We start from the raw sequence: 56,618 nt of genomic DNA on the forward strand, positions 1-56,618 counted from the left end.
CCCGGCGTTCCTCACGCAGGTCACCAACAACGGACTGTTCCTGGTCTTCACCGCGCTGGCCGCCACCCTGCCGTTCTTCCTGCCGATGGCGGTGGGTGTCGTCGCGGGCGACGCGATCGCGGGGGAGGCGGGCGGCGGCACGCTGCGCTATCTGCTGGTCGCTCCGGCCGGCCGCACCCGGCTGCTGCTCACCAAGTACGCGACGGTACTGGCCTTCTGTCTGCTCGCCACCCTGGTCGTCGCGGTCTCCGCGCTGGCCGTCGGCGTACTGCTCTTCCCGCTGGGCGAGGTGACCACGATCTCCGGCACCCGGATCGGCCTCGCCGAGGGATTCGGCCGGGCCCTGCTCATCGCCCTGGTCGTGGCGGCGTCACTGGTCGGGGTGGCGGCCGTCGGCCTGTTCGTGTCGACGCTCACCCAGAGCGGCATCGCGGCCATGGCGACCACGGTCGGCCTGCTCGTCACCGTCCAGATCGTCGACCAGATACCCCAGCTGCATGCGCTCCAGCCCTATCTGTTCCCGCACTACTGGCTGTCCTTCGCCGACCTGATGCGCGACCCCGTCTACTGGGACGGCCTGACGCGCAACCTCGGCCTCCAGGCGTTGTACGCGGCCGTGTTCGGCTCGGCGGCCTGGGCGCGGTTCACGACGAAGGACATCAGCGCCTGACCTCGGGGCGCGGGGCTCAGGCGCCGGCCGTCTCGTGGGGGAAGCGCGCGAGCGGAGCGTCCTGCGCGAAGAACGTCTTGGCACGTGCGAGCGCGTCCGCGTCCCCGTGTACGTCACCGGGTGCGCTGCCGTTGCCGAGCAGGACCCCGCCGAAGCGCATCTTCAGATAGGCGGCGGAGTGGGTGAGGGTGCCGATGTAGGGGGCGGCGACCGCCTGCTCGGGGTGCGCGAGGGCGGCCACGCCCCAGAGCGTGCGGCCGGCCATCGTGTCCCCGAAGTCGGCGCCGGGGGTGCGCAGCCAGGCCGACCAGTAGTCGAGGTAGCGCTTGGTGAGGCCGGACACCGAGTACCAGTACAGCGGCGAGGCGATCACGATGTCGGTCGCCGCGAGCGTGGCGTCCAGCAGCAGGCCGGCGGGGGTGTCCGGCGCCGGCCGGACGTAGTCGCTGTCGTGCCGCAGGTCGACGAAGTCGGGCAGGGGGTGGTCGGCGAGCCGGATCCACTGCTGCTCGATGTCCGCGGGCAGTTGCTCGGCTGCCGCGCGGGCCAGCAGCTCGGTGTTGCCCTCGGCGCGGGCGCTGCCCAGGACGAAGAGGAAGCGGCGGGTCATGGGTCCCCCAGGTGAGTGATGCCGTGCCGGATATACGCACATGCATCTTATGCATGTGCAATGAAATTTGACCAGAGTGTGGCTGGTGCGAGGCTGTGACGTCGCGGTGACGCGGGAACCCGGCCTACCCGACAGACTGGGTGGCAGGACGCGTACGACCGGATCGCGGCGCCTGGGGAGTGAGGGGCAAACCGATGGCTCGAGTCAGCTTCGACAAGAAGCGGGCGCTTCAGCCCGTGGCGCACCCGGCGGCGGTGTCCGTCGAGGTGTTCGGCACGGGGGACGCGTCGGTGGACGGGGCCCCGGTCGCGGCGGCACCGGGCGAGGAGATCCAGCAGGCCGTCCTGAACCACCTCCAGCGGCTGGCCATCAGCGTCGGCGCCCCCGTACGCGCCACGGTCCGCGACGACCGCACGGGCTGGGTGGTGCCCCTGGAGGTCGCGACGGACGGCTCCAGCCGGACGACGGGGGAGCCGGTCCGGGTCCCGGCGCCACCGGGACCGGGCGCGGCCACACCGACGAGGACCGCCACCGCCGCACCGCCGGCCGCCGCCGCCACCGCCACCGCCGTCCGTACGGAGGCAGCCGCCACCGCCGTCCGCGCGGGGGCCAGCACCGCCACCGCCGTACCGGCGCGGGCCGTCGCCGCCATACCGCCGGAGGCCGTCCTCGCCGTGTCGCGGGAGGCCGTCGCCCACACCCCGGCCCGCGGGTTCGACGCCGTCGCCGAGGAGGTGCTCGGCGACGGCCCCCTGACCGAGACCGCCGAGGGCGCCGAGCTGCTCACCGAGCCGATGACCCGCATCAACGAGGCCGTGCGGTCCGGCCGTCTCGACGCGGCGGCGGAACTGGCCGACCGTACGCTCGCCGAGGCCACCGCGTTGCTCGGCACTCATCACGCCGAGGTGCTGCACCTGCGGGAACTGTCCGCCTACATCGCCTACCTGGGGGGTGACCCGGTCCGCGCCTTCCGGCTGTCCCTGGACCTCGCCCGGCTGCGCCGCCAGGCACGGGACGGGGAGGCCGCCTACGGCAACGTGCAGAGCGCGGCGACCGCCTGGCGCGCGGTGCGCGACCCCGAGGAGGGCCTGCGGCTGGGCCGCGACCTGATCGACCTGTGGACGGACCTCAGCGCCGAGCCGGGCCCCGCCGCCGACGATCCGCGCCCCCTGGAGTCCGCCCGCGCCCGGATGGTCCGCCTGTCCGACCGCGCGGCCCGCGCCGCCCGGCCGTGACCCCGGCGGCCACCGTCACCGCACGCCTCTGATCCGGCCCTGATCCGAGCCGAGGACCCTAGTGGACGCAGAACTCGTTGTCCTCGGGGTCGGCCAGCACCGTCCACTGACCGGAGGGCTCCGCCACCTCCCGCAGCAGCCGCGCGCCCAGCGCCTCCAGCCGGGACACCTCCTCCGCGTGCCGGTCCGGGCCGGGGTGCAGGTCGAGGTGGAGCCGGTTCTTGCCGGTCTTCGGCTCCGGCACGCGCTGGAACAGCAGCCGCCGTCCGAGCCCGGTGCCGGACTGGGGGTCGTACGGGTCGTCGGGGTGCCGTACGGCGATCAGGTCCCGGAAGGCGAGCCGGCCGTGGTACTCGACGGTGGCCTCGCCGGACAGTGCGCCCAGGGACAGCAGTTGTTCGATGAGGGCGCTGTTGTCCTCGGCCGTGTAGTGCAGCGCGGCGGCCCAGAAGTCGGCCTGGGTGTGCGGGTCGGCCGCGTCGATGACGAGCTTCCAGTGCAGCGGGGCGGGCGCCTGTGTGGTCATGGCTCCCACTTATAACCGGACCCGCCGGCGGAGGGATGCGTTCCGCGCCGGTCAGACGTCGGCGGGAGTCGACGCCGGAGTCGACGCCGGAGTCGGCTCCGGGGCCGACGCCGGAGCCGGGGCGACGGCCGGTCCCCAGGGCGCGGTGCCGGCCGGTGCCGGTACGGCGAACCGTGCCGTCCGCCGCGCGGTGCGCAGGGCGTCGCCCGTGAGCAGGATCAGTGCCAGCCAGACCAGCGCGAACCCGGCCCACCGCTCGGCCGGCATGGCCTCGTGGAAGTAGACGACGCCGAGCAGGAACTGGAAGACGGGGGCGAGGTACTGCAACAGGCCCAGCGTCGACAGGGGCACCCGGATCGCCGCCGCGCCGAAGCAGACCAGGGGGAGCGCGGTGACGACGCCGGTCGAGGCGAGCAGGGCGGCGTGGCCCGTCCCCCCGGTCACGAAGGTGCATTCGCCGCGCGTGGTCAGCCAGAGCAGATAGCCGAGCGCCGGGACGAACTGGATCGCGGTCTCGGCGGCCAGCGACTCGACGCCGCCGAGACCGACCTTCTTCTTCACCAGCCCGTAGGCGGCGAAGGAGAAGGCGAGGCAGAGGGAGATCCACGGCGGGTGGCCGTAGCCGACGGTCAGGACGACGACGGCGGTCAGGCCGACCGCGACCGCGGCCCACTGCACGGGCCGCAGCCGTTCCTTGAGGACGAGCACGCCTATCGCGATGGTGACCAGGGGGTTGATGAAGTAGCCGAGCGAGGCCTCCACGACGTGGCCGGCGTTCACCGCCCAGATGTAGACGCCCCAGTTCACGGTGATGACGGCGGCCGCCACGGTGATGAGGCCGAGCTGCCGCGGGCGGCGCAGCAGCTCGCCGGCCCAGGCCCAGCGGCGGACGAAGAGCAGCGCGACGGCCACGAACGCGAGGGACCACACCATGCGGTGGGCCAGGATCTCCGCGGCCCCGGCCGGCTTGAGCAGGGGCCAGAACAGGGGGACCAGCCCCCACATCCCGTAGGCGGCGAAGCCGTTCAGCAGGCCTGTGCGGTGCTCACCCTCGGACGTCCCGGCCACGTCCCCTCCTTCCGCCCGCGCAACCCGGCGTACGCGCGCGAGAAAGAAGGTAACGCCGGACACCCCCGGATGTCATGTCCGTATCGCCATACGGTCATGACACTCGGGGGCTGCCGGGGTCAGCCCTGGAGCGCGGCGGTGACGGCCGCGGCGAGCGGGGTGGTCGGCCGGCCGATGAGCCGGGACAGGTCGCCGGAGGAGACGACCAGCTCCCCCTTCTCGATCGAGGCATCCACCGCGGCCAGGATCCCGGCCACCGGCGCGGGCAGCCCGGCGCCGGTCAGGATGCCGGTGAGGACCTCGACGGTGACCGGGGTGTAGGCGATCTCCCGGCCGGTCCGGCGGCTCAGCTCGGCCGCGTACTCGGCGAAGCTCCACGCCTCGTCACCGCCCAGCTCGTACGTGGTGTTCTCGTGCCCCTCACCGGTCAGCACCGCGACCGCGGCGGCGGCGTAGTCGGCGCGGGCGGCCGAGGAGACCCGGCCGTCACCGGCGGCGGCCACGACCGCCCCGTGCTCCAGGACCGGGGCCAGGTGCTCGGTGTAGTTCTCGTGGTACCAGCCGTTGCGCAGCAGGCTGTAGGGCAGGCCGGAGGCGAGCAGGGCCTCCTCGGTGGCCCGGTGGTCGTCGGCCAGCGCGGCGGTCAGGGTGCCCGGGGCGCTGGTGTAGGCGAGCAGCGCCACCCCGGCGGCCTTGGCGGCGTCGATGACCACGCCGTGCTGGCGCGCCCGGCCCTTGTCGAACTCGTTGCCGGAGATCAGCAGGACCTTGTCACCGGCGGCGAACAGGCCGTCGAAGGTCTCGGGGGCGTTGTAGTCGGCGACGGCCAGCCGTACACCGCGGGCCGCGAGGCCGGCACCCTTCGCCTCGTCGCGCACGACGGCGGTGATCTGTTCCGCGGGCACCTTCTCCAGCAGCTGCTCCACGACGTGACGGCCGAGCTGTCCGGTGGCTCCGGTGACGATGATGCTCATGGTTCAGCACTCCTGCTGCTTCTGGGGGGGGCGGCTTGGTGACACTCACCGTAGGAGTGGCGCTAACAAAAAGAAAGTACCCACTTTGAAGTAAGGTACTGGCATGGCAGTAACCAAGCGGGCCGTGGACGCCGAGGCGCTCTGCCCCTACCGGCTCGTCCTGGAACACGTCACCAGCCGCTGGGGCGTCCTCGTCCTCGTCGCACTGCTCGAGCGGCCGCACCGCTTCGGTGAGCTGCGCCGGACGGTCAGCCGGAACGGCGGCCGGGACGTCAGCGAGAAGATGCTCACCCAGACCCTCCAGACCCTGGAACGCGACGGACTGGTGCACCGCGATGCCAAGCCGGTCATCCCGCCCCGCGTCGACTACTCGCTCACCGGCCTCGGCCGCGAGGCGGCGGAACAGGTGCGCGCCCTCGCCGGCTGGACGCGGCACCGCATGGACGAGGTGGAGCGGGCCCGCCGGGCCTACGACGAGCGCCGTCGTGCGAACGAAGAGGCCCGGGGCGTCCCGCCCCGGGCCCCGTGAACCGGCGGACGGGTCAGCCGACGACCGTCCAGGTGTCCCCGCCGGCCAGCAGCGCGCCCAGGTCGCCCTTGCCGTGCTGCTCGACGGCCGTGTCGAGCTGGTCGGCCATCTGGGTGTCGTAGACCGGCCGTTCGACGGAGCGGAACACGCCGACCGGAGTGTGGTGCAGGGTGTCCGGGTCGGCCAGCCGGGACAGGGCGAAGGCGGTGGTGGGCGACGCGGCGTGGGCGTCGTGCACCAGGATGTCCGCCTCGTTCTCCTCGGTCACCGACACCACCCCGAGATCACCGGTCCGCGGGTCCCGTACGACGCCTCTCGCCCCGTCGGCCCCGAAGCGGATCGGCTGCCCGTGCTCCAGCCGGATCAGCGCCTCCTCGGCCCGCTGCTTGTCCTTGAGAGCGTCGAAGGCGCCGTCGTTGAAGATGTTGCAGTTCTGGTAGATCTCGATCAGGGCCGTGCCCGGGTGGGCGGCGGCCTGCCGGAGCACCTCGGTGAGGTGCTTGCGGTCGGAGTCGATCGTGCGCGCCACGAACGACGCCTCCGCGCCGAGGGCGAGGGAGACGGGGTTGAAGGGGGCGTCGAGCGAGCCCATCGGCGTCGACTTGGTGATCTTGCCGACCTCGGAGGTCGGCGAGTACTGGCCCTTGGTCAGGCCGTAGATCCGGTTGTTGAACAGCAGGATCTTCAGGTTGACGTTGCGGCGCAGGGCGTGGATCAGATGATTGCCGCCGATGGACAGCGCGTCGCCGTCACCGGTGACGACCCAGACGCTCAGGTCACGGCGCGAGGCGGCCAGACCGGTCGCGATGGCCGGGGCACGGCCGTGGATGGAGTGCATCCCGTAGGTGTTCAGGTAGTACGGGAAGCGGGAGGAGCAGCCGATACCGGAGACGAAGACGATGTTCTCGCGCGCCAGGCCCAGTTCCGGCATGAAGCCCTGCACGGCCGCGAGGATCGCGTAGTCACCGCAGCCCGGGCACCAGCGCACCTCCTGGTCCGACTTGAAGTCCTTCATCGACTGCTTGGCCTCGGCCCGGGGGACCAGGTGCAGCAGCCCGTGGGCGCCGTCAGTCATCGATGGCCTCCTTCAGTGCCGCGGCGAGCTGTTCCGCCTTGAACGGCATGCCGTTGACCTGGTTGTAGGAGTGGGCGTCGACCAGGTACTTCGCCCGGACCAGAGTGGCGAGCTGCCCGAGGTTCATCTCGGGGATCACGACCTTGTCGTAGCTCCTCAGGACCGTGCCGAGGTTGCGGGGGAAGGGGTTGAGGTGGCGCAGATGGGCCTGCGCGATCGGCTCGCCGGCCGTCCGCAGCCGCCGTACCGCCGCCGTGATCGGCCCGTAGGTGGAACCCCAGCCGAGTACCAGGGTCCGGGCGCCGTGCGGGTCGTCGACCTCCACGTCGGGGACGTCGATGCCGTCGATCTTGGCCTGCCGGGTGCGGACCATGAAGTCGTGGTTGGCCGGGTCGTAGGAGATGTTGCCCGTGCCGTCCTGCTTCTCGATGCCGCCGATCCGGTGTTCCAGGCCCTCGGTGCCCGGCACCGCCCAGGGCCGGGCCAGGGTCTGCGGGTCCCGCTTGTAGGGCCAGAAGACCTCCGTGCCGTCCTCCAGCGTGTGGTTCGGGCCGGAGGCGAACTGCACCCGCAGGTCGGGCAGCTCGTCCACCTCGGGGATGCGCCACGGCTCGGAACCGTTGGCCAGGTAGCCGTCCGACAGCAGCATCACCGGCGTGCGGTACGTCAGCGCGATCCGGGCCGCCTCCACGGCCGCGTCGAAGCAGTCGGCCGGGGTCCTCGGCGCGACCACCGGCACCGGCGCCTCACCGTTGCGGCCGTACATCGCCTGCAACAGGTCCGCCTGCTCGGTCTTGGTCGGCAGCCCGGTGGACGGCCCGCCGCGCTGGATGTCGATGACCAGCAGCGGCAGCTCCAGCGACACCGCGAGACCGATCGTCTCCGACTTCAGCGCCACACCCGGCCCCGACGTCGTCGTCACCGCCAGCGAACCGCCGAACGCCGCGCCCAGGGCCGCGCCGATGCCCGCGATCTCGTCCTCGGCCTGGAAGGTGCGCACGCCGAAGTTCTTGTGCTTGCTCAGCTCGTGCAGGATGTCCGAGGCCGGCGTGATCGGGTACGACCCCAGGAACAGGGGCAGATCCGCCTGCCGCGACGCGGTGATCAGGCCGTAGGACAGGGCGAGGTTCCCGGAGATGTTCCGGTAGGTGCCGACCGGGAAGGCCCGGGCGGCCGGGGCGACCTCGTAGGAGACCGCGAAGTCCTCCGTCGTCTCGCCGAAGTTCCAGCCCGCCCGGAACGCGGCGATGTTGGCGGCGGCGATCTCCGGCTTCCTCGCGAACTTGCTCCGCAGGAACGTCTCCGTGCCCTCGGTGGGCCGGTGGTACATCCAGCTGAGCAGGCCCAGCGCGAACATGTTCTTGCTGCGCTCGGCCTCCTTGCGGGAGAGGTCGAACTCCTTCAGCGCCTCGACCGTGAGCGTGGTCAGCGGCACCGGGTGAAGGCTGTAGCCGTCGAGCGAGCCGTCCTCCAGCGGAGAGCCGGCGTAACCGACCTTCTGGAGGGCCCGCTTGGTGAACTCGTCGGTGTTGACGATGATCTCGGCCCCTCGCGGGAGGTCGCCGATGTTGGCCTTCAGCGCGGCCGGGTTCATCGCGACCAGGACGTTCGGCGCGTCTCCGGGGGTGAGGATGTCGTGGTCGGCGAAGTGCAGCTGGAAGGACGAGACACCCGGCAGGGTGCCGGCGGGGGCGCGGATCTCGGCGGGGAAGTTCGGCAGGGTGGAGAGGTCGTTGCCGAAGGTGGCGGTCTCCGAGGTGAACCGGTCACCGGTGAGCTGCATGCCGTCACCCGAGTCCCCCGCGAACCGGATGATCACCCGGTCCAGGCGCCGCACGTCCTTCGCGCCGCCCGGTTTGCGCTGCTCTCCCACGACCGATCCGTCGTCGGCCTGCTCCGCTGGGCTGCTGACCTGGCTGGTCACTGAACTGGACCTCCTTCGAGGCGGCTGTCCGGGGCACGGTCGTCCCACGGACCATCCCGGATCAACCCTACGTCGGTTAGGGTCGCCTTCCCGAGGTCTTCCGTGGATCGGTCGACATTTCGAGACGGCCTGTCGCGCTGCGTCACATCATGTCCCGCGTCACCGGGCCGCCGGCCAGGCACTTACCGCGCGTTCCCGGTTCTGCGCCGGACCTTTCACCCGGCCGCGCGTCCGCGGGTTCCCGTTCCGGGACTCCCTGCGGTGCCCGCCCCCAACGGAAGCCGGGCGCGCTGACGGCACGCTGACGGGGTGCTGACGCCGGGCCGTCCGGTCAGGAGTTCAGGTACGTGAGAACGGCCAGAACCCGACGGTGGTCGCCGACGCTCGGAGCCAGGCCGAGCTTCAGGAAGATGTTGCTGACGTGCTTCTCCACGGCGCCGTCGCTGACCACCAGCTGCCGGGCGATCGCCGAGTTCGTCCGCCCCTCCGCCATCAGCCCGAGCACCTCCCGCTCCCGCGGGGTCAGCCCCACCAGCACGTCCTGCTTGCGGCTGCGGCCCAGCAGCTGCGCCACCACCTCCGGGTCCAGCGCCGTACCGCCCTCGGCGACCCGCACCACCGCGTCCACGAACTCCCGTACGTCCGCGACCCGGTCCTTCAGCAGATAGCCCACGCCACGGCTGGATCCGGCCAGCAGCTCGGTGGCGTAACGCTCCTCCACGTACTGCGACAGCACCAGCACCCCCAGCCCCGGGTGCAGCCGGCGCAGCAGTACGGCCGCCCGGACCCCCTCGTCGGTGTGCGTCGGCGGCATCCGTACGTCGGCCACGACCACGTCGGGCAGCTGCCCCTGCTCGTCCAGCGCGGAGATGGTCTTCACCAGCGCGTCCGCGTCCCCGACTCCGGCCACGACCTCGTGCCCGCGGTCGGTCAGCAACCGGGTCAGGCCCTCTCTGAGCAGCACTGAGTCCTCGGCGATGACCACCCGCACTCTGTCCTCCACGATCCTTCGGCCCCCCACAGCCCGATCCGGCGACCACGCCCGCCGCGTTGCCGGGCGGTGACGTGCGTCCGTGACGTCCTACGGAGGTCCAGCATTCCAGCATTCGTGCCGGGCCGCCGCCGTCCTGGGCGAATACCGGGTCCAGCGTCGGTCCTCAGGGCCGCCAGGGCAGTTCCGCGATCACCCGGGTGGGGCCGCCGGCGGGGGAGTCGATCACGAGGACGCCGTCCACCGCGTCCAGGCGTGCGGCGAGCCCGGCCAGTCCCGAACCGCCGGCGGGACCGGCGCCGCCGACGCCGTCGTCGGTCACCTGGACCAGCAGCCGGTCCTCCGCGCGCCACACGTCGACGGAGGCGGTCCGGGCCCGGCTGTGCTTGCTGACGTTCTGGAGCAGCTCGGAGACCGTGAAGTAGGCGATGCCCTCGATGGCCGCCGCGGGCCGGGCCGGCAGGTCGACGTCCACCGTCACCGGCACCGTGCAGCGGGAGGCGACCGAGGACAGGGCCGCGTCCAGGCCGCGGTCGGTGAGCACGGCCGGATGGATGCCCCGGGCCAGGTCACGCAGCTCCTGAAGCGCCGTCTTCACCTCGCCGTGCGCCTCCTCCACCATCCGCGCCGCCGCCCGCGGGTCCTCCCGCAGCTTCTCCTTCGCCAGCCCCAGATCCATCGCCAGGTTGACCAGCCGGGCCTGGGCACCGTCGTGCAGGTCCCGCTCGATGCGCCGCAGGTCGGCGGCGGCCGTGTCGACCACGGTCCCGCGGTCCGACTCCAGCTCCACCACCCGCGCCGACAGCGGCGACGGCCCGAGCAGCCCGCGCACGAGCAGCCCGTCCACCGTCGTCAGAGCCCGGACGAGCCACGGCGTCACCAGCGTGAACACCAGCCCGACCAGCGCGGTCACCGTGATCTCGAACGGGTTGTCGAGGTAGATGCGGTGGTGGGCGTCGCCGTACAGCTGGAGGCCGCCCTGGCCGGCGAACGCCGGGAACGCCCAGAACCACAGCGGGTAGGTCAGCAGGGCCCAGCCGAGCGTCCAGAAGGCGACCGTCACCGAGAAGGTGAACACTGCCCACGGCAGCAGCACCAGCGCGTACAGCGCGTTCCGCCAGGAGGTGCCGCTCTTGAGGACCGCCCCCGTCCAGGCCGCCGCGCCCGGCTTGTGCATCCGCAGCGGCTCCGGGCCGGCCACGTCCAGGCCGAGCAGCGCGCGCGCCCGCGCCCGCTCCAGCACGGCGAAGCCCCGGCAGCCCGCGAGCGCCGCCGCCAGCACCGGGATGCCGAGGAAGGTGACCAGCAGGCCCGCGCCGAGCGCCACCATCGTCACCGTCCAGGTGAACAGCACCAGGGACACCGGCAGGCTCAGCAGGACGTAGCCCAGCTCACGCCAGGCGCGCCCCTCGACGGGCGCCCGCAGCGCGGCGGGCAGCCGGTACCCGCCTCCGGCACGGCGCCCCTGCCCGTAACCCTGTCCGTATTCCCGCCCGTACTCCGTGGCCATCGACGCCGTCCCGTTCTCCTCGTCCGAGCGGCGCTTCAGCCGCCCCACCAGGGTCGCCCGCCCCGGGCCCCCGGGCCATGGCGTCCGTCGGCCTCTCGACCGGGGGGTTTTCCCCACCCTTCCGGGGGTGCCGGTGGTCTCGGTGGTGCCGGTGGCCCCGGTGGCCCCGGTGGTCCCGGGGGTGCCGGTGGTCCCGGGGATGCCGGTCGTCCCGGTCGTCCCGGTCGTCCCGGTGGTCCCGGTCGTCCCGGTGGTCCCGGTGGTCCCGGTCGTCCCGGTCGTCCTGGCGTCCGGGGAGTCCTGGCGTCCCGGGGGTCCTGGCGTCCCGGTGGCCCCGGCGGTCCCGGCGGTCCCGGCGGTCCCGGCGGTCCCGGCGGTCTCGGTGCGCCCGGTGCGCCCGGTGCGCCCGGTGCGTGCCGGGCGGGACGGCGTGGGATGTGGCCGCGTTCGCGTGGTGCACGCGCGCGTAGTGGTCGTTCCGGCACTCGCGTGACCGGCGCTCGGACGGGCCGCACCCGCGCGTGGCCGGTCGCGCGGGCGGGCCGCACGCGCGCGTGGACGTGCGGGGCCGCCGGGAAGCCCGGCCGCCCCGCACGCGTGTGTGCCACGGTGCCGCCGGCTACTCCTGCCGGTCACGCCACGGCAGCTCCGCGGTGACCACCGTCGGCCCACCGTCCGGCGAGTCGACGACGAACAGGCCGTCCACCGCGCCGAGCCGGTCCGCCAGGCCCCGCATGCCGCTGCCGGCGTCCAGCCGGGCGCCGCCGACGCCGTCGTCGGTCACCTGGACCAGCAGCCGGTCCTCCGCGCGCCACACGTCGACGGAGGCGGTCCGGGCCCGGCTGTGTTTGCTGATGTTCTGGAGCAGTTCCGAGACGGTGAAGTAGGCGATGCCTTCGATGGCCGCCGCGGGCCGGCCCACCAGATCCACGGTCACCGTCACCGGCACCGTGCAGCGGGAGGCGACCGAGGACAGGGCCGCGTCCAGGCCGCGGTCGGTGAGCACGGCCGGATGGATGCCCCGGGCCAGGTCACGCAGCTCCTGAAGGGCCAGCTTCACCTCGCCGTGCGCCTCCGCCACCATCGAGGCCGCCGTGTCGGGGTCCTCCAGCAGCTTCTCCTTGGCCAGGCCGAGCCCCATGGCCAGGTTGACCAGCCGGGCCTGGGCACCGTCGTGCAGGTCCCGCTCGATGCGCCGCAGGTCGGCGGCGGCCGTGTCGACCACGATCCCGCGGTCGGACTCCAGTTCGGCGATCCGGCGCTCCAGCTCGTCCGACGGCGACAGCAGCCCGCGCACCATCGCCCGGTCGGCGTTGGCGAGGAGCCGCGCCAGATACGGCAGCACCGGCCACAGCACGAACAGCGAGATCAGCACGGTGCAGAAGGTGACCACACCCCAGGGCAGCCGAATCGCGTCGTACAGCAGCGTCCGCCAGCCCACCGGGTCCTTCAGCGCCAGCCACAGCCGCTGCACCGGCCCCCCGCCCCTGGAGAGCGGCAGTGGTGTCGGCTCCTCCACCCGCACCCCGAGCAGTTTCCGGGCCCGGGCCCGCTCCAGCTTGCCCAGCTGCCGGGCGCCCAGCAGGCAGAGCGCGAGCAGCGGGAGGCCGATCACGGTGAGGGTGAGGGTGCCGCCGGCCACCAGCACCGTGAACGCGTAAGCGAACCCGAACACCGCCACCGGCAGGTTCAGCAGGAGATACGCGATCTCCTTCCAGGTGTGCGCGTCGTAGGCGGGCCGGGGCGGAGGCAGCCGGTCGAGGCCGTCGTGTCCGTCGGTGCCGTCGGTGCCGTCGGTCCGGTCGGCGGCGGGGCTGGAAGCGGTCATGGTGGTCAGCCTGCCGTGCGCGGCGCCGCTCACGCCATGCGGTACGCCGCCCTCCGCCGCCGGGGGAAAACCCCACCCCACCGGGCTCCGGCCGTCCCACGGCGTGACGGGCTGCTTACCGGTTCTTTATCAGGGCCTAGACTCCCGTGCGTACAGATCCTCGAATCGCGTTGCATCACAGAGTTCACTCAGGTCACGAGGTCAGGGAGCGAGGGACGGACGTGCGGGAGACGCTGGGACACTCGACGACCGCCGCGGCGAACGTCGTCGCGGCCGGCTACTTCCGGTCCTACTCGGTGGTCGGACTGCTCGCCCTCGTCGGCGTGCTGTTCGTCGCGGCCGCCTTCGGCGCCGGCCGCCTGCTGCGCCCGGTCGTGCCGACACCGGAGAAACTCCTGACCTACGAGTGCGGCGTCGACCCCGTCGGCGAGGGCTGGGCCCACACCCAGGTCCGCTACTACGTCTACGCCTTCCTCTACGTGATCTTCGCGGTCGACTCGGTCTTCCTGTTCCCCTGGGCGACGGTCTTCGCCGCCCCCGGCTACGGCGCGACAACCCTCGTGGAGATGTTCGTCTTCCTCGGCTTCCTCGCCGTGGGCCTGCTGTACGCATACAAGAAGGGCGTCCTGACATGGACGTGAACCCGGCTGTCCCGGAGCCCGTGCCGCTGCCGGAGCCGAAGCGGCTCGGCACGCTCGCCCGGCTCGCCCCCGAACCGATGAAGGTCGTCCTGAACTGGGGCCGCCGCTACTCGCTCTGGGTCTTCAACTTCGGCCTCGCCTGCTGCGCGATCGAGTTCATCGCCGCGTCGATGGCCCGCCACGACTTCATCCGCCTCGGCGTCATCCCCTTCGCGCCGGGCCCCCGCCAGGCCGACCTGATGGTCGTCTCCGGCACGGTCACGGACAAGATGGCCCCCGCCGTCAAGCGCCTCTACGAGCAGATGCCCGAGCCGAAGTACGTCATCTCCTTCGGCGCCTGCTCCAACTGCGGCGGCCCCTACTGGGACTCCTACTCCGTCACCAAGGGCGTCGACCAGATCATCCCGGTGGACGTGTACGTCCCCGGCTGCCCACCGCGCCCCGAGGCGCTGCTCCAGGGCATCCTCAAGCTCCAGGAGAAGATCGCCCGCGAGTCGCTGGGGGAGCGGTACGGCACCGGGCCCGCCCGGCCGTCGGCCGCCGCGCTCCAGAGCGACCTGGTCCGGCCGCCGGCCCCGGCCCCCGAGGGGGACGTCCGATGAGCACGGCCGGCTGGCTGCCCGCCCCCGCCGGGGAACTCTTCGGCACGGACGCCACGGCCGAGGAGTCGTACGACCTCCTGACCGTGGACGTACCGCCGTCCTCCTGGCTCACCGCCCTGGAGACGGCCCGTACGACCCTGTCGTGCACCTACTTCGACTGGCTCAGCGCGGTCGACGAACCGGGCACGGGCTTCCGCGTCGCCGCGCACGTCGTCGCCCTGAACCCGGTCCGCCGTCTCCTCGTCCGCACGACGGTCCCGCACGACGCCCCGGTCCTCCCCTCCGCGATCGCCGTCTACGCGGGCGCCGCCTGGCACGAGCGCGAGACCCACGAGATGTTCGGGGTCGTCTTCGAGGGCCACCCGGGCCTCGACCACCTGCTGCTCCCCGAGAACTTCGAGGGCCACCCGCTCCGCAAGGACTTCGTCCTCGCCGCCCGCGTCGCCAAGGCCTGGCCCGGCGCGAAGGAACCCGGCGAATCCGAACACGGCGGGCCCAAGCGGCGCCAGATGCTGCCCCCGGGCGTTCCCGACCCGAACGAGTGGGGCCCCCTCAAGGGCCAGCTCCCCGCTGCTCCGGCCCGCCCCGCCCGGACGGCGGGCCGCGCGGCGACGGAGCGCCCGGCCCGCGCCGCGGGCGAACGCCCGCCCCGGCGCACCCGCTCGGCGTCGGAGGGATCGACCGGCCAGGCCCCGGAGGCCGGTCAGGTCACGGGGGCCGCGGAGCCGGCGCAGGCCGCGCAGGCGGCGCAGGCCGGGGACGCGGCCACGCGCAAGCAGGCCGCGGCTCAGGGTGACGCCACCGGGGCGGCGGCCAAGACCCCGGTGGAAGGTCCGGCCGCCGAGGCCTCGGTGGCGTACGAGCCCGGCCCGGCGCCGCCGTCCGCACGGCCGCGCCGCACACGCAGCGCCTCACAGGGCTCGGCCACCCAACGTGCGCAGACCCCGGAACCGGCCCGCACCGAGCCGACGGAACCGGCGGCCACCGAGCCGACGCCGACCGAACCGGACGCCGCCGTACGCCCCGCCGGCCGGAGCGCGGCCCCGCGCAGCTCGGACGCGCCCTGGCACCACGCCCGCCCGGCGTTCGACGAACCCGGACAGGCCACCGGGCCCGACCGAACTCCTGAACCGCGGCCGGAGCCGCAGCCGGCGCCGCCCGCCGAAGAGCCCCAGGACCCGAACACTCCGGACGATCCGAGTACGTCGAACGACCCGAACACCTCGAACGACCCGAACACCTCGGACAGCCCGGAAACCCCTCGCGACCCGGACCTGAACCCGGGTCCGGACCCGGACCCGGACCCGCGCACCCCCGACCACCCCGCAGGAGGCCCGCAGTGAACGGCGCGTCGGACGTCGCCCTGCGACTTCTGGTCGTCTTCGTCGTCTTCCTCACCTTCCCCCTGATCATCGGCCAGACCGAACACAAGGTGATGGCCCACATGCAGGGCCGCCTCGGCCCGATGTACGCGGGCGGCTTCCACGGCTGGGCCCAGCTGGTCGCCGACGGAGTGAAGTTCGCGCAGAAGGAGGACGTGGTCCCGGCGGGCGCCGACCGCCGCGTCTTCCAGCTCGCCCCGGCCGTGTCCCTGCTGCCGTACCTCCTCGTGCTGCTCGCCATCCCGATCGGCCCGAGCGAGGGCGCCGTCGGCCAGGTCCTGGACGCGGGCGTCTTCTTCGTGCTCGCGGTGATGGGCGTCGGCGTGCTCGGCTCCCTGATGGCCGGCTGGGCCAGCGCGAACAAGTTCTCCCTGCTCGGCGGCCTGCGCACGGCCGCCCAGCTGCTCGCCTACGAACTGCCCATGCTGCTGGCGGCGGCCTCGGTCGCGATGGCGGCCGGCACGGTCTCCCTGCCGGGCATCCTGCACTCCTTCCACTGGTGGTGGGTGCCCTGGCAGCTCGTCGGCGCGGTCGTCTTCTTCGTCGCCGGGCTCGCCGAGCTCCAGCGCCCGCCGTTCGACATGCCCGTCGCCGACTCGGAGATCATCTTCGGCGCGTACACCGAGTACACCGGTCTGCGCTTCGCCCTGTTCCTGCTCGCCGAGTACGCCGGGATCGTCGTCCTGTGCGGTCTGACGACCGTGCTCTTCCTCGGCGGCTGGCACGGCCCCTGGGGCACCGAAGGACTCGGCTGGGTCTGGACGCTGCTGAAGACGGCGGTCCTGGCCTTCCTGGTCATCTGGCTCCGCGTCACCTACCCGCGGTTGCGCGAGGACCAGCTCCAGAAGCTCTCCTGGACCCTCCTCGTCCCCCTCTCCCTCGCCCAGATCGCCCTCACCGGCGTCGTCAAGGTGGTGATCGGCTAACCATGGCCCCCATCCCCGGCTCCGGCCTCGCCAAGGGCCTGGCCGTCACCCTGCGCACGATGACCAGAAAGACGGTCACCGAGCAGTACCCGGACACCCTGCCCGAGCTGCCGCCCCGCACCCGCGGAGTGATCGGGCTGTTCGAGGAGAACTGCACGGTCTGCATGCTGTGCGCCCGCGAGTGCCCGGACTGGTGCATCTACATCGACTCCCACAAGGAGACGGTCCCGCCGGCCGCCCCCGGCGGCCGTGAGCGCAGCCGCAACGTCCTCGACCGGTTCGCGATCGACTTCGCCCTGTGCATGTACTGCGGCATCTGCATCGAGGTGTGTCCTTTCGACGCGCTGTTCTGGTCCCCTGAGTTCGAGTACGCCGAGACCGACATCCGTGACCTCACGCACGAGCGCGACAAGCTCCGCGAATGGATGTGGACCGTCCCGGCACCGCCCGCCCTGGACCCCGGCGCGGAGGAGCCCAAGGAGATCGCCGCCGCCCGCAGGACCGCCGAGAAACTGGCCGCCGCGCAGGCCGCACCGGAGCCGCCGCAGGGTGGTGGGTCGTGAGCCTCGCCGCAGCCGGGTCCCTCGCCGCGGCCGGCCCGAGCACGCACCTCGTCGCGGCCGGGCACGGCTTCCTGTCCCCGACCGGTGTCGAGATCGCCTTCCTGCTCGTCGGCCTGGTCACCCTGGGCGCCGCGTTCGTCACCGTCACCACCCGGCAGCTGGTGCACGCCGCCCTGTGGCTGGTGGTCGCGCTCGGCGGCCTCGCGGTGGAGTACCTGCTGCTCACGGCCGAGTTCATCGCGTGGGTGCAGGTCCTGATCTACGTCGGTTCCGTCGTCGTCCTCCTCCTGTTCGGCCTGATGCTCACCCGGGCCCCCATCGGCCGCTCCCCGGACGCCGACTCCGGCAACCGCTGGGCCGCCCTGGCGGTGGCGGTGACCGCCGCCGTCGCCCTGGTGTGGGTCGTCGTGGACGCCTTCCGCACGACCTGGATCGACCTGGACGGCCCGGCCGCCGGAACCACCCGGGTCACCGGCTCCAGCCTGTTCCGGCACTGGGTACTGCCCTTCGAGGCCCTGTCCGTGCTGCTCCTCGCGGCCCTGGTCGGCGCGATCGTCCTCTCCCGCAAGGCGGACGCGGACGAGACCACGACGCCTGCCGCCCCCGGGAACGCATCCACGACGCCTGCCGCCCCCGGGAACGCATCCACCACCCCTGCCGCCTCAGGGAACGCGACCGCCACCCCTGCCGCCCCCGGGGACGAGACCGCCGCACCTGCGGCCCCAGGCAAGGAAGGGGCCCGCTGATGCACCTCGCCTACCCCGCCGTGCTCTCCGCCCTCCTCTTCTGCACCGGCCTCTACGGCGTTCTGGCCCGCCGCAACGCCATCCTGGTGCTGATGTCGGTCGAGCTGATGCTCAACGCCGTCAACCTCAACCTGGTCGCCTTCGACGTCTGGCTCAGTCGGGCCGCGCGGGACACCCTGCACTCCGGCCAGGCGCTGACCCTGTTCACCATCGCCATCGCCGCCGCCGAGATCGGTATCGGCCTGGCGATCGTGCTGGCCGTGTACCGCAACCGCGGCACCTCCGACATCGACAAGCTCCGCGACACCGCCGAGGGCCCCGAGACGGAAGGCCCCGGCACCCAGGGCCCCGGTACCTCGGCGGGCGAGAAGGCTGAGGCCACCGCGTGACCACGACCACCCTCGCCGTCCTCGTCCCCCTCCTGCCGTTCCTGGGTGCCGCGGCCGGCCTGCTGCTCGGCCGCACCGCTCCCGGCTTCGTCCGCCCGCTCGCGGTGCTGCCACCGCTGGCCTCCCTCGTGCTGGCCGCGCTGGTGGCCGTGCGCCAGGGCGGCGGGACGGCCGTCGACGCCCACACCGAACTGACGCCCACCGGGTCCGTCCCCATCGAGCTGGCCCTGCACATCGACGGCTTCGCCGCACTCGTCGCCGTCCTGGTCGCGTTCGTCGCGACCTGCGTGCAGACGTACTCGACGGGCTATCTGCGCGACGACCCGCGCTACCCCTCGTACGCCGCTCTGGTCTCCCTGTTCACCTCCGCGATGCTCCTGGTCGTCTACTCCGGCGACCTGATCGTGCTGCTGGTCGGCTGGGAGGTCATGGGCATCTGCTCCTACTTCCTGGTGGGCCACTACTGGGAGACCCCCGAGGCCCGAGCCGCCTCCCTGAAGGCCTTCGTGGTCACCAAGCTCGGTGACGTGCCGTTCCTGATCGGCCTGTTCGCGCTGGCCACCGACGCCGGATCGTTCCGCGTCACCCGCGTCCTCGGCACCGTCGCCAGCGGGGGCCTGCACCACCCGACCGTGATCGCGCTGCTGCTGCTCGCCGGTGTGGCGGGCAAGTCGGCGCAGTTCCCGCTGCACACCTGGCTGCCGGACGCGATGGCGGGCCCGACACCCGTCTCGGCGCTGATCCACGCCGCGACGATGGTCGCCGCCGGTGTCTACTTCGTCGCCCGTCTCCTCCCCGTCTTCGAGGCCTCGCAGGCCGCGATGGTGGTCCTCGCCGTCATGGCCGCCGTCACGATGACCGGCTCCGGTCTCGCCGCGCTCGCCCAGGACGACATCAAGCGCGTCCTCGCCTACTCGACGATCGGCCAGCTCGGCTACATGACCGGCGCCCTCGCCGTCGGCGACCGCGGTGCCGCCGTCTTCCACCTCCTCGCGCACGGCGCCTTCAAGGCGCTGCTCTTCCTCGCGGCCGGCGTGATCATCCACGCCGCCGGCACCAACTCGCTCGCCGCCATGTCCCGCATGCACGGCCTGCGCGACCGCGTCCCGGACGCCTACTGGACGATGACCGTGGCGCTGCTCGCGCTCGCCGCGATCCCGCCCTTCAGCGGCTTCTTCTCCAAGGAGTCCGTCCTCGGCGCCGCCGAGCACGTGACATCGGGCCACCCCGGCCCCGTCCCCGGCGCCGCCGGCTGGATCGTCCTCGTCGCCGGCCTGCTCACCGCGCCGCTGACCGCGGCCTACGCCACCCGGCTGTGGCTGCTGGCCTTCCGCGGCCGGGGCGCCGAGGCCCCCGACCACGGCCGCCAGCCCCTGACCATGACCGTGGTGCTCTGGGTCCTCGCGATCCCCTCCCTCGCTTTCGGCGGGCTCGCCTACCGGGCGCTGCCCGACTGGTTCGACGGCCGCGACCTCACCCCGACCCTCCTCACCTCCATCCTCGGCACCGGTCTGGCGGTGGCCGGCGGACTGCTCACCTACGGCGCCTGGCAGCGCACCGCCGCGCTCGCCGCCCGCACCCCGATGGGCGCCGTCGCCGCCCATCCCGGGGGCGACGCCGGGCTGGTCGAGGCCGAGGCCATCGCCACCCACGAACCGGCCTACGGCGACATCGCCCACGCCCCGGACCCGGCCGACCCCGGGCGGCTGCTGCTCGGCCCGCTGCACCGGCACGCGGCCGGCGGCTTCCACCTGGACGCCGTGTACACGGCGCTGTTCGTCCGCCCGGTCCAGGCAGGGGCGCGTCTCGTCCGGTTCCTCGACCGCGAGGTCGTCGACACCTACGTACGCGGCGCCGCCGCCCTGCCCCGGCTTCTAGGGTCCGCCGTGCGGCGCGCCCAGACGGGCAATGTGCAGACCTATGTGAGCGCGCTGCTCGCCGGCACCGTCGTCCTGGCGGTCGCCGTCCTCCTCGTCGCCTCGGGAGCGTGAGCGGCCGTGATCGGTATCAACGAGTCCGTGATGCAGTTCCTTCTGGCATTCGTCGTCGTCGGCCCGCTCCTCGGCGCCGTCGCCGCCCTCCTCCCGGCCCCGCCCGGACTGAAGGGGAAGTCGCCCGAGCAGGCCGTGCTGCGGCACGGCGTGACGGTCACCGGCGTGATCCTCGTCGCCGCGGTCGTCCTCGCGCTCGGCTTCGACCACGACCACCCGTCGAAGATGCAGGCCACGACCGACATCAGCTGGATCCCCGCGCTCGACGTGCGGATCCACCTCGGCACCGACGGCATCTCGCTCCCCCTTCTGGTCCTGACCGCGCTGCTGACCTTCCTCTGCGCGCTGTACTCCTACTTCAAGCCGCCGACGGGCCCGTCCCCGAAGGCGTACGTGGCGCTGCTGCTCCTGCTCGAGTCCGGCACCCTCGCGACCTTCGCCGTCCTCGACCTGCTGCTGTTCTTCCTGGCGTTCGAGACGGTGCTCATCCCGATGTACTTCCTCATCGCCCGCTGGGGCGGCGAGGGCCGGACCCGTGCCGCGTGGAAGTTCATCCTGTTCACGCTGCTCGGTTCCGTGGTCATGCTGCTCGGCCTGCTCCTGATCGGACTCAAGGCGGGCACATTCGACATGGTGGCACTCGCCACTGACAACGGCCGGTCGCTGACCGCGTCCGTGCAGGTCATCGCCGTTCTGGCGATCGGGATCGGGCTCGCGGTGAAGACGCCGATGTGGCCGCTGCACAGCTGGCTGCCCGACGCCCACACCGCCGCGCCGACCGTCGGCTCCGTCCTGCTGGCCGGGGTCCTGCTGAAGATGGGTACGTACGGGTTCGTCCGGATTCTTCTGCCGGTGGCCCCGCACGGCTTCCACACCTTCGCGCCATACCTCGCCGCGTTCGCCGTCGTCGGGATCATCTACGGATCCCTGGCCTGCCTGGCCCTCGCCCGGCGGGGCGCGAGAGGCGACCTCAAGCGCCTCATCGCCTACTCCTCCGTCGGCCACATGGGCTTCGTCCTGCTCGGCATCGCCACCATGACCCCGACCGGAGTGAACGGCGCCCTGTTCGCCAACATCGCCCACGGCCTCATCACCGGCCTGCTGTTCTTCCTGGTCGGCGGGGTGAAGGACCGCACCGGCACCACCGACCTCGACACCCTCGCCCAGGGGACCGGCGGCGCGCTGTACGGCAGGGCACCGCGGCTCGGCGGTCTGCTGGCCTTCGGCGCGGTCGCCTCCCTCGGCCTGCCCGGCCTCGCCGGGTTCTGGGGCGAGATGCTCGCCCTGTTCGGGTCGTTCCGGCCCGCCGCCGGCCTGAGCCGGCCGGCCTTCCTCACCTTCATGGCGATCGGCGCGTTCGGCACCCTGCTCACCGCCGCGTACATGCTGATCGTGGTCCGCCGCGTCTGCATGGGCGGCGCCGAGCGGGAAGTCCCGCGCCTCGCCGACGTCCACGGGTACGAGTTCGCCGCCTGGACCCCGCTCGTCACCCTCACCGTCGTCGCCGGACTGTGGCCGAGGGCCCTGCTCGGCCTCACCGATCCGGCCGTGCAGCAGCTCCTCGCAGGAGGCACCCGATGAGCGCCCTGGCCCAGCCGCTCGCCCAGTCGGTGGTCCAGTCCGTCGACTGGCTCGCCGTCGCCCCGCCCGTCGTCACCGCGGCCGTCGCTCTCGGTGTCCTCGTCGCCGACCTGTTCCTGCCCGAGCGCCGCAAGCCCGTCCTCGGCTGGGTGTCCGTCGCGGGTCTCGCCGCGGCGGCCCTGCTGCTCCTGCCCCTCCTGGACGGCGACCGCAGCACCTTCTGCACGGACGGCCACGCGCGCGCGTGCAGCTACACCGCCGACCACTTCACCCTCGTCATCCAGTTCCTCGTCCTCGGCGGCGCCCTGCTCGCCGCCCTGCTCTCCGTCACCCACCTGGACGACGAGCGGCGGCGCGTCCCGCCGGGCGAGTTCTGGTTCCTGCTGCTCTCCTCCGCCGCCGGCGCCGCCCTGCTGCCCGCCTCCCGCGACCTGGCCACCCTGATCGTCGCCCTGGAGGTCGCCTCCCTGCCCGCCTTCGCGCTCGTCGGCATCCGGCACGGCGACAAGCGGTCCTCCGAGGCCGCCCTGAAGTTCTTCCTGTCCTCGGTCACCGCCACCGCGGTCAGCCTGATGGGCGTCAGCTTCGTCTACGCCTCCACCGGCAGCCTCTACCTCAACCGGATCGCCCAGGCGCTGCCGCACGTCGACGGGCAGCTGCACACCCTCGCCCGGACCGGCGTCGTCCTCACCCTCGTCGGCTTCGCCTTCAAGACGGCCGCCGCCCCCTTCCACTTCTGGGTGCCCGACACCTACGTGGGCGCCCCGCTGCCCGTCGCCGCCTACCTGTCGGTCGTCGGCAAGGCGGTCGGCTTCTCCGGCCTCATCCTCGTCACCGTCGTCGCGTTCCCGTCGTACGCCGACGTCTGGGGGCCCGCGCTCGCCGTCCTGGCCGCCCTCACCATGACCGTCGGCAACGTCGCCGCCCTGCGCCAGCAGGCCACGCGCGCGTACAGCGCCGTACGGCTGCTCGCCTGGTCCTCCGTCGGCCAGGCCGGCTACCTGCTGGTGCCGATCGCCGCCGCCGGATACACCCGGGACGCCGAGAAGGCCATCGGCTCCACGGTCGCGTACGCCCTGATGTACGCCGCCGTGAACCTCGGTGCCTTCGCGGTGGCCGCCCTGGTGGGCCGCGACCGCGCACTGAACCGGATCAGCGACTACCGGGGCCTGTACGCCACCAACCCGCTCACCGCGCTGCTCCTGGCCTTCTTCCTGCTGTGCCTGGCCGGGCTCCCGCCGGGCATCATCGGCCTGTTCGCCAAGGTCACCGTGTTCTCGGCGGCCGTCGACGCGGGCCTCGGCTGGCTCGCCGCCGTCATGGCCGTCAACGTCGTCATCGCCCTCTTCTACTACCTCCAGTGGACGGCCCTGCTGTTCCGCGCCCCCGAGGGCCAGCCCGCCCGGCACCGCGTCCCGGCCCCCCTCACGGCCGCCCTCGCCCTCACCGGAGTGCTCGGCGTCGCCCTGTCGGGAGCACCGCAGCTGGTCCTCCGTTTCGCGGCCACCGGGCTCTTCTGAGAAGTCGCCACGCGCGCGCGGGGCACCCGTGCCGCCTCGCGCGCGCCGCGCCGTTCCGGCCCGCCACCCGTACGGCCGACGCGCGCCACCGCAGGCACCGGGGAACTCGCGACAGCCGCCTGGCGTTGTCACCAGCGGGAGGGTCCACTGGATCAGAGTGTTCCCCAGCTGTAAGACTTGGAGGGCGCACCGTGCACCGCCGGCACAACGGGCTCAGGACCGCCGTACTCCTCGGGGGACTGTCCGCACTCATCATCGTCATCGGCAGCTTCTTCGGACGCGCCGGACTGATCGTCGCGGTCATCGTCGCCCTGGGTACGAACGCGTACGCGTACTGGAACAGCGACAAGCTGGCGCTGCGCGCGATGCGGGCGCGCCCGGTCAGCGAGTTCGAGGCCCCGGCGTTGTACCGCATGGTGCGCGAGCTGTCCACGCAGGCCCGCCAGCCCATGCCCCGGCTGTACATCTCGCCGACGGAAGCCCCCAACGCCTTCGCGACCGGCCGCAACCCGCGCAACGCGGCCGTGTGCTGCACCGACGGCATCCTGCGCCTGCTGGACGAACGCGAACTGCGCGGCGTCATCGGCCACGAACTCAGCCACGTCTACAACCGGGACATCCTCATCTCCTCGGTCGCCGGCGCCCTCGCCTCGGTGATCATGTTCCTGGTCAACTTCGCCTGGCTGATCCCGATCGGCCGGTCGGACGACGACGACGGCCCCGGCCTGCTCGGCCTGCTGCTGATCATGATCCTCGGCCCGCTCGCCGCCACCCTGATCCAGCTGGCCATCAGCCGCTCCCGGGAGTACGAGGCGGACGCCTCGGGCGCCCAGCTGACCGGTGACCCGCTCGCCCTCGCCCGTGCCCTGCGCAAGCTGGAGACCGGCACCCAGCAGCTTCCGCTGCCCCCCGAGCCCCGGATCGAGACGGCGAGCCACATGATGATCGCCAACCCGTTCCGCCCGGGCCAGGGGCTGTCCAAGATGTTCTCCACGCATCCCCCGATGGCGGAGCGCATCGCCCGGCTCGAGAAGTTGGCAGGCCGTCAGTGAGAACCATCCTGAACGTCATCTGGCTCGTCCTGAGCGGCTTCTGGCTGTTCCTCGCCTACGTACTCGCCGGTGTCCTGCTGTGCGTCACGGTCATCGGCATCCCCTTCGGCGTCGCCGCATTCCGCATCGGCGTCTACGCCCTGTGGCCGTTCGGGTACACCACGGTCGAGCGCCGCGACGCGGGCGCCCCCTCCTGCGTCGGCAACGTCCTGTGGCTGGTCCTGGCCGGCTGGTGGCTGGCCCTCGCCCACATCGCCACCGGCATCGCCCTGTGCCTCACCGTCATCGGCATCCCGTTCGGCGTCGCCAACTTCAAGCTGATCCCGGTCTCCCTGCTGCCGCTGGGCCGCGAGATCGTCCGCACCGACGAACCGTTCGCGGCCCGCTGACGACGCCGGCACCGCCGCCCGGCCAGGTGCCCTGACGGTGCGTCACCGCCCGCGCCCGCCCGCCCACCGCCGCCGTACGCCGTAGGCCGCCACGCCCGCCAGGAGCACCCCGGCGCCCACGGCCACCGAGGCCACGGGCAGCGCGCACGCCAGCAGCGCGCAGCCCAGCAGACCCACCGCCGGCACCACACGCGACAGCGGGGCCCGGCTCAGCGTCCAGGCCGAAGCGTTGGCGACGGCGTAGTAAGCCAGCACGCCGAAGGACGAGAAGCCGATCGCGCCCCGCACGTCCACCGTCGCGGCCAGCACGGCCACCACCGCGCCCACGGCCGACTCCGCCCGGTGCGGCACCCCGAAGCGGGGGTGCACGGCCGCCAGCGCGCCCGGCAGGTGGCCGTCCCGGGCCATGGCGAGCGTCGTACGGGACACGCCGAGGACCAGCGAGAGCAGCGAGCCCAGCGCGGCGAGCGCCGCCCCGGCCCGCACCACCGGGACGAGCCCCGGCACCCCGGCCGCCCGCACCGCGTCGGCCAGCGGCGCCGCCGCCTGCCCGAGCCGGTCCGCCCCGAGGACGGCGAGCACCGCGACGGCCACGCACGCGTACACGGCCAGTGCGATCCCGAGAGCCGTCGGAACCGCCCGCGGAATCGTGCGCGCCGGATCGCGCACCTCCTCCCCGAGCGTGGCGATCCGCGCGTACCCGGCGAACGCGAAGAACAGCAGCCCGGCCGCCTGGAGCACCCCACCGGGCCCCGACGGGAGGCCGGCGGCCAGCCGGCCCGCGTCGGCCCGGCCTGAGGTGAGACACACGACGACCACCGCCGCGAGCACGGCGAGCACGACCGCCACGATCACCCGCGTCAGGAGCGCCGACTTCTGGACACCGCCGTAGTTCACGGCCGTCAGGGCCACCACGGCCGCGACCGCCACCACGTGCGCCTGCCCCGGCCAGACGTACACCCCGACGGTGAGCGCCATGGCCGCACAGGAGGCGGTCTTGCCGACCACGAACGCCCAGCCGGCGAGATACCCCCAGAAGGCGCCCAGCCGCTCCCTGCCGTACACGTACGTCCCGCCCGACGCCGGATGGCGGGCGGCGAGCCGGGCCGAGGACATGGCGTTGCAGTACGCCACCACGGCGGCCAGGGCCAGCCCGGGCAGCAGCCCGGGACCGGCCGCCCGCGCGGCGGGCCCCAGAGCCGAGAAGACACCGGCGCCGACCATGGCGCCGAGCCCCACCACCACGGCGTCCCGCACGCCCAGGGTGCGGCGCAGACCGGTCGCGGTACGTGTCATGCGCCGCACCCTACTGATCGCGGCAACCGCCGGACGGTCCCGCGGCGTCCTCTTCACCGACACGGCACGAACACGCGCGCGACGCGCAGCGGTCCTCGGCACGAACCCGGGGGCGGGACCGTGCGGACACAGCGCGGAAGGGCAGGTTCACGGCATGAGCATCATCGGTTGGATCATCCTCGGACTGCTGGCCGGAGCCATCGCCAAGGTCCTGCTGCCGGGCCGCGACCCCGGCGGCTTCATCGGTACGACCCTCATCGGCATCGCGGGCGCCTTCATCGGCGGCTGGATCTCCTCCCGCTGGCTCGACCACCCGATCAGCAAGCACTTCTACGACGGCCCCACCTGGGCGGCGGCCATCGGCGGCTCCCTGGTGCTGCTGATCGTCTACCGCCTGCTGTTCGGCAACTCACGGGACTGAGCACGGCACGACGACACGAAAAGGGCGGGCACCCCGGGTGCCCGCCCTTCGCGCTGCGTCGTCCCCGGCCTACCGGTAGTTCACGAACTGGAGCGCGAAGTCGAAGTCCTTGCCCTTCAGGAGGGCGATCACGGTCTGAAGGTCGTCGCGGCTCTTGGAGCTGACCCGCAGCTCGTCCCCCTGGACCTGGGCCTTCACGCCCTTGGGGCCCTCGTCGCGGATGATCTTCGCCACCTTCTTCGCGTTGTCCTGGGAGATGCCCTCCTCGATCGTCGCGAAGATCTTGTACTCCTTGCCGGAGAGCTGCGGCTCGCCCGCGTCCAGCGCCTTCAGGGAGATGCCGCGCTTGACCAGCTTGGACTGGAAGACGTCGAGGACGGCCTTCACCCGGTCCTCGGAGTTCGCCTCCATGAGGATCTTGTCACCCGACCACGCGATCGAGGCGCCCACGCCCTTGAAGTCGTAGCGCTGAGAGATCTCCTTGGCGGCCTGGTTGAGGGCGTTGTCGACCTCCTGCCGCTCGACCTTCGAGACGATGTCGAAACTGGAGTCGGCCATGTCCTGTGGCTCCTTGTATCGGGGTGCGTATCGGATGCGTGCCGGCGTGCGCGGCGGTGCCCGCCGGGCCCGGTGGGCACCGGGCCGCATCCGCACCAGCCTAGCCACCCCGAGGGCCGGAACGCGGCGATCAATCGGGTGGCGAAGCACCCCTGGGCATCGGGTATTGTTTACGTCGTTGCCGGGGAGCACCGCCGAAAGCGGGTGCGAACGGCAGCACAACCCCGGCGGTGTGCCCGAGCGGCCAAAGGGAGCAGACTGTAAATCTGCCGGCTCAGCCTTCCCAGGTTCGAATCCTGGCGCCGCCACACGGGAACGAGAGCCCCGTGATCTGCGAAAGCAGGTCACGGGGCTCTCGTCGTTGTGCTGTCCGGCCGGGCCGGTGGCCGGATCCGGGCGGGACCCGCTGTCGCGCTCCGTCCCCGCGGCACTAGAATCGAACGTGTGAACGAAGACCGTCCGCTGACGCGTCTCGACATGCTGCGCTTCGCCCGCCGTGTCGTCGAACACCAGGCTGCCCGGCAGCTCGCGCTGATGGACCGGTGGATCGCCGACGAGGAGCGCCGGGAGGCGGCCGGACGGCAGCGCCGGCCCGCCACCCGGCGGGCCGCCGCGGAGTGGGCCGTCGAGCGCGGGCTGAACGGCCGCAGCGCGGTGTACGTCCACGCCGGCGCCTGTACGGCCGCCGGCGGACGGGCGAAGGACGTGGACCGCGAGCAGGCGGTACGCGCACTCACCGAGGAAGGGGTCCCCGCGTGCCCGCTGTGCCGGCCGGACACCGCGCTGGGGATTCTCGAATGACCGGCCCGGGTGCGGGCCCGAGCCGTCCGGATGATGCTGGAGCCATGGCAGGGAAACGTCCGATCATCGTGCACCTGCCGTCCCCGACCGGCGGCCGCCGGGTCCGGGTGGACGGCGAGATCCTCGGCCTCGCGCACAACGTGCGGGACCTGGTGGAGTTCCTGCGCCGGGCGGGGCTGGAGATCGAGCCGGAAGAGGTCGCCGACTCACCGCTGATCGACTGGCGCGGAGTGGGACCCGACCGGTGGGAGGCGGAGACTCTGACCTGACGGCACGGCCCGCGGCCCGGCCCCACGCCGCGGCCGGCCTCATGCCGCCGGCCCGCGGCCCGGACCACGCCGCGGCCCCGCCTCCTGCCGCCGCCCGGCCCCACGCCGCTCCGCCCGGCTCCGCCGTCGCCTCCCCCCAGGCAGGCGCACGCAGTTGCCCCGGCCAGGCGCACCCGCCGCCCGCCCCGACCTCGGCGCAGGCGCGTCGGCGGTCCGTTCGGGGCACACTGGCGGGCATGTCCTCCCGACGCAGAACCTGCCCCGTGTGCCACCGCGAGATCGCCGTCGTCGCGGGCCGCTTCGCGCGGCACGACCCGCCCGGGACACGGGAGAGCGCCGGCCTAGTCTCCTGCGCCGGCTCCCGGCAGCCCGCACAGCTCGGGGCGGCCCAGCCGTCGCTGGACGGGTACGTCGTACCGGACTTTCCCGGGCAGTTGCCGTTGTTCTGACGCGGGGTCCGGGGCTGACGCGACGTCGGGACGCGGCACGGCGCGCCGGGTTGCGCGCCGCTGCGCGCAGTCCCGCCGACTCGTCAGCCCGTCAGCCCGTCAGCCCGTCAGCCCGTCAGCGCGTCAACCCGTCAGACCGTCAGCGCGTCAGCGCGCCGACTCGTCACCGCTCAGCGTGTACGACCGGTCGACGGCCGGCGACCGCCCTCAGTTCCCGGCCACCGACTTCACCGCGACCGTCACCGGCGTCGAACCGCTGACCAGTTCCAGCGTGAGCCCGGTCGTCGCCGGGGTGTCCACCAGCTCCGCGAGAACGGCCGCCACATCGTCCCGCGGGACCGTGCCAGGACCCGTGTGCGCCTCCAGCCGCACCAGCCCGGTACCCGGGTCGTCCGTCAGCGAACCGGGGCGCAGGATCGTCCAGTCGAGCGCCTCCTGCCGAGTGACGTACGCGTCGGCCTCGCCCTTGGCGCGCAGGTACACGTCGAAGATCCCGTCGCCCTGGTGCGCGGGATCCGCGCCCATCGAGGACACCACCACGAAGCGGCGCACACGCGCGCGAACGGCCGCGTCCGCGAACAGCACCGCCGCGCCCCGGTCCACGGTTTCCTTGCGGGCTTTACCGCTGCCCGGGCCCGCGCCGGCCGCGAAGACCGCCGCGTCCGCCCCCTGGAGGTGTGCCGCGACCTCCTCCACCGAGGCCGACTCCAGGTCCAGCAGGACCGGTTCGGCACCGGCGGCCCGCAGGTCGTCGCCCTGTTCGGCCTTGCGGATGATGCCCGCCACCTGCTCTCCGCGCGCGGAGAGCAGGCGCTCGAGCCGCAACGCGATCTGACCATGACCACCAGCAATGACAATGCGCATGATTCCGACCGTACGCCCGGGGGGACGCATCCGCCGCACGAGCGGACGCGCGAGCGCGGTGGCACGCGCGCGTGGACGTTCAGGACGGCTCGCCGCGCCCCTGCCGCGGGAGCCCCAGCTCCGCAGTGGCCGCCGAGTCGCAGTACTCGCGCACCGCGCTCGTCCGGGCCACCACCCGGCCCCGGTGCACCACGATCCGGCTGTAGGCCAGGGAGAGGGCGCCGGCGAGATGGTCACCGCGCACGGCGAGGAGTTCGGCGGGGAAACCCGCCTCCACGCGGACCTCGGGCAGGCCCAGGGCCGTACGGGCCGAGGCGCACACGGCGTCGTAGGCGTCCGGCGGGCGCAGGCCATGGGCGGAGGCGAGGAGGTAGGCGGCCTCCAGGGGATCGCCGCGGCCGACGGGGTTCGACACATCGCGCAGGGCGCCGCTGCCGGCCGCCACCCGCACCCCGGCCGCCCGCAGCAGCCGCACCGGAGCCGAGCCCCGCCGGTCGGCGCTGCCGCAGCCGCCCTGGGGCAGGCACACGACGGTCACACCGGCCGCCGCGAGCTGGTCGGCGACCCGGCGGGCGGCCTCGACGGGCAGGCGCGTCAGACCGGCGCAGGGTCCGATCGCCACGCCGGGGCGCAGGCCGCCGGCCATCGCCGCGAGCCGGGACAGCCGGGCGGGGTCGGCGGCGTCCGTGTGCAGGTCCACCGGACAGCCGTGTTCGGAGGCGACGTCCAGGACGGCCTCCACGTAGCCGGTGGGGTCCGGGTCCAGGTCCGGGCAGCCGCCCACCACGGAGGCGCCCATCTTCACCGCGTCCCGCAGCACCGCCAGCCCGTCGGCCCCGGCCACTCCGGTCAGCAGCCGGGGCATCGCCACCGCCGTCAGCTCCGCGAGCCCCCGCAGCGACCGCCGGGCCCGCAGGACCGCGCCCAGCGCGCCGAGCCCCTGGACGTCGCCGACGCGCACGTGCGCGCGTACCGCCGTCGCCCCGTGCCCGAGCTGGAGCAGGGACGCCTCCGTCACCCGGCGCTGGATGTCCTCGGGCGCGTACGACACCGGGCCGGGGCGCTCGGCGGTCAGGGCGGTGTCGCCGTGGGCGTGGGGTTCGGCCGGGGCCGGCAGGAGCAGGTAGCCGCTCAGGTCCACGCGCGCGGCGGCCGTGCGCGCCGGGCCCGGGGCGAGGCTGCCGGTCGTGCCCACCGCCTCGATGCGCCCGCCGCCCAGCCGTACGTCCACGGTCCGCCCGTCGGTGAGCCGGGCGCCGCTGAGCAGGAGGCCGCCCGCGTCGGCCGGCCAGGAGCCCGGCGAGTTCGACGGCGGGTGCGGCTGCGGCTGGCTGTCGGGCATCGCGCTCCAGGGTCGGGGCCGGGGGCTCGGTCGGGCCGGGGTCGGGGGATCCCGGGGCCGGACACGCCCCAAGATCACGCAGAGTGAGTCGAGCCTAGGGTGGCGAGCCGCGCGGGGCGCGTAGGAGCGCAATAGTCGTACCGGCGTGGTCCGCCCCAGGTGGTACGCGTGTCGCCCACCCGCGTGGCCCGTGCCGCGCACGACGACGCCCGGACGCGCGGCGGCACCGTCCACCACGGCCCTGGCCTGCCGCGCCCCGGTCCGGCGGGCACCCCGCCCGGGGCCGAGGAGGCCGGTGGGGGGCCCGGGAAGCGGGCCGCGATGGGCGGTGGGATACGGATTTGGGTGAACGGCGGCGGACCGTGTAATGTCTTCATCGCTCGCCCCAATAGCTCAGTCGGCAGAGCGTCTCCATGGTAAGGAGAAGGTCAACGGTTCGATTCCGTTTTGGGGCTCTGGTGTGAGAGGTTCCCGTCGCGAGACGGGAGCTGATCTCATCAAAGCGGTGTAGCTCAGTCGGTAGAGCAAGCGGCTCATAATCGCTGTGTCACCGGTTCAAGTCCGGTCACCGCTACTGACAGTAGCCGATTGCGGGGTCGGTCCTTCGATCGGCTACTCTTTCTTGCGTTGAACCAGTCCATCCGTTCGTCTTAGGAGCACTCACGTGGCTGCCACCGACGTCCGCCCGAAGATCACGCTGGCCTGCGTGGAGTGCAAGGAGCGGAACTACATCACCAAGAAGAACCGGCGTAACAACCCGGATCGTCTGGAGATGAAGAAGCACTGCCCGCGTTGCAATGCGCACACCGCGCATCGCGAAACGCGATAAATCAGGCTCGTCCGTGAGGCCGTCCCCTTCCGTGGGGGCGGCCTCACGGCGTTTCACCGGCCCGGCATCCCGCCTCGCCCGCGCCCGGCCCCCTGCGCATTCCGTGGCTGGCTTCCGGCTAATTTGGGGCCAGCACAGCAGACATCAGGAGGTGCGGGCCATGGCGCTCGACCAGTCCTTCGTGGGACGGACGTACCCGCCCACCGAGCCCTACGAAGTGGGCCGGGAGAAGATCCGCGAGTTCGCCGAGGCGGTGGGCGAGACCAACCCGGTGTACACCGACCCCGAGGCCGCCAAGGCGCTGGGTCATCCCGACGTGATCGCCCCGCCGACGTTCGTGTTCTCCATCACGTTCCGGGCCGCCGGTCAGGTCGTCCAGGACCCGCAGCTGGGACTGGACTACAGCCGGGTGGTGCACGGCGACCAGAAATTCGCCTACGCCCGTCCGGTCCGCGCGGGCGACCGGCTCACGGTCACCTCCACGATCGAGGCGATCAAGTCCCTCGCGGGCAACGACATCCTGGACGTCCGGGGTGAGGTGCACGACGAGACGGGCGAACGCGTCGTGACCGCCTGGACCAAGCTCGTGGCCCGCGCGGCCGAGGAGGCGTGAGGACACGATGACGGCGAAGATCGCGTACGACGACATCGAGGTCGGCACCGAGCTGCCCGCACAGAGCTTTCCCGTGACCCGCGCCACGCTCGTGCGGTACGCGGGTGCCTCCGGGGACTTCAACCCGATCCACTGGAACGAGAGGTTCGCCAAGGAGGTGGGCCTGCCGGACGTCATCGCGCACGGCATGTTCACCATGGCCGAGGCGATCCGGGTGGTCACCGACTGGACCGGGGACCCCGGCGCGGTCGTGGAGTACGGCGTCCGCTTCACCAAGCCCGTCGTCGTCCCGAACGACGACCAGGGCGCCCTCATCGAGGTCAGCGCCAAGGTCGCGGCCAAGCTGGACGACAACACCGTGCGCGTCGACCTGACCGCCATGAGCGGCGGCCAGAAGGTGCTGGGCATGTCCCGGGCGGTCGTGCGCCTGGCCTGACGGCCGGCAGCCTGCCTGGAGGTAAGGGGCGTCCTCCCTTGTGGGGCGCCCCTTACGCGCAGGGGGCGCCCCTCTACGCGTACGCCCCCGTGCGGTCGGGCCTTGCTCAGTTAGTGATTAAGTACTAACTTAGCCGCATGCCCAGGATGAGTGCAGAGGAGCGGCGCGAAAGTGTCGTCCGTGCGGCGACCGCCGAGTTCGCGCGCGGTGGTTACCACGGCACCTCCACGGAGGCGATCGCCCGACGGGTCGGTGTCTCGCAGCCGTATCTCTTCCGGCTCTTCCCGAGCAAGAAGGCCATCTTCCTGGCGGTGGCCGAACGCTGCGTGGAGGACACCATCCGGACCTTCGAGGAGGCCTCGGAGGGGTTGCGGGGAGAAGAGGCCCTGCATGCCATGGCGGACGCGTACACCAAGGTCATCGCGGAACGGCCGGAGCGGCTGATGATGCAGATGCAGATGTACGTCGCCGTGGCGTCCGCGGAGCAGGAGGGTGACCGCGAGTTCGGCGAGAGCGTGCGCGCCGGCTGGATGCGGCTGTGGGACACCGTACGGCTGGTGCTCGGCGCGGACGTCGACGGGACGACCCAGTTCCTGGCGTGCGGGATGCTCATCAACTGCCTCGTGGCCATGGGCTTCCCGCCCGGGCACCGGGTGTGGGAGGGGCTCTACCCGTCGGCCCGGCCCAAGGGCCACCTGAAGGCGTAGTGCGATCGGGAGGGCGTCACTTGTGCATCCTCCCGCCGGGCTTCGTAGTCCTCATGGGCCGTCCATGGGCCCGCAAGTTAGTCATTGATAACTAACCGGAATTGTCCGCTCAGGGGGAGCGATGCCACAGAAGACCGCAGCACCCGGCACCACCACACCGTCCCGCGCGGGAGCCGTGTGGGCCCTGGTCATCACCAGCGTCGCCGGCTTCATGGCGTCTCTGGACAACCTCGTCGTCACCACGGCGCTGCCCTCCATACGCCAGGACCTCGGCGGCGCGCTGGACGATCTGGAGTGGACCGTCAGCGCGTACACGCTCACCTTCGCCGTCCTGCTGATGACCGGCGCCGCGCTCGGCGACCGCTTCGGACGCCGCCGGCTCTTCGTGGCCGGACTCGCCGTCTTCACCGGTGCCTCCGCCGCCGCGGCCCTGGCACCCGGCATCGGCTCGCTGATAGCGGCCCGCGCGGTCCAGGGCGTCGGCGCGGCGGTGATGATGCCGCTCACCCTGACCCTGCTGACCGCCGCCGTCCCCGCGGCCAGGCGCGGCACCGTGTACGGCATCTGGGGCGCCGTCAACGGGCTCGCCGTCGCCTCCGGGCCGCTCATCGGCGGCAGCCTCACCGAGCACGTCTCCTGGCAGTGGATCTTCTGGCTGAACGTCCCGCTCGGTCTGGTCGCGCTGCCGCTCGCCCGGCTGCGTCTCACCGAGTCGTACGGCGCCGGCACCCGGCTCGACGTCCCCGGCACACTCCTCGCCAGCGGCGGCCTCTTCGGGATCGTCTACGGCCTGGTGCGCGGGCCCGCCGACGGCTGGACCGACCCGGTCGTCCTGACCGCGCTGACGGCGGGCGGGGCGCTGCTGGCGGGCTTCGTGCTCTACAGCTCGCGCGCCGCGGCCCCCATGCTGCCCATGCGGCTGTTCCGCTCCCGTGCCTTCGCCGGGATCAACGCGGCCGGCCTGCTGATGTTCGTCGGCATGTTCGGCTCGATCTTCCTGCTCAGCCAGTACATGCAGGGCGTGCTCGGCTACTCGCCCACCGAGGCGGGCCTCAGGATGCTGCCGTGGACCGGCATGCCGATGCTCGTCGCGCCCGTCGCCGGGATCCTCTCCGACCGCATCGGCGGCCGGCCGGTCGTCGCCGCGGGCCTGTTCCTCCAGGCGGCCGGCCTCGGCTACCTGGCCCGGGTGGCCACCACGGACGCCTCCTACGCCGTCCAGCTGCCCGCCCTGATCATCAGCGGCGTCGGCATGGCCCTGTACTTCGCCCCGGCCGCCGACCTGGTCATGTCCAGCGTCCGCCCCCAGGAGCAGGGCATCGCCTCCGGTGCGAACAACGCCCTGCGCGAGGTGGGCGGCGCGCTCGGCATCGCCGTCATGGCGTCGATCTTCTCCGCGCGGGGTGGCTACGGCTCCGCGCAGTCCTTCGTGGACGGGCTGCGGCCGGCCCTGGTCACCGGCTCGGCGGTGGTCGCCCTCGCCGCGGTCGCGGCGCTGCTGATCCCGGGCCGCCGCGGCGCCGGCCGGTCGGCGCGGGCGGCCGGACAGCCCTCGGCACCGGTCCTGGAGACCACCTCCGGCTGACCCGGCACCCGTAGGGGAGACGGCGACCGCGGAAGGAACAGCGAGCACGCGCGCGTGGGCCACGACAGGCCCACGCGCGCGTGGCGGTTCGCCGCCTCGTGCCTTTCCCGGCCCCGCGACATCAGCGGGACACACGGGGGAGGGGCCCCGGCCCGGCGCCGAGCCGTTCACGTGCGTGCGGCATACGGGGCGATCGGAGGTGTCGGAGCCGTCTCGTAGTCTTGGGCCCGTGCAGGTACTCCACGACGCCCCCCTCGCCCCGCTGACCACCTTCCGGCTGGGCGGTCCCGCGACGCGACTGCTGACCGCCACGACCGACGCCGAGGTGATCGCCGCCGTCCGCGACGCCGACGACAGCGGCACGCCGCTGCTGGTGATCGGCGGCGGATCGAACCTGGTCATCGGCGACAAGGGCTTCGACGGCACCGCCCTGCGCATCGCCACGCGCGGTGCCGAACTGCGCGGCACCAGCCTGGAACTGGCGGCCGGCGAGGTGTGGACCGACGCCGTGGCCCGCACCGTCGAGGCCGGACTCGCCGGAATCGAGTGCCTGGCCGGCATTCCCGGATCCGCGGGCGCCACGCCGGTCCAGAACGTGGGGGCCTACGGCCAGGAGGTGTCCTCGACGATCACCGAGGTGATCGCCTACGACCGGCGTGCCGGCGAGACCGTCACCCTGGCCAACGAGGAGTGCGTCTTCTCCTACCGCCACAGCCGGTTCAAGGCCGACCCCGAGCGCTACGTCGTGCTCCGGGTCCGCTTCGAGCTGGAGGACGTCGGCGGGATGTCCGCGCCGGTGAAGTACGCCGAAGCGGCGCGCGCGCTCGGTGTCGGGCCCGGCGACCGGGTGCCGCTGGCCGACGCCCGTGCGACCGTGCTGAAGCTGCGCGCGGGCAAGGGCATGGTGCTGGACGCCGAGGACCACGACACCTGGTCGGCCGGGTCCTTCTTCACCAACCCGATCCTCACCGACGAGCAGTTCGCCGCGTTCCACGCGCGCGTGCGCCGGCGGCTGGGCGACGGCGTCGAGCCGCCCGCCTACCCCGCGGGACAGGGCCGCACCAAGACGTCCGCGGCCTGGCTGATCGACAAGGCCGGCTTCACCAAGGGCTACGGCACCGGGCCCGCCCGCATCTCCACCAAGCACACCCTCGCCCTCACCAACCGGGGCGACGCCACCACCGAGGACCTGCTGGCCCTCGCCCGCGAGGTGGTCGCCGGCGTCCGCGAGGCCTTCGGCGTCACGCTGGTCAACGAGCCGGTGACGGTCGGCGTCAGCCTGTAGCCGTACCGGCCAGGCGGCCCGCCCGCCCGCGCGTCAGGCCGCCGGGCGGGTCAGCCAGTCGTCCACGCCGGCCAGCAGCCGCGCCTTGACGTCCTGCGGGGCGGCCGAACCCCGTACGGACTGCCGGGCCAGCTCCGCGATCTCGGCATCCGTGAAGCCGTGCGCATGGCGGGCGATCTCGTACTGGGCGGCCAGCCGGGAGCCGAACAGCAGCGGGTCGTCGGCGCCCAGCGCCATCGGGACGCCCGCCTCGAAGAGAGTGCGCAGCGGGACGTCCTCCGGCTTCTCGTACACACCGAGCGCCACGTTCGAGGCCGGGCAGACCTCGCAGGTCACGCCGCGGTCGGCCAGCCGTTTCATCAGCCGCGGGTCCTCGGCGGCGCGCACCCCGTGCCCGAGCCGCGTGGCGTGCAGGTCGTCCAGGCAGTCCCGGACGGACGCCGGGCCGCTCAGCTCGCCGCCGTGCGGCGCCGACAGCAGGCCGCCCTCGCGCGCGATGTGGAAGGCCCGGTCGAAGTCGCGCGCCAGGCCCCGCCGCTCGTCGTTGGACAGCCCGAAGCCGACCACGCCCCGGTCCGCGTACCGCACCGCGAGGCGGGCCAGCGTGCGGGCGTCCAGCGGGTGCTTCATACGGTTCGCGGCGACCAGCACGCGCATGCCGAGGCCGGTGTCCCGGGAGGCCGTGTCCACCGCGTCCAGGATGATCTCCAGCGTCGGGATCAGTCCGCCGAGCCGCGGCGCGTACGACGTCGGGTCCACCTGGATCTCCAGCCAGCCCGAGCCGTCCTTCAGGTCCTCCTCGGCGGCCTCCCGCACCAGCCGCCGGATGTCCTCCGGCTCACGCACACAGGAGCGGGCCGCGTCGTACAGCCGCTGGAAACGGAACCAGCCCCGCTCGTCCGTGGCCCGCAACTTGGGCGGTTCCCCGCTGGTGAGGGCCTCCGCCAGCGTCTCGGGCAGATGTACTCCGTACTTGTCGGCCAGTTCCAGAACCGTCCCCGGCCGCATCGAGCCGGTGAAGTGCAGGTGCAGATGGGCCTTCGGCAGCTCAGAGAGATCACGTACACGCTCCATTCCCAGATCCTGCCGTATGTCCCTGCCGTCCCGGTAGCCGTTTCCCCGTTCGTGGTCTTGTCCGCACACAGAAGCGGGCCGCCTCCCCGGTGGAAAACGGCCCGCACGCGCGCGTGGAAGGAGAGGAACTAGTCCCGCGCCTCCGCCAGCAGCTTCTGCATCCGGCTCACGCCCTCGACGAGGTCCTCGTCGCCGAGCGCGTACGACAGCCGCAGGTAGCCCGGCGTGCCGAAGGCCTCACCCGGGACGACCGCGACCTCGGCCTCCTCCAGGATCAGCGCGGCCAGCTCGACGGTGTCCTGCGGGCGCTTGCCGCGGATCTCCTTGCCGAGCAGGTCCTTGACCGACGGGTAGGCGTAGAAGGCGCCCTCGGGCTCCGGGCAGACCACGCCGTCGATCTCGTTGAGCATCCGCACGACGGTCCTGCGGCGCCGGTCGAAGGCCTCGCGCATCTGCGCCACGGCCTCCAGACCGCCGGAGACGGCGGCCAGCGCCGCCACCTGGGCCACGTTGGAGACGTTGGAGGTGGCGTGCGACTGAAGGTTCGTCGCGGCCTTGACCACGTCCTTCGGGCCGATGACCCAGCCCACGCGCCAGCCGGTCATGGCGTACGTCTTCGCCACTCCGTTGACCACGATGCACTTGTCGCGCAGCTCGGGCAGGAGCGCGGGCAGCGACACCGAGACGGCGTCGCCGTAGACCAGGTGCTCGTAGATCTCGTCGGTCAGCACCCACAGGCCGTGCTCGACGGCCCAGCGGCCGATCGCCTCGGTCTCGGGCTCGGAGTACACCGCGCCGGTCGGGTTGGACGGGGAGACGAACAGCACGACCTTCGTCTTCTCCGTGCGCGCCGCCTCCAGCTGCTCGACCGAGACCCGGTAGCCCGTCGTCTCGTCGGCGACGACCTCCACCGGGACACCGCCGGCCAGACGGATCGACTCCGGGTACGTCGTCCAGTACGGCGCGGGGACGATGACCTCGTCGCCCGGGTCGAGGATGGCGGCGAACGCCTCGTAGATGGCCTGCTTGCCGCCGTTGGTGACGAGGATCTGCGAGACGTCGGGCTCCCAGCCGGAGTCGCGCAGCGTCTTCGCGGCGATCGCGGCCTTCAGCTCGGGCAGGCCGCCGGCCGGCGTGTAGCGGTGGTACTTGGGGTTCTTGCAGGCCTCGACGGCCGCCTCGACGATGTAGTCCGGGGTCGGGAAGTCGGGCTCACCGGCGCCGAAGCCGATCACCGGACGACCGGCGGCCTTCAGGGCCTTGGCCTTGGCATCCACGGCGAGGGTGGCGGACTCGGAGATCGCGCCGACGCGGGCGGAGACCCGGCGCTCGGTGGGAGGGGTTGCAGCGCTCATGGGGCCCATCGTTCCAGACCGGAAATGTCCGCGGCACACGGGTTTCACAGACTGAACAGCTACGGGTCGAGTCGTGAACACGGGTCCGAATCCGGCCCCCGGCCAGGACGATCTTCGGTCAAGGGCTCCCGGACGGGCGCTTTCTGTTCGACGCCGGGCCACGGACCACGTACACTCTCACCTCGTTGGCCTTCAGCAGCCGCGTTCCAGCCGGTGCACACCGAGCATCCGGCCGGATGCGGTACGTTGGTGGGCAAACAAAGGGTCGTAGCTCAATTGGTAGAGCACTGGTCTCCAAAACCAGCGGTTGGGGGTTCAAGTCCCTCCGGCCCTGCTACACACACCGCCAGGATGTGTGCGCATGTACGTCCAGCAATGCACCGCCGTGCGGCTCAGAAACCGGGCGCGGCACGGCCACGACCCGGGATCAGGTGAGGACTATGACGGACGCCGTGGGCTCCATCGATACGCCTGATGCCCAGGACGAGGTGCCCGAGTCCAAGAAGGCCCGCAAGGGCGGCAAGCGCGCCAAGAAGGGCCCGCTGAAGCGCCTGGCCACCTTCTACCGCCAGATCGTCGCGGAACTCCGCAAGGTCGTCTGGCCGTCACGCAACCAGCTGACGTCGTACACCACCGTGGTGATCTTCTTCGTCGCCATCATGATCGCGCTGGTGACCGTGATTGACTATGGGCTCAACCACGCGGCCAAGTACGTTTTCGGCTGAGCCAAAAGCGAAGGGCGCCGTGGTACCGGCGCCCGTTTTCGCATGTACCACCCCTATGTATCCAGGAAGAAGCAGCCATCGTGTCTGACCCGAACCTGAACGACGCCATCGAGCCGGACAAGTCGGTGGATGACGAACTCGACATCGTCGAGGGCGCGGACGAACAGGACGAGTTCGAGGCTGCCGAGGCCGAGTCGGGCGAGCCGGCCGAAGAGGCCGCCCTGCACGTCGAGGACGAAGACGGCGATGACGCCGACGAGGCCGACGAGGAGATCGCCGTCGCGGAAGCCGACGAGGACGCCCCCGTCGACGAGACCGACGAGGACGCCGTCGCGGAGGTCGCCGACGAGGAGCCGGCCGCGCCCGTCGACCCGATCCAGGCCCTGCGTGAAGAGCTGCGCTCCCTGCCCGGCGAGTGGTACGTCATCCACACCTACGCCGGTTACGAGAACCGCGTGAAGACCAACCTGGAGCAGCGCGCCGTCTCGCTGAACGTCGAGGACTACATCTTCCAGGCCGAGGTGCCGCAGGAAGAGGTCGTCCAGATCAAGAACGGCGACCGCAAGACGATCAAGCAGAACAAGCTGCCGGGTTACGTCCTGGTCCGCATGGACCTCACCAACGAGTCCTGGGGCGTCGTCCGCAACACCCCGGGCGTCACCGGCTTCGTCGGCAACGCCTACGACCCGTACCCGCTGACCCTGGACGAGATCGTCAAGATGCTCGCCCCGGAGGCCGAGGAGAAGGCCGCCCGCGAGGCCGCCGAGGCCGAGGGCAAGCCCGCCCCGCAGCGCAAGGTCGAGGTCCAGGTGCTGGACTTCGAGGTCGGCGACTCGGTCACCGTCACCGACGGCCCGTTCGCCACGCTCCAGGCGACCATCAACGAGATCAACCCCGACTCGAAGAAGGTCAAGGGCCTCGTGGAGATCTTCGGCCGCGAGACGCCGGTCGAGCTGTCCTTCGACCAGATCCAGAAGAACTGAGCATCGCCCCGAGGGCGCCCCACCGGTGACAACCGGGCCGGGGCGCCCTCGGCGTGTGCGCAGCGGGTGCCGGCGGGCCTTCGAGGGCCGCACCCGGTGAGCGGCAACGAGTCGCGCGCAGGGTGCCCCGGGTGCGCCGGACCCTCCCCGCGCCGGACGCTACGCCCCCTCCCGTGCTGCCCGCCGGAGCCGCGTGACCGACGGCCCGGACGTTCCGCGCAAGCCGCCTGACCTGGACGATTTCTTGTCCCGAGGGGACAGCGGCTATCGTTGTGCGGTATGCCATCTGCGGGATCGTGCACGGCATGGATCCGGATGACGCGGATGGCAGTCAACCTCTCAGCAAGGACCCGGAGAGAGCATGCCTCCCAAGAAGAAGAAGGTCACGGGGCTTATCAAGCTCCAGATCAACGCCGGTGCGGCGAACCCGGCTCCGCCGGTCGGCCCCGCGCTGGGCCAGCACGGCGTCAACATCATGGAGTTCTGCAAGGCCTACAACGCCGCGACCGAGTCGCAGCGTGGCTGGGTGATCCCGGTGGAGATCACGGTCTACGACGACCGCTCCTTCACCTTCGTCACCAAGACGCCGCCGGCCGCGAAGATGATCCTCAAGGCCGCTGGGGTCGAGAAGGGCTCGGGCGAGCCGCACAAGACCAAGGTCGCCAAGATCACCCAGGCGCAGGTCCGCGAGATCGCCGAGACCAAGATGCCCGACCTGAACGCCAACGACCTGGACGCCGCGTCGAAGATCATCGCCGGCACCGCCCGCTCCATGGGCATCACGGTCGAGGGCTGAACCCCACCCCCAGCAGTCATGCGGCCGTAGCCGGTCGCACGTGGCAGGGCCTGCTCGGCCCAGGGACCACGACTCCTTTCAGAACACACAGGAGCAAGTTGTGAGCAAGCGCAGCAAGGCTCTCCGCGCTGCGGACGCCAAGATCGACCGGGAGAAGCTGTACGCCCCGCTCGAGGCCGTCCGTCTCGCCAAGGAGACCTCCACGTCCAAGTTCGACGGCACCGTCGAGGTCGCCTTCCGTCTGGGTGTCGACCCGCGTAAGGCCGACCAGATGGTCCGTGGCACCGTGAACCTTCCGCACGGCACCGGTAAGACCGCCCGGGTCCTGGTCTTCGCGACCGGCGACCGTGCCGAGGCCGCGCGTGCCGCGGGCGCCGACATCGTCGGCGCCGACGAGCTGATCGACGAGGTGGCGAAGGGCCGTCTGGACTTCGACGCCGTCGTCGCCACCCCGGACCTCATGGGCAAGGTCGGCCGTCTCGGCCGCGTCCTCGGCCCGCGTGGTCTGATGCCGAACCCGAAGACCGGCACCGTGACCCCGGACACCGCCAAGGCCGTGACCGAGATCAAGGGCGGCAAGATCGAGTTCCGCGTCGACAAGCACTCGAACCTGCACTTCATCATCGGCAAGACGTCGTTCGACGACACCAAGCTGGTGGAGAACTACGGCGCCGCGCTGGAGGAGATCCTCCGGCTGAAGCCGTCCGCCGCCAAGGGTCGCTACATCAAGAAGGCCGCGATCAGCAGCACGATCGGCCCCGGTGTCCCGGTCGACCCGAACCGCACCCGCAACCTCCTCGTCGAGGAGGACCCGGCCGCCGTCTGAGCCCTCCGCTCAGCCCGGTAGCCGCGTCAGGTACGCGTAAGAAAAGGGCGGGCCCTGCAACCTTCGAGGTGCGGGGCCCGTCCTTTCTTTGTGCGAGCTTTCGTACGACTGTCAGTGGCCTGGGTTACGGTGCAGGCACAGGACTCCAACAGGGGCGGGACCAGATGAACAGCACGACCGTGCGCCGTACGACCCTTTCCATCGCGGTGGTGGCCGCGCTGACCGGGGTGGCCGCCTGCGGCTCCTCGCACTCGGACAAGGACGGAGGCGACGCGGCCGGCAAGGGCGTGACGCATGTCAGCCCCATAGCCGCTTTGCGCGCCGCGGAGCAGTCCACCGACAAGGCCGACTCGGCCAAGGTGCGCTCCAGCACGTCCGTCGGCAAGCTGATGGCGATGACGGCGAACGGCGCGCTGACCTGGTCCGGGGGTCTCAAGGGCAACCTCACCATCACGTACACCGGCGGCCGGATGGCCGAGATGATGAAGAAGGCCGGCACCTCGTCGATGGAGGCCCGGTACCTTTCGGACGCCTACTACGCGCACATGAGCGACGCGTACGCCCAGCAGACGGGCGGCAAGCACTGGCTCAGGTACTCGTACGACGACCTCGCCAAGCTCGGCGGCGCCTCCGGTTCGTACATGAAGGACCAGATCCAGAACGCGACGCCGAACCAGTCCGTGAAGCTGCTGCTGGCCTCCGGCGACGTCAAGAAGGTCGGCGAGGAGACGGTCTCCGGCGCCCACACCACGCACTACTCGGGCAAGGTGAACGTCGCCGACCTCGCGGGGAAGACGAGCGACCTCAGCGCCGAGCAGCTGTCGGCCCTGAAGAAGCAGCTGACCCAGGCGGGTGTCACCACCGAGACCGTCGACCTGTGGATCGACGGCGACAACCTGCTCGTCAAGAAGACCGAGAAGGCCGACACGGCCAACGGCGCCATGACGAACACCACCTTCTTCAGCGACTACGGCGTGAAGGTCACCGCCGAGGCGCCTCCGGCGAGCGACACCAAGGACTTCGCCGACCTCCTGAAGTCCGCGACGGGCGGCACCGGTACCGGCACCGTCTCCTGACCAGCGGCGTGAGCACGGACCCGGTCCCGGGTCCGTGCCCGCGCCGGGGCACGCGGTGACCGCCCCCGGCCGTGAACACGGCGTACGGCACCCGCACGCATCGCGCAAGGGCCCGGCTCCGGGCACAGACGGCGTCTGAAACACCGCCGCCGCCCTCCGGGCCGGCCCTGCGGCCCCTGGGCACATGCCCCCCCACACCGGCTCGTCGTGCTCCGCTCTCCACTGCACACCGGCCCGGTGAGGACAACGACACACCGGCAGATAGCCGCAGACCCCCACCAGCACCCGGCCACGCGGAACACCGGCACCCGGCGCCGCGGCGGTGCCGGCAGCAAGCCCCAGGCCCCACCGGCAGAAGCCGCAGGTCAGTCCGGCAGCGGACCGTGGGGCGCACCGGCGGGAGCCGCAGGCCAGTCCGGCAGCAAGCCCCAGGCCCCACAGGCGGGAGCCGCAGGCCAGTCCGGCAGCGAGCCCCAGGGCCCACCGGCGGGAGCCGCACGCCAGTCCGGCAGCGAGCCCCAGGCCGTACCGGCGGGAGCCGCAGGTCAGCGGCACCAGGCCGCGCGGCGCACCGGCAGTAGCCGCAGTCCCGCACCGGCCGCCGGCCGTGCGGCGCGCCGGCAGGAACCCGTCCCGCAGCCCCCCGGCCGGAGACCGTGCCCGGCCGGGAACGGGCCGATTTGCTCGACGGCGTCCCGGTCCCGTACTCTCCTGAAGAAGCCAAAGACCGCTGGTCGTTGCCGTGCCCTCGAATGAGGATGCGGTGGCCGAAGGATCCGCTGACAAGTGGACGACCCGCGCAGGTGACCGTGGAAGATCTCCTGGAGCACACGCAGCGACGTGTGCATCCGGTCGAGTCCGCCCCGTGCGCCTGCGCCGGGGCGTTTCGTTTTCCCAGTCCTCCTTCGGGTCCGCGCGGTCAGAATCACCCGGAAGGAGGCCGAGGCTCTATGGCGAGGCCCGACAAGGCTGCCGCAGTGGCCGAGTTGACGGAGCAGTTCCGCAACTCCAACGCTGCCGTGCTTACCGAGTACCGCGGTCTCACCGTGGCGCAGCTCAAGAACCTGCGCCGGTCGCTCGGTGAGAACGCTCAGTACGCCGTGGTGAAGAACACGCTGACCAAGATTGCGGCCAACGAGGCCGGGATCACGACGCTGGACGACCTGTTCAACGGTCCGACGGCTGTCGCCTTCGTCACCGGTGACCCGGTGGAGTCGGCGAAGGGTCTCCGTGACTTCGCCAAGGACAACCCGAATCTCGTCATCAAGGGCGGTGTCCTTGACGGTAAGGCGCTGTCGCCCGACGAGATCAAGAAGCTTGCGGACCTCGAGTCCCGCGAGGTTCTGCTCAGCAAGCTGGCCGGTGCCTTCAAGGGGAAGCAGTCCCAGGCTGCCTCCGTCTTCCAGGCGCTGCCGTCGAAGCTCGTCCGCACCGTGGACGCGCTGCGCGCCAAGCAGGCCGAGCAGGGCGGTGCCGAGTAATTCGGCTCGCTTTCTGACCCGCACCACAGGCGCGGGTCGCAGCGGGCCGACGTACGCCCGCCTTATCCAGTACATCCGGCACCTGCCGATTTGAGTGGAAGGACCGCCACCATGGCGAAGCTCACCCAGGACGAGCTGCTTGCTCAGTTCGAGGAGATGACCCTCATCGAGCTCTCTGAGTTCGTGAAGGCCTTCGAGGACAAGTTCGACGTCACCGCCGCCGCTGCCGCGCCGGTCGTCGTCGCCGGCGGTGCCGCTGGTGGCGCCGCTGCCGAGGCCGAGGAGGAGAAGGACGAGTTCGACGTCATCCTCACCGGCGCCGGCGAGAAGAAGATCCAGGTCATCAAGGTCGTGCGTGAGCTGACCTCCCTGGGTCTGAAGGAGGCCAAGGACCTCGTGGACGGCGCCCCGAAGCCCGTCCTCGAGAAGGTCGCCAAGGACGCCGCCGAGAAGGCCGCCGAGTCCCTCAAGGGCGCCGGCGCCTCCGTCGAGGTCAAGTAACACCCTTCGGGTCCACAGGATCCGAACACACGCCGCACACGGTCCGCCGGGGCGCTGAAGTCAGTGCCCCGGAGGCTGTAACGCGAACGTACCGAAGAGCGATCATCCATCCGGGTGGTCGCTCTTCGGCGTATCCGGGGAGCCGACCGCGGTTACCTTGCACTCGCTACGGCGGGGGGTATGGTGATCTTCGTCGTGTCTCCGGAGGGCCGGCTTCCGGCTGGGGGGCCTTGACGAACCGCACGCAGCGCGCAATTCTCAGGACGCGTCGTCACAAGGATCCGGATCCGAGGCATGGATCGACGACGAAGAGGGCAGTATCAACGTGCGTTGAGGGCAGGATGCCGAGGGCGCTGACGACGACGAGGGTGACGACAACGAGGGTCTTCGAAAACCCGCATTGGACATCAGTGTGCCAAGTGGCTACACTGACCCTTTGCGCTGCCTGTTAGCTGTCCCCTGCCCGTCACCAGGGGTCTGCCCTCTCTTGAGCACAGTCGACCAGAGCCCCCCGACCTGGGGTTTCCGTCTCTGTGCACGAGAGGGACCGGTACGCGCGTAGTGAGTCCGAGCCCTCGGAAGGACCCCCTCTTGGCCGCCTCGCGCACTGCCTCGACCGCGAATATGAACAACGGCGCCAGCACCGCCCCGCTGCGCATTTCCTTTGCAAAGATCAAGGAGCCCCTCGAGGTTCCGAACCTTCTCGCGCTGCAAACCGAGAGCTTCGACTGGCTGCTCGGCAACGACGCCTGGAAGGCTCGCGTCGAGGCGGCTCTGGAGTCCGGTCAGGACGTCCCCACCAAGTCCGGCCTCGAGGAGATCTTCGAGGAGATCTCCCCGATCGAGGACTTCTCCGGGTCGATGTCGCTGACGTTCCGCGACCACCGCTTCGAGCCTCCCAAGAACTCCATCGACGAGTGCAAGGAGCGCGACTTCACGTACGCCGCCCCGCTCTTCGTCACGGCTGAGTTCACCAACAATGAGACCGGCGAGATCAAGTCCCAGACCGTCTTCATGGGCGACTTCCCGCTCATGACGAACAAGGGCACCTTCGTCATCAACGGCACCGAGCGTGTCGTGGTGTCCCAGCTGGTCCGTTCCCCCGGTGTCTACTTCGATTCCAGCATCGACAAGACGTCCGACAAGGACATCTTCTCCGCCAAGATCATCCCCTCCCGGGGTGCCTGGCTGGAGATGGAGATCGACAAGCGCGACATGGTCGGTGTCCGCATCGACCGCAAGCGCAAGCAGTCGGTCACCGTGCTGCTCAAGGCGCTCGGCTGGACGACCGAGCAGATCCTCGAGGAGTTCGGCGAGTACGAGTCCATGCGCGCCACCCTGGAGAAGGACCACACCCAGGGCCAGGACGACGCGCTGCTCGACATCTACCGCAAGCTGCGTCCGGGCGAGCCCCCCACGCGTGAGGCCGCGCAGACGCTGCTGGAGAACCTCTACTTCAACCCCAAGCGCTACGACCTCGCCAAGGTCGGCCGCTACAAGGTCAACAAGAAGCTGGGTGCGGACGCCCCGCTCGACGCGGGCATCCTGACCGTCGAGGACATCATCTCGACGATCAAGTACCTGGTGCAGCTGCACGCCGGCGAGACCGAGACCACCGGTGACAACGGCGACTCGATCGTCGTCGAGACCGATGACATCGACCACTTCGGCAACCGTCGTCTGCGCAGCGTCGGCGAGCTCATCCAGAACCAGGTCCGTACGGGCCTGGCGCGTATGGAGCGCGTCGTCCGCGAGCGCATGACGACCCAGGACGTCGAGGCGATCACGCCGCAGACCCTGATCAACATCCGGCCGGTCGTCGCCTCCATCAAGGAGTTCTTCGGCACCAGCCAGCTGTCGCAGTTCATGGACCAGAACAACCCGCTGTCGGGTCTCACCCACAAGCGCCGTCTGTCGGCGCTGGGCCCGGGTGGTCTCTCCCGTGAGCGGGCCGGCTTCGAGGTCCGTGACGTGCACCCCTCGCACTACGGCCGCATGTGCCCGATCGAGACGCCGGAAGGCCCGAACATCGGCCTGATCGGCTCGCTCGCCTCGTACGGCCGGGTCAACGCGTTCGGTTTCGTCGAGACCCCGTACCGCAAGGTCATCGACGGCCAGGTCACCGACGACGTCGACTACCTGACGGCCGACGAGGAGGACCGCTTCGTCATCGCGCAGGCCAACGCCACGCTCGGTGATGACATGCGCTTCGCCGAGGCCCGCGTGCTGGTCCGCCGTCGTGGCGGCGAGGTCGACTACGTCGGCCCCGAGGACGTGGACTACATGGACGTCTCGCCGCGCCAGATGGTGTCGGTCGCGACCGCCATGATCCCCTTCCTGGAGCACGACGACGCCAACCGTGCCCTCATGGGCGCGAACATGATGCGGCAGGCCGTGCCGCTGATCAAGTCCGAGTCCCCGCTCGTCGGCACCGGCATGGAGTACCGCTCCGCCGTCGACGCCGGCGACGTGGTCAAGGCCGAGAAGGCGGGTGTGGTCCAGGAGGTCTCCGCGGACTACATCACCACCGCCAACGACGACGGCACGTACATCACGTACCGCCTGGCCAAGTTCGCCCGCTCCAACCAGGGCACCTCGGTCAACCAGAAGGTCATCGTCAACGAGGGCGACCGGATCATCGAGGGCCAGGTCCTCGCCGACGGTCCGGCCACCGAGAACGGTGAGATGGCCCTCGGCAAGAACCTGCTCGTGGCGTTCATGCCGTGGGAGGGTCACAACTACGAGGACGCGATCATCCTGTCGCAGCGCCTCGTGCAGGACGACGTCCTCTCCTCGATCCACATCGAGGAGCACGAGGTCGACGCCCGTGACACCAAGCTCGGCCCCGAGGAGATCACCCGGGACATCCCGAACGTCTCCGAGGAGGTCCTCGCCGACCTCGACGAGCGCGGCATCATCCGCATCGGTGCCGAGGTCGTCGCCGGCGACATCCTCGTCGGCAAGGTCACGCCCAAGGGCGAGACCGAGCTGACCCCGGAGGAGCGCCTGCTGCGCGCGATCTTCGGCGAGAAGGCGCGTGAGGTCCGTGACACCTCGCTGAAGGTGCCGCACGGCGAGATCGGCAAGGTCATCGGTGTGCGCCTCTTCGACCGCGAGGAGGGCGACGAGCTGCCGCCGGGCGTGAACCAGCTGGTCCGCGTCTACGTCGCGCAGAAGCGCAAGATCACCGACGGTGACAAGCTCGCCGGCCGCCACGGCAACAAGGGTGTCATCTCCAAGATCCTGCCGATCGAGGACATGCCGTTCCTGGAGGACGGCACCCCGGTCGACATCATCCTCAACCCGCTGGGTGTGCCGTCCCGCATGAACCCGGGACAGGTCCTGGAGATCCACCTCGGCTGGCTCGCCAGCCGCGGCTGGGACGTCTCCGGTCTCGCCGACGAGTGGGCCCAGCGTCTCCAGGTCATCGGCGCCGACCAGGTCGACCCCGGCACCAACGTCGCCACCCCGGTCTTCGACGGTGCCCGCGAGGACGAGCTGGCCGGTCTGCTCCAGCACACCATCCCGAACCGGGACGGCGAGCGCATGGTGCTCCCGACCGGCAAGGCGCGGCTGTTCGACGGCCGCAGCGGTGAGCCGTTCCCGGACCCGATCTCGGTCGGGTACATGTACATCCTGAAGCTCCACCACCTGGTCGACGACAAGCTGCACGCGCGGTCGACCGGTCCGTACTCGATGATCACCCAGCAGCCGCTGGGTGGTAAGGCCCAGTTCGGTGGCCAGCGGTTCGGCGAGATGGAGGTGTGGGCACTCGAGGCCTACGGCGCCGCGTACGCCCTCCAGGAACTGCTGACCATCAAGTCCGACGACGTCACCGGCCGCGTGAAGGTCTACGAGGCCATCGTCAAGGGCGAGAACATCCCGGAACCCGGCATTCCCGAGTCCTTCAAGGTGCTCATCAAGGAAATGCAGTCCCTGTGCCTCAACGTGGAGGTGCTGTCCTCGGACGGCATGTCCATCGAGATGCGCGACACCGACGAGGACGTCTTCCGCGCTGCGGAGGAGCTCGGTATCGACCTGTCGCGGCGCGAGCCGAGCAGCGTCGAAGAGGTCTGACGGGAGTCCGGCGGGGCCCTTGCTCACAGGGCCCCGCCGACCCCCAGGCCCCCGTTTCAGACCACAGACTTAACAACCCTGAGAGGGATTGACGCATAGTGCTCGACGTCAACTTCTTCGACGAGCTCCGGATCGGTCTGGCCACCGCTGACGACATCCGTCAGTGGAGCCACGGCGAGGTCAAGAAGCCCGAGACCATCAACTACCGCACCCTCAAGCCCGAGAAGGACGGACTCTTCTGCGAGAAGATCTTCGGTCCGACCCGGGACTGGGAGTGCTACTGCGGCAAGTACAAGCGTGTCCGCTTCAAGGGCATCATCTGCGAGCGCTGCGGCGTCGAGGTCACCCGCGCCAAGGTGCGCCGTGAGCGGATGGGCCACATCGAACTGGCCGCCCCCGTCACGCACATCTGGTACTTCAAGGGTGTCCCGAGCCGGCTGGGCTACCTGCTCGACCTGGCTCCCAAGGACCTCGAGAAGGTCATCTACTTCGCGGCGTACATGATCACGTACGTCGACGACGAGCGCCGTACCCGCGACCTGCCCTCCCTGGAGGCGCACGTCTCCGTCGAGCGCCAGCAGATCGAGAACCGCCGGGACGCCGACCTGGAGACCCGCGCCAAGAAGCTCGAGACCGACCTGGCCGAGCTGGAGGCCGAGGGCGCCAAGGCCGACGTGCGCCGCAAGGTGCGCGAGGGTGCCGAGCGTGAGATGAAGCAGCTGCGCGACCGTGCGCAGCGCGAGATCGACCGCCTCGACGAGGTGTGGAACCGGTTCAAGAACCTCAAGGTCCAGGACCTCGAGGGCGACGAGCTGCTCTACCGCGAGCTGCGTGACCGCTTCGGCACGTACTTCGACGGCTCGATGGGTGCCGCGGCGCTCCAGAAGCGCCTGGAGTCCTTCGACCTCGACGAGGAGGCCGAGAAGCTCCGCGAGATCATCCGCACGGGCAAGGGCCAGAAGAAGACCCGCGCCCTGAAGCGGCTGAAGGTCGTCTCCGCGTTCCTCCAGACGTCCAACAGCCCCAAGGGCATGGTCCTGGACTGCGTCCCGGTCATCCCGCCGGACCTGCGTCCGATGGTGCAGCTGGACGGTGGCCGCTTCGCGACCTCCGACCTGAACGACCTGTACCGCCGTGTCATCAACCGCAACAACCGCCTGAAGCGGCTTCTCGACCTCGGCGCGCCCGAGATCATCGTGAACAACGAGAAGCGCATGCTCCAGGAGGCCGTCGACGCGCTGTTCGACAACGGCCGCCGCGGCCGCCCGGTCACGGGTCCCGGCAACCGCCCCCTGAAGTCCCTCAGCGACATGCTGAAGGGCAAGCAGGGCCGCTTCCGTCAGAACCTGCTCGGCAAGCGGGTCGACTACTCGGCGCGTTCCGTCATCGTCGTCGGCCCGCAGCTGAAGCTGCACCAGTGCGGTCTGCCCAAGGCGATGGCGCTGGAGCTGTTCAAGCCGTTCGTGATGAAGCGCCTGGTCGACCTGAACCACGCGCAGAACATCAAGAGCGCCAAGCGCATGGTGGAGCGCGGCCGTACGGTCGTGTACGACGTCCTCGAAGAGGTCATCGCCGAGCACCCGGTGCTGCTGAACCGTGCTCCCACCCTGCACCGCCTCGGCATCCAGGCCTTCGAGCCGCAGCTGGTCGAGGGCAAGGCCATCCAGATCCACCCGCTCGTCTGCACCGCGTTCAACGCGGACTTCGACGGTGACCAGATGGCCGTGCACCTGCCGCTGTCCGCGGAGGCGCAGGCCGAGGCCCGCATCCTGATGCTGTCCTCGAACAACATCCTCAAGCCGGCCGACGGCCGCCCGGTGACGATGCCGACCCAGGACATGGTCCTCGGTCTGTTCTTCCTCACCACCGACGGCGAGCTGCGTGACACCAAGGGCGAGGGCCGCGCGTTCGGCTCCACGGCCGAGGCGATCATGGCGTTCGACGCCGGCGAGCTGGCGCTCCAGTCGCAGGTCGACATCCGCTTCCCGGTGGGCACCATCCCGCCGCGCGGCTGGACCCCGCCGGCCCGCGAGGAGGGCGAGCCCGAGTGGCAGCAGGGTGACTCGTTCCGGCTGCGCACGACCCTGGGCCGCGCGCTCTTCAACGAGCTGCTGCCCGAGGACTACCCGTTCGTCGACTACTCGGTGGGCAAGAAGCAGCTCTCCGAGATCGTCAACGACCTGGCCGAGCGCTACCCGAAGGTCATCGTGGCGGCGACGCTCGACAACCTGAAGGCGGCCGGCTTCTTCTGGGCGACCCGTTCCGGTGTAACCGTGGCCATCTCCGACGTCGTCGTTCCCGAGGCGAAGAAGGAGATCGTCAAGGGGTACGAGGCGCAGGACGAGAAGGTCCAGAAGCAGTACGAGCGCGGTCTGATCACCAAGGAAGAGCGCACGCAGGAGCTCATCGCGATCTGGACCAAGGCGACCAACGAGGTCGCCGAGGCGATGAACGCGAACTTCCCCAAGACCAACCCCATCTTCATGATGGTCGACTCGGGTGCCCGAGGAAACATGATGCAGATGAGGCAGATCGCGGGTATGCGCGGTCTGGTGTCGAACGCGAAGAACGAGACCATCCCGCGTCCGATCAAGGCCTCCTTCCGTGAGGGCCTGTCCGTGCTGGAGTACTTCATCTCCACCCACGGTGCCCGTAAGGGTCTGGCGGACACCGCCCTGCGTACCGCCGACTCGGGTTACCTCACCCGTCGTCTGGTCGACGTCTCCCAGGACGTCATCATCCGCGAGGAGGACTGCGGCACCGAGCGCGGCCTCAAGCTCCACATCGCGGAGCGGGGCGCGGACGGTGTGCTGCGCAAGGCGGAGGACGTCGAGACGTCCGTGTACGCGCGCTGCCTCGCCGAGGACATCGTCGTCGACGGCAAGGTGCTGGCCCCGGCCGGCACCGACCTGGGCGACGTGCTCATCGACGAGCTGGTCAAGCACGGCATCGAGGAGGTCAAGACCCGTTCGGTCCTGACCTGTGAGTCCGCCGTCGGTACCTGCGCGATGTGCTACGGCCGTTCGCTGGCCACCGGCAAGCTGGTCGACATCGGTGAGGCGGTCGGCATCATCGCCGCCCAGTCCATCGGTGAGCCCGGCACCCAGCTGACGATGCGTACCTTCCACACCGGTGGTGTGGCCGGTGACGACATCACGCAGGGTCTGCCGCGTGTCGTCGAGCTGTTCGAGGCCCGTACGCCGAAGGGTGTCGCCCCGATCTCCGAGGCCTCCGGCCGCGTCCGGATCGAGGAGACCGAGAAGACGAAGAAGCTCATCGTCACCCCGGACGACGGCAGCGACGAGACGGCGTACCCGATCTCCAAGCGCGCCAAGGTCCTGGTCCGCGAGGGCGACCACGTCGAGGTTGGCCAGCAGCTCACCGTGGGTGCCACCAACCCGCACGACGTGCTGCGCATCCTGGGTCAGCGTGCCGTCCAGGTCCACCTGGTCGGCGAGGTCCAGAAGGTGTACAACTCGCAGGGCGTGTCGATCCACGACAAGCACATCGAGATCATCATCCGGCAGATGCTGCGCCGTGTGACGATCATCGAGTCCGGCGACGCCGAGCTGCTGCCCGGCGAGCTGGTCGAGCGCTCCCGCTTCGAGCAGGAGAACCGTCGTGTGGTCCAGGAGGGCGGTCACCCGGCCTCCGGCCGTCCGCAGCTGATGGGTATCACCAAGGCCTCGCTGGCGACGGAGTCCTGGCTGTCGGCCGCCTCCTTCCAGGAGACGACCCGAGTCCTGACGGATGCGGCGATCAACGCCAAGTCCGACAGCCTCATCGGCCTCAAGGAGAACGTCATCATCGGTAAGCTCATCCCGGCCGGTACGGGTCTGTCCCGCTACCGCAACATCCGGGTAGAGCCGACCGAGGAGGCCAAGGCCGCGATGTACTCGGCCGTCGGCTACGACGACATCGACTACTCGCCGTTCGGCACGGGCTCCGGCCAGGCCGTTCCGCTGGAGGACTACGACTACGGTCCGTACAACCAGTAAGCGAGCGTGAGCCGGAGGGCGGTCATCCCGTTGACGGGGTGGCCGCCCTCCGGCGTGTGCGGCGGGGCTCTGGGGCCGGGCCGGCCGACGCCGGGCGGAACGGGGCCCCGGCCGCCCCGCGGGTCGCTCAGCGGCGGCCTGACGTGCGAGGAGGGGCCGGCCCGGCCGGTGGTCCGGACGGGCTCCCGGCCGCTCCGCGAGCGCGTGGAGGCACCCGGAGGGCGTACTGTCAAGGTCCGGCGTGCCGGCGCCGACTCCATTTGTTTTGACCGCAGCCAATGAGGTAGGTACGCTCATACCTTGTGCCTGGGGTGTGCCCTGGCTCCTGTGCGTGCCTGTGAACCGCATGGCGAGCCGTGAGCGGCCACCGTGATCTGCGCCCTTTCCGCCTCGCGGCGGGGATCCGGCGGATTCGACACACCCGACCGCGTGGGTCGGCGACGTTCCAGGTTAGCTTCACCATTCGGCACACAGAAACCGGAGAAGTAGTGCCTACGATCCAGCAGCTGGTCCGGAAGGGCCGGCAGGACAAGGTCGAGAAGAACAAGACGCCCGCACTCGAGGGTTCCCCTCAGCGCCGTGGCGTCTGCACGCGTGTGTTCACGACCACCCCGAAGAAGCCGAACTCGGCCCTGCGTAAGGTCGCGCGTGTGCGTCTGACCAGCGGGATCGAGGTCACCGCTTACATTCCGGGTGAGGGACACAACCTGCAGGAGCACTCCATCGTGCTCGTGCGCGGCGGCCGTGTGAAGGACCTGCCCGGTGTTCGCTACAAGATCATCCGCGGTTCGCTCGACACCCAGGGTGTCAAGAACCGCAAGCAGGCCCGCAGCCGCTACGGCGCCAAGAAGGAGAAGTAAGAATGCCTCGTAAGGGCCCCGCCCCGAAGCGCCCGGTCATCATCGACCCGGTCTACGGTTCTCCTCTTGTCACGTCGCTGATCAACAAGGTGCTGCTGAACGGCAAGCGCTCCACCGCCGAGCGCATCGTGTACGGCGCCATGGAGGGCCTGCGCGAGAAGACCAGCAACGACCCGGTCATCACGCTCAAGCGCGCGCTCGAGAACATCAAGCCGACCATCGAGGTCAAGTCCCGCCGTGTCGGTGGCGCGACCTACCAGGTGCCGGTCGAGGTCAAGCCCGGCCGTGCCAACACCCTGGCGCTGCGCTGGCTCGTCGGTTACTCCCGCGCCCGTCGCGAGAAGACCATGACCGAGCGCCTGCTCAACGAGCTCCTCGACGCGTCCAACGGCCTCGGCGCCGCTGTGAAGAAGCGTGAGGACACCCACAAGATGGCCGAGTCCAACAAGGCCTTCGCGCACTACCGCTGGTAGTCGCTACCCACATCGAGACCGAGAGAAGACTGAAGCCTTATGGCTACCACTTCACTTGACCTGGCCAAGGTCCGCAACATCGGGATCATGGCCCACATCGACGCGGGCAAGACGACCACCACCGAGCGGATCCTGTTCTACACCGGTGTGTCGTACAAGATCGGTGAGGTCCACGACGGCGCCGCGACCATGGACTGGATGGAGCAGGAGCAGGAGCGTGGCATCACGATCACCTCTGCTGCCACCACCTGTCACTGGCCGCTGGAGGACGTCGACCACACCATCAACATCATCGACACCCCGGGCCACGTCGACTTCACCGTCGAGGTGGAGCGCTCGCTGCGCGTGCTCGACGGTGCCGTGACGGTGTTCGACGGTGTCGCCGGCGTGGAGCCGCAGTCCGAGACCGTGTGGCGTCAGGCCGACCGCTACGGCGTCCCGCGCATCTGCTTCGTCAACAAGCTCGACCGGACCGGTGCCGAGTTCCACCGCTGCGTCGACATGATCTCTGACCGCCTCGGCGCTCAGCCGATCGTCATGCAGCTCCCGATCGGTGCCGAGGCCGACTTCAAGGGCGTCGTCGACCTCGTGACGATGAAGGCCCTCGTCTGGTCCGCCGAGGCCACCAAGGGCGAGATGTACGACACCGTCGACATCCCGGCCACGCACACCGAGGCTGCCGAGGAATGGCGCGGCAAGCTGCTCGAGGCCGTCGCGGAGAACGACGAAGAGATCATGGAGCTGTACCTGGAGGGCGAGGAGCCTTCCGTGGAGCAGCTGTACGCCGCGGTCCGTCGTATCACCATCGCCTCCGGCAAGGGCACCGGCACCACGGTGACCCCGGTGTTCTGCGGCACCGCGTTCAAGAACAAGGGCGTCCAGCCCCTGCTCGACGCGGTCGTGCGCTACCTGCCGTCCCCGGTCGACATCGAGGCCATCGAGGGCCACGACGTCAAGGACCCGGAGAAGATCGTCAAGCGCAGGCCGTCCGACGACGAGCCGCTGTCGGCGCTGGCGTTCAAGATCATGAGCGACCCGCACCTCGGCAAGCTCACCTTCGTCCGCGTGTACTCCGGCCGCCTGGAGTCCGGCACCTCGGTGCTGAACTCCGTCAAGGGCAAGAAGGAGCGCATCGGCAAGATCTACCGCATGCACGCCAACAAGCGTGAGGAGATCGACGCGGTGGGCGCCGGCGACATCGTCGCGGTCATGGGTCTGAAGCAGACCACGACCGGCGAGACGCTGTGCGACGACAAGCAGCCGGTGATCCTGGAGTCCATGGACTTCCCGGCGCCGGTCATCCAGGTCGCCATCGAGCCCAAGTCGAAGGGCGACCAGGAGAAGCTGGGCATCGCGATCCAGCGCCTGGCCGAGGAGGACCCGTCCTTCCAGGTCCACTCGGACGAGGAGACCGGCCAGACCATCATCGGTGGTATGGGCGAGCTGCACCTCGAGGTGCTGGTCGACCGTATGCGCCGTGAGTTCAAGGTCGAGGCCAACGTCGGCAAGCCGCAGGTGGCCTACCGCGAGACGATCCGCAAGGCCGTCGAGCGCGTCGACTACACCCACAAGAAGCAGACCGGTGGTACCGGTCAGTTCGCGAAGGTGCAGATCGGCATCGAGCCGCTCGAGGGTGGCGACACCTCGTACGAGTTCGTGAACAAGGTGACCGGTGGCCGTATCCCGAAGGAGTACATCCCTTCGGTGGACGCCGGTGCGCAGGAGGCCATGCAGTTCGGCATCCTCGCCGGCTACGAGATGACCGGCGTGCGCGTCATCCTCCACGACGGTGCCTACCACGAGGTCGACTCCTCCGAGCTCGCCTTCAAGATCGCCGGTTCGCAGGCCTTCAAGGAGGCCGCGCGCAAGGCCAGCCCCGTGCTGCTCGAGCCGATGATGGCCGTCGAGGTCACCACGCCCGAGGACTACATGGGCGAGGTCATCGGTGACATCAACTCCCGCCGTGGTCAGATTCAGGCCATGGAGGAGCGGGCTGGTGCCCGCGTCGTGAAGGGCCTCGTGCCCCTGTCGGAGATGTTCGGCTACGTCGGCGACCTCCGCAGCAAGACGTCGGGTCGCGCAAGCTACTCGATGCAGTTCGACTCCTACGCCGAGGTTCCGCGGAACGTCGCCGAGGAGATCATCGCGAAGGCCAAGGGCGAGTAACGCACCGCGTTAACACGCCGTAGGCTTGACTCCGGAGCCTCACGGGGCAA

Annotated in this window: 53 protein-coding genes and 4 tRNA genes (1 of these 57 cut by a window edge); 42 read left to right on the forward strand and 15 right to left on the reverse strand. The window is 71.0% G+C overall.

All coding sequences use genetic code 11. The features are described 5' to 3' along the window. On the forward strand, positions 1-670 hold the 3' portion of the coding sequence (locus tag AB0F03_RS16680) for an ABC transporter permease (RefSeq protein WP_361991812.1). Its footprint begins 206 nt before the window's first position; the window shows 670 of its 876 coding nt (coding positions 207-876); its start codon lies off the left edge, out of view; it ends in the stop codon at positions 668-670. Between the two features lie 16 nt (positions 671-686). Here AB0F03_RS16680 and AB0F03_RS16685 read toward each other — a convergent pair whose 3' ends face one another. Beyond that, entirely contained in the window at positions 687-1,280 is a 594-nt protein-coding gene (locus tag AB0F03_RS16685; protein ID WP_361991815.1) for an NAD(P)H-dependent oxidoreductase, read from the reverse strand. Between the two features lie 194 nt (positions 1,281-1,474). Here AB0F03_RS16685 and AB0F03_RS16690 point away from each other — a divergent pair, with 194 nt between their 5' ends. Beyond that, positions 1,475-2,515, forward strand: coding sequence for a hypothetical protein (locus AB0F03_RS16690; protein WP_361991818.1), 1,041 nt, complete (start codon positions 1,475-1,477; stop codon positions 2,513-2,515). Between the two features lie 58 nt (positions 2,516-2,573). Here the strand turns inward: AB0F03_RS16690 and AB0F03_RS16695 are convergent, their stop codons facing one another. From AB0F03_RS16695 to AB0F03_RS16705, 3 genes are all read right to left on the reverse strand, one after another. Then, entirely contained in the window at positions 2,574-3,041 is a 468-nt protein-coding gene (locus tag AB0F03_RS16695; protein ID WP_361991821.1) for a VOC family protein, read from the reverse strand. A 51-nt stretch (positions 3,042-3,092) separates the two neighbouring features. Then, positions 3,093-4,109: an EamA family transporter RarD gene (rarD, locus tag AB0F03_RS16700; protein ID WP_361991824.1), complete on the reverse strand. Its 1,017-nt coding sequence runs from the start codon at positions 4,107-4,109 to the stop codon at positions 3,093-3,095. A 119-nt stretch (positions 4,110-4,228) separates the two neighbouring features. Beyond that, the gene (locus AB0F03_RS16705; RefSeq protein ID WP_361991827.1) at positions 4,229-5,083 is read right to left on the reverse strand and encodes an SDR family oxidoreductase; all 855 of its coding nucleotides are present in this window, start codon (positions 5,081-5,083) and stop codon (positions 4,229-4,231) included. Positions 5,084-5,186: 103 nt separating this feature from the next. On the opposite strand from AB0F03_RS16705, the gene AB0F03_RS16710 reads away from it, so the two are divergent. After that, positions 5,187-5,612, forward strand: a complete 426-nt coding sequence (locus AB0F03_RS16710; RefSeq protein WP_361991830.1) for a helix-turn-helix domain-containing protein — start codon at positions 5,187-5,189, stop codon at positions 5,610-5,612. Between the two features lie 13 nt (positions 5,613-5,625). On the opposite strand, the gene AB0F03_RS16715 is transcribed toward AB0F03_RS16710, so the two are convergent. The 4 genes from AB0F03_RS16715 to AB0F03_RS16730 form a co-directional block, all read right to left on the reverse strand. Beyond that, on the reverse strand, positions 5,626-6,687 hold the full coding sequence (locus AB0F03_RS16715) for a 2-oxoacid:ferredoxin oxidoreductase subunit beta (RefSeq protein ID WP_361991833.1): 1,062 nt from the start codon (positions 6,685-6,687) through the stop codon (positions 5,626-5,628). Next, complete coding sequence (locus tag AB0F03_RS16720) at positions 6,680-8,611, reverse strand: 2-oxoacid:acceptor oxidoreductase subunit alpha (RefSeq protein ID WP_361991836.1); 1,932 nt, start codon at positions 8,609-8,611, stop codon at positions 6,680-6,682. Before AB0F03_RS16720 ends, AB0F03_RS16715 begins: the two co-directional genes overlap by 8 nt. Positions 8,612-8,942: 331 nt before the next feature. Beyond that, positions 8,943-9,614: a response regulator transcription factor gene (locus AB0F03_RS16725; RefSeq protein WP_361991839.1), complete on the reverse strand. Its 672-nt coding sequence runs from the start codon at positions 9,612-9,614 to the stop codon at positions 8,943-8,945. Between the two features lie 154 nt (positions 9,615-9,768). Then, positions 9,769-11,112 (reverse strand): sensor domain-containing protein, encoded by a 1,344-nt coding sequence (locus tag AB0F03_RS16730; protein WP_361992202.1) that lies wholly within the window; start codon positions 11,110-11,112, stop codon positions 9,769-9,771. Positions 11,113-11,239: 127 nt separating this feature from the next. Here AB0F03_RS16730 and AB0F03_RS16735 point away from each other — a divergent pair, with 127 nt between their 5' ends. Next, a complete protein-coding gene (locus AB0F03_RS16735; RefSeq protein WP_361991842.1) occupies positions 11,240-11,605 on the forward strand; it encodes a hypothetical protein in 366 nt (121 codons plus the stop codon). Positions 11,606-11,731: 126 nt separating this feature from the next. Here the strand turns inward: AB0F03_RS16735 and AB0F03_RS16740 are convergent, their stop codons facing one another. After that, positions 11,732-12,940, reverse strand: coding sequence for a sensor domain-containing protein (locus AB0F03_RS16740; protein ID WP_361991845.1), 1,209 nt, complete (start codon positions 12,938-12,940; stop codon positions 11,732-11,734). Positions 12,941-13,161: 221 nt separating this feature from the next. Between AB0F03_RS16740 and AB0F03_RS16745 the strand changes: the two genes are divergently transcribed. From AB0F03_RS16745 to AB0F03_RS16800, 12 genes are all read left to right on the forward strand, one after another. After that, a complete protein-coding gene (locus AB0F03_RS16745) occupies positions 13,162-13,581 on the forward strand; it encodes an NADH-quinone oxidoreductase subunit A (protein ID WP_361991848.1) in 420 nt (139 codons plus the stop codon). Further along, on the forward strand, positions 13,572-14,183 hold the full coding sequence (locus AB0F03_RS16750; RefSeq protein ID WP_361991851.1) for an NADH-quinone oxidoreductase subunit B family protein: 612 nt from the start codon (positions 13,572-13,574) through the stop codon (positions 14,181-14,183). Before AB0F03_RS16745 ends, AB0F03_RS16750 begins: the two co-directional genes overlap by 10 nt. Beyond that, positions 14,180-15,526: an NADH-quinone oxidoreductase subunit C gene (locus AB0F03_RS16755; RefSeq protein ID WP_361991854.1), complete on the forward strand. Its 1,347-nt coding sequence runs from the start codon at positions 14,180-14,182 to the stop codon at positions 15,524-15,526. Before AB0F03_RS16750 ends, AB0F03_RS16755 begins: the two co-directional genes overlap by 4 nt. After that, positions 15,523-16,491, forward strand: a complete 969-nt coding sequence (locus tag AB0F03_RS16760) for a complex I subunit 1 family protein (RefSeq protein ID WP_361991857.1) — start codon at positions 15,523-15,525, stop codon at positions 16,489-16,491. Before AB0F03_RS16755 ends, AB0F03_RS16760 begins: the two co-directional genes overlap by 4 nt. Before the next feature lie 2 nt (positions 16,492-16,493). Continuing rightward, entirely contained in the window at positions 16,494-17,054 is a 561-nt protein-coding gene (locus AB0F03_RS16765; protein WP_361991860.1) for an NADH-quinone oxidoreductase subunit I, read from the forward strand. Beyond that, positions 17,051-17,800: an NADH-quinone oxidoreductase subunit J gene (locus tag AB0F03_RS16770; RefSeq protein WP_361991863.1), complete on the forward strand. Its 750-nt coding sequence runs from the start codon at positions 17,051-17,053 to the stop codon at positions 17,798-17,800. The genes AB0F03_RS16765 and AB0F03_RS16770 overlap by 4 nt, the downstream gene beginning before the upstream one ends. Continuing rightward, positions 17,800-18,189 (forward strand): NADH-quinone oxidoreductase subunit NuoK, encoded by a 390-nt coding sequence (gene nuoK / locus AB0F03_RS16775; protein ID WP_361991866.1) that lies wholly within the window; start codon positions 17,800-17,802, stop codon positions 18,187-18,189. Before AB0F03_RS16770 ends, nuoK begins: the two co-directional genes overlap by 1 nt. Continuing rightward, positions 18,186-20,180, forward strand: a complete 1,995-nt coding sequence (locus AB0F03_RS16780; protein ID WP_361991869.1) for an NADH-quinone oxidoreductase subunit L — start codon at positions 18,186-18,188, stop codon at positions 20,178-20,180. Before nuoK ends, AB0F03_RS16780 begins: the two co-directional genes overlap by 4 nt. Positions 20,181-20,186: 6 nt before the next feature. After that, complete coding sequence (locus AB0F03_RS16785; protein WP_361991871.1) at positions 20,187-21,761, forward strand: NADH-quinone oxidoreductase subunit M; 1,575 nt, start codon at positions 20,187-20,189, stop codon at positions 21,759-21,761. Then, entirely contained in the window at positions 21,758-23,281 is a 1,524-nt protein-coding gene (locus AB0F03_RS16790) for an NADH-quinone oxidoreductase subunit N (RefSeq protein ID WP_361991874.1), read from the forward strand. Before AB0F03_RS16785 ends, AB0F03_RS16790 begins: the two co-directional genes overlap by 4 nt. A 191-nt stretch (positions 23,282-23,472) precedes the next feature. Continuing rightward, entirely contained in the window at positions 23,473-24,333 is an 861-nt protein-coding gene (htpX, locus tag AB0F03_RS16795) for a zinc metalloprotease HtpX (protein ID WP_361991877.1), read from the forward strand. After that, positions 24,330-24,722 (forward strand): YccF domain-containing protein, encoded by a 393-nt coding sequence (locus AB0F03_RS16800; protein ID WP_361991880.1) that lies wholly within the window; start codon positions 24,330-24,332, stop codon positions 24,720-24,722. Before htpX ends, AB0F03_RS16800 begins: the two co-directional genes overlap by 4 nt. 42 nt (positions 24,723-24,764) lie before the next feature. Here the strand turns inward: AB0F03_RS16800 and AB0F03_RS16805 are convergent, their stop codons facing one another. After that, on the reverse strand, positions 24,765-26,018 hold the full coding sequence (locus AB0F03_RS16805; protein WP_361991883.1) for an amino acid permease: 1,254 nt from the start codon (positions 26,016-26,018) through the stop codon (positions 24,765-24,767). Positions 26,019-26,172: 154 nt separating this feature from the next. On the opposite strand from AB0F03_RS16805, the gene AB0F03_RS16810 reads away from it, so the two are divergent. Continuing rightward, positions 26,173-26,439, forward strand: coding sequence for a GlsB/YeaQ/YmgE family stress response membrane protein (locus AB0F03_RS16810; RefSeq protein WP_356824061.1), 267 nt, complete (start codon positions 26,173-26,175; stop codon positions 26,437-26,439). Positions 26,440-26,508: 69 nt separating this feature from the next. On the opposite strand, the gene AB0F03_RS16815 is transcribed toward AB0F03_RS16810, so the two are convergent. After that, positions 26,509-26,997, reverse strand: a complete 489-nt coding sequence (locus tag AB0F03_RS16815) for a YajQ family cyclic di-GMP-binding protein (RefSeq protein WP_361991886.1) — start codon at positions 26,995-26,997, stop codon at positions 26,509-26,511. 226 nt (positions 26,998-27,223) lie between these two features. Here AB0F03_RS16815 and AB0F03_RS16820 point away from each other — a divergent pair. The 4 genes from AB0F03_RS16820 to AB0F03_RS16835 all read left to right on the forward strand — a co-directional run bounded on the left by AB0F03_RS16820 (position 27,224) and on the right by AB0F03_RS16835 (position 28,516). Then, positions 27,224-27,305, forward strand: a tRNA-Tyr gene (locus AB0F03_RS16820). A gap of 136 nt (positions 27,306-27,441) precedes the next feature. After that, on the forward strand, positions 27,442-27,798 hold the full coding sequence (locus AB0F03_RS16825; protein WP_361991889.1) for a DUF6233 domain-containing protein: 357 nt from the start codon (positions 27,442-27,444) through the stop codon (positions 27,796-27,798). A 44-nt stretch (positions 27,799-27,842) separates the two neighbouring features. Beyond that, positions 27,843-28,067, forward strand: coding sequence for a hypothetical protein (locus tag AB0F03_RS16830; protein ID WP_361991892.1), 225 nt, complete (start codon positions 27,843-27,845; stop codon positions 28,065-28,067). A gap of 236 nt (positions 28,068-28,303) precedes the next feature. Further along, complete coding sequence (locus AB0F03_RS16835; RefSeq protein ID WP_356818770.1) at positions 28,304-28,516, forward strand: hypothetical protein; 213 nt, start codon at positions 28,304-28,306, stop codon at positions 28,514-28,516. A gap of 207 nt (positions 28,517-28,723) precedes the next feature. Here AB0F03_RS16835 and AB0F03_RS16840 read toward each other — a convergent pair whose 3' ends face one another. Continuing rightward, positions 28,724-29,380, reverse strand: a complete 657-nt coding sequence (locus AB0F03_RS16840) for an NAD(P)H-binding protein (RefSeq protein ID WP_361991895.1) — start codon at positions 29,378-29,380, stop codon at positions 28,724-28,726. Positions 29,381-29,459: 79 nt separating this feature from the next. Then, on the reverse strand, positions 29,460-30,722 hold the full coding sequence (locus AB0F03_RS16845) for an amidohydrolase family protein (protein ID WP_361991898.1): 1,263 nt from the start codon (positions 30,720-30,722) through the stop codon (positions 29,460-29,462). 382 nt (positions 30,723-31,104) lie between these two features. Here AB0F03_RS16845 and AB0F03_RS16850 point away from each other — a divergent pair. From AB0F03_RS16850 to AB0F03_RS16885, 8 genes are all read left to right on the forward strand, one after another. Next, positions 31,105-31,177, forward strand: a tRNA-Thr gene (locus AB0F03_RS16850). Between the two features lie 46 nt (positions 31,178-31,223). Beyond that, positions 31,224-31,296, forward strand: a tRNA-Met gene (locus AB0F03_RS16855). A 90-nt stretch (positions 31,297-31,386) separates the two neighbouring features. Further along, entirely contained in the window at positions 31,387-31,551 is a 165-nt protein-coding gene (gene rpmG, locus AB0F03_RS16860) for a 50S ribosomal protein L33 (RefSeq protein WP_003948671.1), read from the forward strand. Between the two features lie 160 nt (positions 31,552-31,711). Beyond that, on the forward strand, positions 31,712-32,164 hold the full coding sequence (locus AB0F03_RS16865; protein WP_361991901.1) for a MaoC family dehydratase N-terminal domain-containing protein: 453 nt from the start codon (positions 31,712-31,714) through the stop codon (positions 32,162-32,164). 7 nt (positions 32,165-32,171) lie between these two features. After that, entirely contained in the window at positions 32,172-32,600 is a 429-nt protein-coding gene (locus tag AB0F03_RS16870; protein WP_361991904.1) for a MaoC family dehydratase, read from the forward strand. A gap of 137 nt (positions 32,601-32,737) precedes the next feature. Next, positions 32,738-33,307 carry a TetR/AcrR family transcriptional regulator gene (locus tag AB0F03_RS16875; protein ID WP_361991907.1) on the forward strand — a complete coding sequence of 190 codons (570 nt, stop codon included), beginning with the start codon at positions 32,738-32,740 and terminating at the stop codon, positions 33,305-33,307. Positions 33,308-33,428: 121 nt separating this feature from the next. Further along, positions 33,429-34,892, forward strand: a complete 1,464-nt coding sequence (locus tag AB0F03_RS16880; protein WP_361991910.1) for an MFS transporter — start codon at positions 33,429-33,431, stop codon at positions 34,890-34,892. 229 nt (positions 34,893-35,121) lie between these two features. Then, positions 35,122-36,177 (forward strand): UDP-N-acetylmuramate dehydrogenase, encoded by a 1,056-nt coding sequence (locus tag AB0F03_RS16885; RefSeq protein ID WP_361991913.1) that lies wholly within the window; start codon positions 35,122-35,124, stop codon positions 36,175-36,177. Between the two features lie 33 nt (positions 36,178-36,210). Here the strand turns inward: AB0F03_RS16885 and AB0F03_RS16890 are convergent, their stop codons facing one another. Together AB0F03_RS16890 and AB0F03_RS16895 are read right to left on the reverse strand one after the other, a co-directional pair. Then, on the reverse strand, positions 36,211-37,251 hold the full coding sequence (locus AB0F03_RS16890) for an adenosine deaminase (protein ID WP_361991915.1): 1,041 nt from the start codon (positions 37,249-37,251) through the stop codon (positions 36,211-36,213). A gap of 128 nt (positions 37,252-37,379) precedes the next feature. After that, complete coding sequence (locus AB0F03_RS16895) at positions 37,380-38,606, reverse strand: pyridoxal phosphate-dependent aminotransferase (RefSeq protein ID WP_361991918.1); 1,227 nt, start codon at positions 38,604-38,606, stop codon at positions 37,380-37,382. Between the two features lie 261 nt (positions 38,607-38,867). On the opposite strand from AB0F03_RS16895, the gene AB0F03_RS16900 reads away from it, so the two are divergent. The 13 genes from AB0F03_RS16900 (at position 38,868) to fusA (ending at position 56,568) form a co-directional block, all read left to right on the forward strand. Next, positions 38,868-38,940 (forward strand) — tRNA-Trp (locus AB0F03_RS16900). Positions 38,941-39,046: 106 nt separating this feature from the next. Beyond that, entirely contained in the window at positions 39,047-39,331 is a 285-nt protein-coding gene (secE, locus tag AB0F03_RS16905) for a preprotein translocase subunit SecE (protein WP_121787390.1), read from the forward strand. A gap of 80 nt (positions 39,332-39,411) precedes the next feature. After that, on the forward strand, positions 39,412-40,314 hold the full coding sequence (nusG, locus tag AB0F03_RS16910; RefSeq protein ID WP_361991922.1) for a transcription termination/antitermination protein NusG: 903 nt from the start codon (positions 39,412-39,414) through the stop codon (positions 40,312-40,314). Positions 40,315-40,675: 361 nt separating this feature from the next. Further along, positions 40,676-41,110: a 50S ribosomal protein L11 gene (gene rplK / locus AB0F03_RS16915; protein WP_361991925.1), complete on the forward strand. Its 435-nt coding sequence runs from the start codon at positions 40,676-40,678 to the stop codon at positions 41,108-41,110. Between the two features lie 100 nt (positions 41,111-41,210). Then, complete coding sequence (rplA, locus tag AB0F03_RS16920; RefSeq protein WP_356818751.1) at positions 41,211-41,936, forward strand: 50S ribosomal protein L1; 726 nt, start codon at positions 41,211-41,213, stop codon at positions 41,934-41,936. Between the two features lie 164 nt (positions 41,937-42,100). Next, positions 42,101-43,012, forward strand: coding sequence for a hypothetical protein (locus tag AB0F03_RS16925; RefSeq protein WP_361991928.1), 912 nt, complete (start codon positions 42,101-42,103; stop codon positions 43,010-43,012). 950 nt (positions 43,013-43,962) lie between these two features. After that, positions 43,963-44,493, forward strand: coding sequence for a 50S ribosomal protein L10 (gene rplJ / locus AB0F03_RS16930; protein ID WP_356818747.1), 531 nt, complete (start codon positions 43,963-43,965; stop codon positions 44,491-44,493). A gap of 111 nt (positions 44,494-44,604) precedes the next feature. Then, positions 44,605-44,994, forward strand: a complete 390-nt coding sequence (gene rplL, locus AB0F03_RS16935) for a 50S ribosomal protein L7/L12 (RefSeq protein ID WP_121787384.1) — start codon at positions 44,605-44,607, stop codon at positions 44,992-44,994. Positions 44,995-45,585: 591 nt separating this feature from the next. Then, positions 45,586-49,071, forward strand: a complete 3,486-nt coding sequence (rpoB, locus tag AB0F03_RS16940) for a DNA-directed RNA polymerase subunit beta (protein WP_361991932.1) — start codon at positions 45,586-45,588, stop codon at positions 49,069-49,071. Between the two features lie 98 nt (positions 49,072-49,169). Then, positions 49,170-53,069 carry a DNA-directed RNA polymerase subunit beta' gene (locus tag AB0F03_RS16945; protein ID WP_361991935.1) on the forward strand — a complete coding sequence of 1,300 codons (3,900 nt, stop codon included), beginning with the start codon at positions 49,170-49,172 and terminating at the stop codon, positions 53,067-53,069. Positions 53,070-53,557: 488 nt separating this feature from the next. Continuing rightward, entirely contained in the window at positions 53,558-53,929 is a 372-nt protein-coding gene (gene rpsL / locus AB0F03_RS16950; protein WP_003948652.1) for a 30S ribosomal protein S12, read from the forward strand. A 2-nt stretch (positions 53,930-53,931) separates the two neighbouring features. Then, complete coding sequence (gene rpsG, locus AB0F03_RS16955) at positions 53,932-54,402, forward strand: 30S ribosomal protein S7 (protein WP_121787381.1); 471 nt, start codon at positions 53,932-53,934, stop codon at positions 54,400-54,402. A gap of 39 nt (positions 54,403-54,441) precedes the next feature. Next, entirely contained in the window at positions 54,442-56,568 is a 2,127-nt protein-coding gene (fusA, locus tag AB0F03_RS16960) for an elongation factor G (RefSeq protein ID WP_361991938.1), read from the forward strand. Positions 56,569-56,618 lie beyond the last annotated feature (50 nt).

The organism is Streptomyces sp. NPDC028722 (assembly GCF_040637655.1).
Taxonomy (GTDB): domain Bacteria; phylum Actinomycetota; class Actinomycetes; order Streptomycetales; family Streptomycetaceae; genus Streptomyces.

Bases quoted from the DNA above. Each gene is read 5' to 3' on its own strand.
- AB0F03_RS16810 (WP_356824061.1), top strand. From the start codon at position 26,173: ATGAGCATCATCGGTTGGATCATCCTCGGACTGCTGGCCGGAGCCATC.
- AB0F03_RS16705 (WP_361991827.1), bottom strand. From the start codon at position 5,083: ATGAGCATCATCGTCACCGGAGCCACCGGACAGCTCGGCCGTCACGTC.
- AB0F03_RS16740 (WP_361991845.1), bottom strand. From the start codon at position 12,940: ATGACCGCTTCCAGCCCCGCCGCCGACCGGACCGACGGCACCGACGGC.
- AB0F03_RS16695 (WP_361991821.1), bottom strand. From the start codon at position 3,041: ATGACCACACAGGCGCCCGCCCCGCTGCACTGGAAGCTCGTCATCGAC.
- AB0F03_RS16715 (WP_361991833.1), bottom strand. From the start codon at position 6,687: ATGACTGACGGCGCCCACGGGCTGCTGCACCTGGTCCCCCGGGCCGAG.
- AB0F03_RS16830 (WP_361991892.1), top strand. From the start codon at position 27,843: ATGGCAGGGAAACGTCCGATCATCGTGCACCTGCCGTCCCCGACCGGC.
- AB0F03_RS16790 (WP_361991874.1), top strand. From the start codon at position 21,758: ATGAGCGCCCTGGCCCAGCCGCTCGCCCAGTCGGTGGTCCAGTCCGTC.
- AB0F03_RS16845 (WP_361991898.1), bottom strand. From the start codon at position 30,722: ATGCCCGACAGCCAGCCGCAGCCGCACCCGCCGTCGAACTCGCCGGGC.
- AB0F03_RS16765 (WP_361991860.1), top strand. From the start codon at position 16,494: ATGGCCCCCATCCCCGGCTCCGGCCTCGCCAAGGGCCTGGCCGTCACC.
- AB0F03_RS16710 (WP_361991830.1), top strand. From the start codon at position 5,187: ATGGCAGTAACCAAGCGGGCCGTGGACGCCGAGGCGCTCTGCCCCTAC.
- AB0F03_RS16815 (WP_361991886.1), bottom strand. From the start codon at position 26,997: ATGGCCGACTCCAGTTTCGACATCGTCTCGAAGGTCGAGCGGCAGGAG.
- AB0F03_RS16890 (WP_361991915.1), bottom strand. From the start codon at position 37,251: ATGGAGCGTGTACGTGATCTCTCTGAGCTGCCGAAGGCCCATCTGCAC.
- AB0F03_RS16865 (WP_361991901.1), top strand. From the start codon at position 31,712: ATGGCGCTCGACCAGTCCTTCGTGGGACGGACGTACCCGCCCACCGAG.
- AB0F03_RS16835 (WP_356818770.1), top strand. From the start codon at position 28,304: ATGTCCTCCCGACGCAGAACCTGCCCCGTGTGCCACCGCGAGATCGCC.
- AB0F03_RS16685 (WP_361991815.1), bottom strand. From the start codon at position 1,280: ATGACCCGCCGCTTCCTCTTCGTCCTGGGCAGCGCCCGCGCCGAGGGC.
- rplJ (WP_356818747.1), top strand. From the start codon at position 43,963: ATGGCGAGGCCCGACAAGGCTGCCGCAGTGGCCGAGTTGACGGAGCAG.
- AB0F03_RS16750 (WP_361991851.1), top strand. From the start codon at position 13,572: ATGGACGTGAACCCGGCTGTCCCGGAGCCCGTGCCGCTGCCGGAGCCG.
- AB0F03_RS16870 (WP_361991904.1), top strand. From the start codon at position 32,172: ATGACGGCGAAGATCGCGTACGACGACATCGAGGTCGGCACCGAGCTG.
- AB0F03_RS16690 (WP_361991818.1), top strand. From the start codon at position 1,475: ATGGCTCGAGTCAGCTTCGACAAGAAGCGGGCGCTTCAGCCCGTGGCG.
- rpsG (WP_121787381.1), top strand. From the start codon at position 53,932: ATGCCTCGTAAGGGCCCCGCCCCGAAGCGCCCGGTCATCATCGACCCG.
- rplL (WP_121787384.1), top strand. From the start codon at position 44,605: ATGGCGAAGCTCACCCAGGACGAGCTGCTTGCTCAGTTCGAGGAGATG.
- secE (WP_121787390.1), top strand. From the start codon at position 39,047: ATGACGGACGCCGTGGGCTCCATCGATACGCCTGATGCCCAGGACGAG.
- AB0F03_RS16730 (WP_361992202.1), bottom strand. From the start codon at position 11,112: ATGGCCACGGAGTACGGGCGGGAATACGGACAGGGTTACGGGCAGGGG.
- rplK (WP_361991925.1), top strand. From the start codon at position 40,676: ATGCCTCCCAAGAAGAAGAAGGTCACGGGGCTTATCAAGCTCCAGATC.
- AB0F03_RS16755 (WP_361991854.1), top strand. From the start codon at position 14,180: ATGAGCACGGCCGGCTGGCTGCCCGCCCCCGCCGGGGAACTCTTCGGC.
- AB0F03_RS16805 (WP_361991883.1), bottom strand. From the start codon at position 26,018: ATGACACGTACCGCGACCGGTCTGCGCCGCACCCTGGGCGTGCGGGAC.
- AB0F03_RS16895 (WP_361991918.1), bottom strand. From the start codon at position 38,606: ATGAGCGCTGCAACCCCTCCCACCGAGCGCCGGGTCTCCGCCCGCGTC.
- fusA (WP_361991938.1), top strand. From the start codon at position 54,442: ATGGCTACCACTTCACTTGACCTGGCCAAGGTCCGCAACATCGGGATC.
- nuoK (WP_361991866.1), top strand. From the start codon at position 17,800: ATGCACCTCGCCTACCCCGCCGTGCTCTCCGCCCTCCTCTTCTGCACC.
- AB0F03_RS16880 (WP_361991910.1), top strand. From the start codon at position 33,429: ATGCCACAGAAGACCGCAGCACCCGGCACCACCACACCGTCCCGCGCG.
- AB0F03_RS16875 (WP_361991907.1), top strand. From the start codon at position 32,738: ATGCCCAGGATGAGTGCAGAGGAGCGGCGCGAAAGTGTCGTCCGTGCG.
- AB0F03_RS16840 (WP_361991895.1), bottom strand. From the start codon at position 29,380: ATGCGCATTGTCATTGCTGGTGGTCATGGTCAGATCGCGTTGCGGCTC.
- AB0F03_RS16925 (WP_361991928.1), top strand. From the start codon at position 42,101: ATGAACAGCACGACCGTGCGCCGTACGACCCTTTCCATCGCGGTGGTG.